Source organism: Micromonospora sp. AB353 (assembly GCF_049538395.1).
In the GTDB taxonomy this organism is placed as follows: Bacteria; Actinomycetota; Actinomycetes; order Mycobacteriales; family Micromonosporaceae; genus Micromonospora; species Micromonospora aurantiaca.
Genome location: NZ_JBMVFV010000038.1, coordinates 1 through 55,281, shown reverse-complemented (window position 1 = coordinate 55,281; position 55,281 = coordinate 1). Strand labels below are relative to the sequence as shown.

At 72.0% G+C, this 55,281-nt stretch carries 52 protein-coding genes, 1 pseudogene and 1 riboswitch; of the genes and pseudogenes, 11 read left to right on the top strand and 42 right to left on the bottom strand.

Annotation, left to right across the window (positions count from 1 at the left end; translation table 11 throughout):
* Positions 1–104: 104 nt before the first annotated feature.
* The 22 genes from ACPCK6_RS17320 to ACPCK6_RS17215 all read right to left on the bottom strand — a co-directional run bounded on the left by ACPCK6_RS17320 (position 105) and on the right by ACPCK6_RS17215 (position 23,703).
* Positions 105–1,145, bottom strand: a complete 1,041-nt coding sequence (locus ACPCK6_RS17320; RefSeq protein ID WP_194802030.1) for a polyprenyl synthetase family protein — start codon at positions 1,143–1,145, stop codon at positions 105–107.
* An 89-nt stretch (positions 1,146–1,234) separates the two neighbouring features.
* A complete protein-coding gene (gene nuoN / locus ACPCK6_RS17315) occupies positions 1,235–2,788 on the bottom strand; it encodes an NADH-quinone oxidoreductase subunit NuoN (RefSeq protein WP_194802031.1) in 1,554 nt (517 codons plus the stop codon).
* On the bottom strand, positions 2,785–4,317 hold the full coding sequence (locus tag ACPCK6_RS17310) for an NADH-quinone oxidoreductase subunit M (protein ID WP_013473559.1): 1,533 nt from the start codon (positions 4,315–4,317) through the stop codon (positions 2,785–2,787). Before ACPCK6_RS17310 ends, nuoN begins: the two co-directional genes overlap by 4 nt.
* A 64-nt stretch (positions 4,318–4,381) precedes the next feature.
* Complete coding sequence (nuoL, locus tag ACPCK6_RS17305) at positions 4,382–6,343, bottom strand: NADH-quinone oxidoreductase subunit L (RefSeq protein WP_402810378.1); 1,962 nt, start codon at positions 6,341–6,343, stop codon at positions 4,382–4,384.
* A 7-nt stretch (positions 6,344–6,350) separates the two neighbouring features.
* On the bottom strand, positions 6,351–6,650 hold the full coding sequence (gene nuoK, locus ACPCK6_RS17300) for an NADH-quinone oxidoreductase subunit NuoK (protein WP_013283611.1): 300 nt from the start codon (positions 6,648–6,650) through the stop codon (positions 6,351–6,353).
* A gap of 55 nt (positions 6,651–6,705) precedes the next feature.
* Positions 6,706–7,476 (bottom strand): NADH-quinone oxidoreductase subunit J, encoded by a 771-nt coding sequence (locus ACPCK6_RS17295; protein WP_194802033.1) that lies wholly within the window; start codon positions 7,474–7,476, stop codon positions 6,706–6,708.
* Positions 7,473–8,120, bottom strand: coding sequence for an NADH-quinone oxidoreductase subunit NuoI (nuoI, locus tag ACPCK6_RS17290; protein ID WP_013283609.1), 648 nt, complete (start codon positions 8,118–8,120; stop codon positions 7,473–7,475). Before nuoI ends, ACPCK6_RS17295 begins: the two co-directional genes overlap by 4 nt.
* 1 nt (position 8,121) lies before the next feature.
* Entirely contained in the window at positions 8,122–9,477 is a 1,356-nt protein-coding gene (nuoH, locus tag ACPCK6_RS17285) for an NADH-quinone oxidoreductase subunit NuoH (RefSeq protein ID WP_194802034.1), read from the bottom strand.
* Positions 9,474–11,915, bottom strand: coding sequence for an NADH-quinone oxidoreductase subunit G (locus tag ACPCK6_RS17280; RefSeq protein ID WP_013283607.1), 2,442 nt, complete (start codon positions 11,913–11,915; stop codon positions 9,474–9,476). Before ACPCK6_RS17280 ends, nuoH begins: the two co-directional genes overlap by 4 nt.
* Positions 11,915–13,231 (bottom strand): NADH-quinone oxidoreductase subunit NuoF, encoded by a 1,317-nt coding sequence (nuoF, locus tag ACPCK6_RS17275; RefSeq protein ID WP_281600336.1) that lies wholly within the window; start codon positions 13,229–13,231, stop codon positions 11,915–11,917. The genes ACPCK6_RS17280 and nuoF overlap by 1 nt, the downstream gene beginning before the upstream one ends.
* Positions 13,228–14,322, bottom strand: a complete 1,095-nt coding sequence (nuoE, locus tag ACPCK6_RS17270; protein ID WP_423481628.1) for an NADH-quinone oxidoreductase subunit NuoE — start codon at positions 14,320–14,322, stop codon at positions 13,228–13,230. Before nuoE ends, nuoF begins: the two co-directional genes overlap by 4 nt.
* Entirely contained in the window at positions 14,319–15,644 is a 1,326-nt protein-coding gene (locus ACPCK6_RS17265; protein ID WP_013283604.1) for an NADH-quinone oxidoreductase subunit D, read from the bottom strand. The genes nuoE and ACPCK6_RS17265 overlap by 4 nt, the downstream gene beginning before the upstream one ends.
* On the bottom strand, positions 15,641–16,372 hold the full coding sequence (locus ACPCK6_RS17260) for an NADH-quinone oxidoreductase subunit C (RefSeq protein ID WP_349879428.1): 732 nt from the start codon (positions 16,370–16,372) through the stop codon (positions 15,641–15,643). The genes ACPCK6_RS17265 and ACPCK6_RS17260 overlap by 4 nt, the downstream gene beginning before the upstream one ends.
* Positions 16,369–17,049, bottom strand: coding sequence for a NuoB/complex I 20 kDa subunit family protein (locus ACPCK6_RS17255; protein WP_013283602.1), 681 nt, complete (start codon positions 17,047–17,049; stop codon positions 16,369–16,371). The genes ACPCK6_RS17260 and ACPCK6_RS17255 overlap by 4 nt, the downstream gene beginning before the upstream one ends.
* An 11-nt stretch (positions 17,050–17,060) precedes the next feature.
* Positions 17,061–17,426, bottom strand: coding sequence for an NADH-quinone oxidoreductase subunit A (locus ACPCK6_RS17250; protein ID WP_013283601.1), 366 nt, complete (start codon positions 17,424–17,426; stop codon positions 17,061–17,063).
* A 134-nt stretch (positions 17,427–17,560) separates the two neighbouring features.
* Positions 17,561–18,835, bottom strand: coding sequence for a geranylgeranyl reductase family protein (locus ACPCK6_RS17245; RefSeq protein ID WP_030273587.1), 1,275 nt, complete (start codon positions 18,833–18,835; stop codon positions 17,561–17,563).
* A 134-nt stretch (positions 18,836–18,969) separates the two neighbouring features.
* Positions 18,970–19,188: a hypothetical protein gene (locus tag ACPCK6_RS17240; RefSeq protein WP_030273586.1), complete on the bottom strand. Its 219-nt coding sequence runs from the start codon at positions 19,186–19,188 to the stop codon at positions 18,970–18,972.
* A 74-nt stretch (positions 19,189–19,262) separates the two neighbouring features.
* Positions 19,263–19,973: a demethylmenaquinone methyltransferase gene (locus ACPCK6_RS17235; protein ID WP_318331967.1), complete on the bottom strand. Its 711-nt coding sequence runs from the start codon at positions 19,971–19,973 to the stop codon at positions 19,263–19,265.
* Between the two features lie 98 nt (positions 19,974–20,071).
* Positions 20,072–21,328, bottom strand: coding sequence for a cell wall anchor protein (locus ACPCK6_RS17230; RefSeq protein WP_423481627.1), 1,257 nt, complete (start codon positions 21,326–21,328; stop codon positions 20,072–20,074).
* A gap of 425 nt (positions 21,329–21,753) precedes the next feature.
* Entirely contained in the window at positions 21,754–22,944 is a 1,191-nt protein-coding gene (gene mqnC / locus ACPCK6_RS17225) for a cyclic dehypoxanthinyl futalosine synthase (RefSeq protein WP_423481626.1), read from the bottom strand.
* A gap of 73 nt (positions 22,945–23,017) precedes the next feature.
* Positions 23,018–23,428 carry a type II toxin-antitoxin system VapC family toxin gene (locus ACPCK6_RS17220; protein ID WP_423481625.1) on the bottom strand — a complete coding sequence of 137 codons (411 nt, stop codon included), beginning with the start codon at positions 23,426–23,428 and terminating at the stop codon, positions 23,018–23,020.
* The gene (locus ACPCK6_RS17215; protein WP_145755709.1) at positions 23,425–23,703 is read right to left on the bottom strand and encodes a type II toxin-antitoxin system Phd/YefM family antitoxin; all 279 of its coding nucleotides are present in this window, start codon (positions 23,701–23,703) and stop codon (positions 23,425–23,427) included. Before ACPCK6_RS17215 ends, ACPCK6_RS17220 begins: the two co-directional genes overlap by 4 nt.
* Before the next feature lie 104 nt (positions 23,704–23,807).
* On the opposite strand from ACPCK6_RS17215, the gene ACPCK6_RS17210 reads away from it, so the two are divergent.
* Positions 23,808–24,458: a hypothetical protein gene (locus ACPCK6_RS17210; protein ID WP_423481624.1), complete on the top strand. Its 651-nt coding sequence runs from the start codon at positions 23,808–23,810 to the stop codon at positions 24,456–24,458.
* A 12-nt stretch (positions 24,459–24,470) separates the two neighbouring features.
* On the opposite strand, the gene paaE is transcribed toward ACPCK6_RS17210, so the two are convergent.
* Genes paaE through paaA form a run of 5 tightly spaced genes read right to left on the bottom strand, consistent with a single transcriptional unit; the run spans position 24,471 to position 28,239 of the window.
* Complete coding sequence (gene paaE / locus ACPCK6_RS17205; protein WP_423481623.1) at positions 24,471–25,583, bottom strand: 1,2-phenylacetyl-CoA epoxidase subunit PaaE; 1,113 nt, start codon at positions 25,581–25,583, stop codon at positions 24,471–24,473.
* On the bottom strand, positions 25,580–26,056 hold the full coding sequence (gene paaD / locus ACPCK6_RS17200) for a 1,2-phenylacetyl-CoA epoxidase subunit PaaD (RefSeq protein ID WP_423481622.1): 477 nt from the start codon (positions 26,054–26,056) through the stop codon (positions 25,580–25,582). The genes paaE and paaD overlap by 4 nt, the downstream gene beginning before the upstream one ends.
* Before the next feature lie 55 nt (positions 26,057–26,111).
* Positions 26,112–26,834 carry a 1,2-phenylacetyl-CoA epoxidase subunit PaaC gene (paaC, locus tag ACPCK6_RS17195; protein ID WP_423481621.1) on the bottom strand — a complete coding sequence of 241 codons (723 nt, stop codon included), beginning with the start codon at positions 26,832–26,834 and terminating at the stop codon, positions 26,112–26,114.
* Positions 26,831–27,175, bottom strand: a complete 345-nt coding sequence (gene paaB / locus ACPCK6_RS17190) for a 1,2-phenylacetyl-CoA epoxidase subunit PaaB (protein ID WP_396882014.1) — start codon at positions 27,173–27,175, stop codon at positions 26,831–26,833. The genes paaC and paaB overlap by 4 nt, the downstream gene beginning before the upstream one ends.
* Entirely contained in the window at positions 27,172–28,239 is a 1,068-nt protein-coding gene (paaA, locus tag ACPCK6_RS17185) for a 1,2-phenylacetyl-CoA epoxidase subunit PaaA (protein WP_396882013.1), read from the bottom strand. The genes paaB and paaA overlap by 4 nt, the downstream gene beginning before the upstream one ends.
* Before the next feature lie 358 nt (positions 28,240–28,597).
* Between paaA and ACPCK6_RS17180 the strand changes: the two genes are divergently transcribed.
* Together ACPCK6_RS17180 and ACPCK6_RS17175 are read left to right on the top strand one after the other, a co-directional pair.
* A complete protein-coding gene (locus ACPCK6_RS17180) occupies positions 28,598–29,578 on the top strand; it encodes a hypothetical protein (protein WP_423481620.1) in 981 nt (326 codons plus the stop codon).
* The gene (locus tag ACPCK6_RS17175) at positions 29,578–30,513 is read left to right on the top strand and encodes a serine hydrolase (RefSeq protein WP_423481619.1); all 936 of its coding nucleotides are present in this window, start codon (positions 29,578–29,580) and stop codon (positions 30,511–30,513) included. The genes ACPCK6_RS17180 and ACPCK6_RS17175 overlap by 1 nt, the downstream gene beginning before the upstream one ends.
* Before the next feature lie 16 nt (positions 30,514–30,529).
* On the opposite strand, the gene ACPCK6_RS17170 is transcribed toward ACPCK6_RS17175, so the two are convergent.
* The 4 genes from ACPCK6_RS17170 to relB form a co-directional block, all read right to left on the bottom strand.
* The gene (locus tag ACPCK6_RS17170; RefSeq protein ID WP_091414501.1) at positions 30,530–31,381 is read right to left on the bottom strand and encodes a menaquinone biosynthetic enzyme MqnA/MqnD family protein; all 852 of its coding nucleotides are present in this window, start codon (positions 31,379–31,381) and stop codon (positions 30,530–30,532) included.
* 137 nt (positions 31,382–31,518) lie between these two features.
* A complete protein-coding gene (locus tag ACPCK6_RS17165) occupies positions 31,519–32,760 on the bottom strand; it encodes an MFS transporter (protein WP_396882010.1) in 1,242 nt (413 codons plus the stop codon).
* Positions 32,761–32,801: 41 nt separating this feature from the next.
* Positions 32,802–33,383: an ArsR/SmtB family transcription factor gene (locus ACPCK6_RS17160; RefSeq protein ID WP_396882009.1), complete on the bottom strand. Its 582-nt coding sequence runs from the start codon at positions 33,381–33,383 to the stop codon at positions 32,802–32,804.
* 55 nt (positions 33,384–33,438) lie between these two features.
* On the bottom strand, positions 33,439–33,987 hold the full coding sequence (gene relB, locus ACPCK6_RS17155) for a type II toxin-antitoxin system RelB family anti-toxin (RefSeq protein WP_423481618.1): 549 nt from the start codon (positions 33,985–33,987) through the stop codon (positions 33,439–33,441).
* A 160-nt stretch (positions 33,988–34,147) separates the two neighbouring features.
* Here relB and ACPCK6_RS17150 point away from each other — a divergent pair, with 160 nt between their 5' ends.
* Positions 34,148–36,193 (top strand): HelD family protein, encoded by a 2,046-nt coding sequence (locus tag ACPCK6_RS17150; protein ID WP_423481617.1) that lies wholly within the window; start codon positions 34,148–34,150, stop codon positions 36,191–36,193.
* A gap of 128 nt (positions 36,194–36,321) precedes the next feature.
* On the opposite strand, the gene ACPCK6_RS17145 is transcribed toward ACPCK6_RS17150, so the two are convergent.
* Genes ACPCK6_RS17145 through ACPCK6_RS17130 form a run of 4 tightly spaced genes read right to left on the bottom strand, consistent with a single transcriptional unit; the run spans position 36,322 to position 38,547 of the window.
* Positions 36,322–36,921, bottom strand: coding sequence for a hypothetical protein (locus ACPCK6_RS17145; RefSeq protein ID WP_423481616.1), 600 nt, complete (start codon positions 36,919–36,921; stop codon positions 36,322–36,324).
* Positions 36,922–36,925: 4 nt separating this feature from the next.
* Positions 36,926–37,279: a YbaB/EbfC family nucleoid-associated protein gene (locus tag ACPCK6_RS17140; protein WP_013283579.1), complete on the bottom strand. Its 354-nt coding sequence runs from the start codon at positions 37,277–37,279 to the stop codon at positions 36,926–36,928.
* A gap of 9 nt (positions 37,280–37,288) precedes the next feature.
* On the bottom strand, positions 37,289–38,215 hold the full coding sequence (locus ACPCK6_RS17135) for a WXG100 family type VII secretion target (protein ID WP_135242872.1): 927 nt from the start codon (positions 38,213–38,215) through the stop codon (positions 37,289–37,291).
* An 11-nt stretch (positions 38,216–38,226) separates the two neighbouring features.
* Positions 38,227–38,547, bottom strand: a complete 321-nt coding sequence (locus ACPCK6_RS17130) for a type VII secretion target (RefSeq protein WP_194802055.1) — start codon at positions 38,545–38,547, stop codon at positions 38,227–38,229.
* Positions 38,548–38,696: 149 nt separating this feature from the next.
* On the opposite strand from ACPCK6_RS17130, the gene ACPCK6_RS17125 reads away from it, so the two are divergent.
* From ACPCK6_RS17125 to ACPCK6_RS17115, 3 genes are all read left to right on the top strand, one after another.
* Positions 38,697–39,584 carry an ABC transporter ATP-binding protein gene (locus tag ACPCK6_RS17125; protein ID WP_423481615.1) on the top strand — a complete coding sequence of 296 codons (888 nt, stop codon included), beginning with the start codon at positions 38,697–38,699 and terminating at the stop codon, positions 39,582–39,584.
* Between the two features lie 9 nt (positions 39,585–39,593).
* Positions 39,594–40,331, top strand: a complete 738-nt coding sequence (locus ACPCK6_RS17120; RefSeq protein ID WP_396882004.1) for an ABC transporter permease — start codon at positions 39,594–39,596, stop codon at positions 40,329–40,331.
* Between the two features lie 94 nt (positions 40,332–40,425).
* Positions 40,426–41,184 carry a VOC family protein gene (locus tag ACPCK6_RS17115; RefSeq protein WP_423481614.1) on the top strand — a complete coding sequence of 253 codons (759 nt, stop codon included), beginning with the start codon at positions 40,426–40,428 and terminating at the stop codon, positions 41,182–41,184.
* 315 nt (positions 41,185–41,499) lie between these two features.
* Here the strand turns inward: ACPCK6_RS17115 and ACPCK6_RS17110 are convergent, their stop codons facing one another.
* From ACPCK6_RS17110 to ACPCK6_RS17095, 4 genes and pseudogenes are all read right to left on the bottom strand, one after another.
* Positions 41,500–42,279 (bottom strand): ABC transporter ATP-binding protein, encoded by a 780-nt coding sequence (locus ACPCK6_RS17110; protein ID WP_423481613.1) that lies wholly within the window; start codon positions 42,277–42,279, stop codon positions 41,500–41,502.
* Complete coding sequence (locus ACPCK6_RS17105; RefSeq protein ID WP_194802203.1) at positions 42,276–43,355, bottom strand: FecCD family ABC transporter permease; 1,080 nt, start codon at positions 43,353–43,355, stop codon at positions 42,276–42,278. Before ACPCK6_RS17105 ends, ACPCK6_RS17110 begins: the two co-directional genes overlap by 4 nt.
* A gap of 86 nt (positions 43,356–43,441) precedes the next feature.
* A complete protein-coding gene (locus ACPCK6_RS17100; RefSeq protein WP_423481612.1) occupies positions 43,442–44,374 on the bottom strand; it encodes an ABC transporter substrate-binding protein in 933 nt (310 codons plus the stop codon).
* Positions 44,375–44,481: 107 nt separating this feature from the next.
* A riboswitch (cobalamin riboswitch) is annotated at positions 44,482–44,575 on the bottom strand.
* A 120-nt stretch (positions 44,576–44,695) separates the two neighbouring features.
* Positions 44,696–46,015: pseudogene (locus ACPCK6_RS17095) on the bottom strand (M14 family metallopeptidase); the annotation flags it as partial.
* Between the two features lie 205 nt (positions 46,016–46,220).
* Between ACPCK6_RS17095 and ACPCK6_RS17090 the strand changes: the two are divergent.
* On the top strand, positions 46,221–47,561 hold the full coding sequence (locus tag ACPCK6_RS17090) for a C39 family peptidase (RefSeq protein WP_423481611.1): 1,341 nt from the start codon (positions 46,221–46,223) through the stop codon (positions 47,559–47,561).
* Between the two features lie 90 nt (positions 47,562–47,651).
* On the opposite strand, the gene ACPCK6_RS17085 is transcribed toward ACPCK6_RS17090, so the two are convergent.
* Genes ACPCK6_RS17085 through mqnE form a run of 3 tightly spaced genes read right to left on the bottom strand, consistent with a single transcriptional unit; the run spans position 47,652 to position 49,580 of the window.
* Positions 47,652–47,948: a DUF4229 domain-containing protein gene (locus tag ACPCK6_RS17085; protein WP_194802063.1), complete on the bottom strand. Its 297-nt coding sequence runs from the start codon at positions 47,946–47,948 to the stop codon at positions 47,652–47,654.
* Between the two features lie 26 nt (positions 47,949–47,974).
* Positions 47,975–48,403, bottom strand: coding sequence for a hypothetical protein (locus ACPCK6_RS17080; protein ID WP_194802064.1), 429 nt, complete (start codon positions 48,401–48,403; stop codon positions 47,975–47,977).
* A gap of 7 nt (positions 48,404–48,410) precedes the next feature.
* Positions 48,411–49,580 (bottom strand): aminofutalosine synthase MqnE, encoded by a 1,170-nt coding sequence (gene mqnE, locus ACPCK6_RS17075; protein ID WP_018787841.1) that lies wholly within the window; start codon positions 49,578–49,580, stop codon positions 48,411–48,413.
* A gap of 222 nt (positions 49,581–49,802) precedes the next feature.
* Between mqnE and ACPCK6_RS17070 the strand changes: the two genes are divergently transcribed.
* The 3 genes from ACPCK6_RS17070 to ACPCK6_RS17060 form a co-directional block, all read left to right on the top strand.
* Positions 49,803–51,452, top strand: a complete 1,650-nt coding sequence (locus tag ACPCK6_RS17070) for a C40 family peptidase (RefSeq protein ID WP_423481610.1) — start codon at positions 49,803–49,805, stop codon at positions 51,450–51,452.
* 109 nt (positions 51,453–51,561) lie between these two features.
* Positions 51,562–53,205 (top strand): hypothetical protein, encoded by a 1,644-nt coding sequence (locus tag ACPCK6_RS17065; RefSeq protein WP_423481609.1) that lies wholly within the window; start codon positions 51,562–51,564, stop codon positions 53,203–53,205.
* Positions 53,206–53,395: 190 nt separating this feature from the next.
* Positions 53,396–55,281: DEAD/DEAH box helicase (locus ACPCK6_RS17060; RefSeq protein ID WP_423481608.1), on the top strand; the 1,886-nt coding region annotated here is incomplete at its 3' end.

The following is a 55,281-nucleotide window of genomic DNA, read 5'->3' as shown; positions in this document are numbered from 1 at the left end:
CCGTCCCCGAGCCCGTCAACTTCATGATCGACGGAGCGCACGGAGCCGACGGAGCGCACGGAGCGCGACGGGGCGGTGGGCGGGTGCGGGGAGGGGTGGGTCGGTCAGCTGGTGCGGTCGGCGATGTAGTCGCAGAGGGACTCCAGCGCGCGACGCGCCGGACCCTCGGGCAGCGGAGCCAGCCGGGCGCGTGCGTCCTCGGCGTAGCTGCGCACCGTCTCCCGGGCACGCTTGAGCGCCGGCGACTCCCGCAGCAGGCCCAGCGCCTCGGCGTGCAGCGCGTCGTCCACCAGCGGGCCGGTGGCCAGGATCTCGCGCAGCCGTACGCTCGCCGCGTCCGCGTCGTCGGAGGCCATCGCGTAGAGCACCGGCAGGGTGGGTACGCCCTCGCGCAGGTCGGTGCCGGGCGTCTTGCCGGACTGGACCGACTCGCTGGCGATGTCCAGCAGGTCGTCGGAGAGCTGGAACGCGACGCCGATGATCTCGCCGTACGCGGCCAGGGCCTCGACGTGCGCGGGCGCCGCGCCGCCGAACATGCCGCCGAAGCGCGCCGAGGTGGCGATCAGCGAGCCGGTCTTCTCGGCGATCACGTGCAGGTAGTGCGCGACCGGGTCGGTGTCGCGCGGGCCGACCGTCTCGGCGATCTGGCCGTGCACCAGCCGGGCGAACGTGCGCGCCTGCAGGCGTACCGCCTCGGGGCCCAGGTCGGCGGCGATGTCCGCGGCCCGGGCGAAGAGGTAGTCGCCGACCAGGATGGCGACCGAGTTGGTCCAGCGGGAGTTGGCGCTCGGGGCGCCACGCCGAACGGCGGCCTCGTCCATCACGTCGTCGTGGTAGAGCGTCGCCAGGTGGGTGAGCTCCATCACCACGGCGGCGGGGACGACCTGGTCGGCCTCCGGGGCGCCGAACTGCGCACCAAGCGCCACCAGCAGCGGACGGAACCGCTTGCCGCCGGCCTCGACCAGGTGCCGGGACGCCTCGGTCACCAGCGGATCGGCGCTCGCCACGCTCGCCCGCAGGCTCGTCTCGACCCGGTCGAGCACACCCAGCACGGAGGCTTCGACGCGCGGGTCGGCGAGGTGCAGGCCGAGCGCGCCGAACTGACCTGAACGCTCGCCAGCCGGGTTCGCCACGTCCTCAACCATGCCACACCCGTTCGACCTGCTCGTCGACGGGGATACGGGCCGGGGGCCGGTACGCCACGGCGTACCGGCCCCCGGTGGGAACACCTCTGTCATCTGACGAATTCGGCGGCGCCGGTGGTCAGGTCGAGCAGCGGACCGGGCACCACGCCGAGGACCAGCGTGGCGAGCACGCCGATGACCAGCGCGGCCGAGGTGAGCGCCCCCGGCACGGTCACCGTCGGGGTGGACTCGCCCGGCTCGGAGAGCCACATCATCACCACGACCCGCAGGTACGGGAAGGCCAGCACCATGCTGGTCAGCACGCCCGCGATCACCAGCCACGCCTGGTTCGCCTCCAGGGCCGGGCCGAAGACCGCGAACTTGCTGGTGAAGCCGCTGGTCAGCGGGATACCGGCGAAGGCCAGCAGGATGAACGTGAAGATCGCCGCGAAGAACGGCGAGCGGCGGCCCAGCCCGGCCCAGCGGGACAGGTGGGTGGCCTCCCCGTCGGCGTCGCGCACCAGCGTCACCACGGCGAACGCGGCGAGCACCGAGAAGCCGTACGCGGCCAGGTAGAACATGGTGCCGGAGAGCCCTTCACGGCTGGGCGCCAGCACACCGACGAGCAGGTAACCGGCGTTCGCGATCGACGAGTACGCCAGCAGGCGCTTGATGTCGGTCTGGGTGACCGCCAGCACCGCGCCGACCAGCATGGTCAGCACCGCGATCGCGCCGAGCACCGGGGTGAAGTCCCAGGAGGCCCCGGCGAACGCCACGTGGAAGACGCGCAGCAGCGCACCGAACGCGGCGACCTTGGTGCAGGCCGCCATGAAGCCGGTGACCGGGGTCGGCGCGCCCTGGTAGACATCCGGCGTCCAGACGTGGAACGGCGCGGCGGCGGCCTTGAACAGCAGGCCGATGGCGAGCAGCGCCATGCCGGCGAACAACAGCACCGGGCTGGACGGGGAGTCGGTGACCGCGGCGTGCACGGTGGCGAAGTCGACGCCGGCCGCGCGGCCCGGGATCCCGGAGGTGAAGCCGTAGATCAGGGCGACACCGAACAGGAAGAACGCCGAGGCGTACGCGCCGAGCATGAAGTACTTCAGCGCCGCCTCCTGGCTCAGCAGACGCCGGCGGCGGGCCAGCGCGCAGAGCAGGTAGAGCGGCAGCGAGAAGACCTCCAGCGCGACGAACATGGTCAGCAGGTCGTTCGCCGCCACGAAGATCAGCATGCCGCCGATCGCGAACGACATCAGCGGGTAGACCTCGGTGGCACCGCCGACGCCCTCGGCCTGTCGCCGGTCCTCGGCCGACTCGGCGGTGACTGCGGCGTGCGCCACGAACGCGCCGCCCCGCTCCACCGTGCGCTCGCCGACGAGCAGCAGCGCCATCACCGCGAGCACCAGGATGGCGCCCTGCAGGAACAGCGTCGGGCCGTCGATCGCGATGGCGCCGCCGATGGTGATCAGCCGGTCGTCGGCGTTCAGGATCACCATGACGATCGCGGCGAGCATCGCCACCAGGGCGAGCCCGAGTTGCACCGCGTTACGCAGGCGGCGCGGCACGAACGCCTCGACCAGGACCCCGAGCAGCGCCGCGCCCAGCATGATCAGGATCGGAGCGAGCGCCGCGTAGTCGATCGACGGCAGCTTGAGCTCGGTCATTTTGCGGCCTCCTGGACGCTGCCGACCTCAGGGGCGGGGTCGGACTTGCCGACGTCCTGCATGGTCGCCTGGACGGCGGGGTTGATGACGTCGGTGACCGGCTTCGGATAGAAGCCGAGCAGCACGATCAGCGCGATCAGCGGCGCGACGACCACCTTCTCGCGCAGGGTGAGGTCACGGCGCATGCCCTCGACCTCGGTCAGCGCCGGGTTCAGCGTGCCCTGCGTGGTGCGCTGCACCATCCACAGCACGTACGCCGCCGCCAGGATGATGCCGAGCGTGGCGATCACCGCGACCGGCTTGTTGACGGTGAACGTGCCGATCAGCACCAGGAACTCGGAGACGAACGGCGCGGTACCGGGTAGCGCCAGCGAGGCCAGACCGGCGAAGAAGAGCACACCGGCGAGTACCGGCACCAGCTTGCCCGCGCCGCCGAAGTCGCTGATCAGCGCCGAGCCGCGCCGGGCGATCAGCATGCCGACCACGAGGAACAGCAGGCCGGTGGCCAGGCCGTGGTTGAGCATGTAGAGCACCGCACCGGTGCCGGCCTGGGTGGTGAACGCGAAGATGCCGACGCCGATAAACCCGAAGTGCGCGATCGAGGTGTACGACACCAGCCGCTTCAGGTCGTTCTGGCCGACCGCCAGCAGCGCGGCGTAGATGATGCCGATGACGCCGAGCGCCAGCGCCCACGGCGCGAACCAGCGCGACGCCTCCGGGAACAGCGGAAGGCAGTAGCGGAGGATGCCGAACGTGCCGACCTTGTCCAGCACGCCGACGAGCAGCGCGGCGGCGCCGGCCGGGGCCGCGCCACCGGCGTCCGGCAGCCAGGTGTGGAACGGGAAGAACGGCGCCTTGATCGCGAAGGCCACGAAGAAGCCGAGGAACAGCCAGCGGGCCGTGTCGGTGGCGAACTCGGCCTGGCTCAGCGCCTGCCAGTCGAAGGTCTTCCCGCCGACCACCCAGAGGCCGATCACCGCGGCCAGCATGAACAGACCGCCGACCAGCGAGTAGAGGAAGAACTTCACCGCCGCGTACTGCCGCTGGTGGCCGCCGTAGCTGCCGATCAGGAAGTACATCGGCACCAGCATGACCTCGAAGAACACGTAGAACAGGAAGACGTCGGCGGCGGCGAAGACGCCGATCATCGTGCACTCGAGGACGAGGAGCAGCGCGAAGTACGCGGGCACCGAGCGCTTGGACGCCTCGGCGTCGTGCCAGGACGCCAGGATCACCAGCGGCACCAGGATCGCGATCAGCATCAGCATGACCAGCGCGATGCCGTCCACCTCGAAGGTGAAGTTCACGCCCCAGTTCGGGATCCACGGGTACGACTCGCGGAACTGGAACCGGTCACCACCGGCGGAGAAGGCGAACCACATCACCACCGACAGCACCAGCACCAGCAGCGACCAGCCGAACGCGACCAGCTTGGCCAGGTCCGGGCGGCTGCGGGGCAGCAGTGCCACCACCAGGGCGCCGACCAGCGGCGCCACGGTCAGCACCGAGAGGAACGGGAAGTTGGACATTATTCGGCCTTACCTCCGTCGTGACTGCGTGGCCCGCCGGCGGGGGCGGCCGCGTTGAGGTCGATCACGCCAGCCACCCCGCCTGCACCGCCAGGAACGCCGCGACCACGAGCAGCGCGCCGGTCAGGATCGAGGTCGCGTACGACCGCACGAAGCCGGTCTGGAGCCGCCGGAGCCGGCCCGAGCCCCCGCCCACGGCGGCGGCCAGGCCGTTGACCAGCCCGTCCACGCCCCGGTTGTCGAGGAACACCAGCGCCCGGGTGAGGAAGATGCCCGGCTTCTCGAAGACCGCCTCGTTGAAGGCGTCCGTGTAGAGGTTCCGGCGGGCGGCGGTGACCACCACGCCGGCCGGCTGCGGCTCGGTGGCCGTACCGGAGCGGAACAGGAACCAGGCCAGCCCGGCGCCCAGCACGGTGAGCAGCAGCGACAGCGCGGTGAGCAGCCAGTGCGCCAGCACCGGCGCGTGCTCCCCGCTCTCGGCGGCGAGTCCGTTGGTGGCGGTGAGCCAGTCCGGCACGGAGGTGGCGAGCAGGAAGCCCGCGCCGACCGAGCCGACCGCCAGCAGGATCAGCGGGATGGTCATCAGCTTCGGCGACTCGTGCGGGTGCTCGATGTCCTCGGTCCAGCGCTTCGGACCGTGGAACGTGAGCACGAACAGCCGCGTCATGTAGAACGCGGTGAGCCCGGCGCCGAGCAGCGCGGCCATGCCGAACAGCCAGGCCGTCCAGCCCTCCCGCTCGAACGCGGCCACGATGATCGGCTCCTTGGAGAAGTAGCCGGAGAACGGGAACATGCCGATGATGGCGAGCCAGCCCATCATGAACGTCAGCCAGGTGACCTTCATGTACTTGGACAGCCCGCCGAAGCGGCGGATGTCCACCTGGTCGTTCATGCCGTGCATGACCGAGCCGGCGCCGAGGAACATGTTGGCCTTGAAGAAGCCGTGTGCCAGCAGGTGCACGATGGCCAGCGCGTACGCGCCGCCGCCGAGACCGACGCCGAGGAACATGTAGCCGATCTGGCTCACCGTCGACCAGGCCAGCACGCGCTTGATGTCGTCCTTGGCCGCGCCGATGATGCAGCCCATCAGCAGTGTGAGCGCGCCGACGCTGACCACCACGAGCTGGAGCGTCTCGTTGGCCGAGAAGATCGCGTTGGAGCGGGCGATCAGGTAGACGCCTGCGGTGACCATGGTGGCCGCGTGGATGAGCGCGGACACCGGGGTCGGGCCCTCCATCGCGTCCGGCAACCACGCCTGGAGCGGGAACTGACCGGACTTGCCGGCCGCGCCGAGCAGGAGCAGCAGGCCGAGCACCAGCACGGTGGTCGAGGTCATCGAGCCGACCCCGTTGAACACCTCGTCGTACTGGGTGGTGCCGAGCACGGCGAACATGATGAAGATGCCGATGGCCAGTCCGGCGTCGCCGACCCGGTTCATCAGGAACGCCTTCTTGCCGGCGGTGGCCGCGCTGGGCCGGCCGTACCAGAAGGAGATCAGCAGGTACGACGCCAGACCGACGCCCTCCCAGCCGAAGTAGAGCATCACGTAGTTGTTGCCGAGCACCAGCAGGAGCATGGCGGCGACGAACAGGTTGAAGTACGCGAAGAACAGCCGCCGGCCCGCGTCGTGCGCCATGTACTCCACGGCGTAGAGGTGGATCAGGAAGCCCACCCCGGTGATCAGCAGGACGAAGACCGCGGCCAGCGGGTCGAAGAGCAGACCGAAGTCCACCTTCAGGTTGCCGACCGCCATGAAGTCCCAGAGGCTCAGCTCGACCTGCTTGTTCTCCAGACCGCGAAGCTGGAGGAAGTAGGTGAGCCCGAGCACGAACGCGGCGCCGATGGCGCCCACGCCCAGCCAGTGGCCCCAGCGGTCGGCCCGCTTGCCGAGCAGCAGCAGGATCGCCGCGCTGACCAGCGGGATCGCCACCAGCAGCCAGACACTGCCCAGCATCCCGTCCGCCGTGGCGAAGGTGACGGCTTCGGCTGGCTCAGACTGGGCGATCGTCAGAATCTGTTCCACCACGAGCCCCTCAGTACTTCAGCAGGTTGGCGTCGTCGACGCTGGCCGAGCGCCGGGTCCGGAAGATCGCCATGATGATCGCGAGCCCGACCACGACCTCGGCCGCCGCGACCACCATCACGAAGAACGCCATGATCTGGCCGTTCAGGTCGCCGTTGATCCGGCTGAACGTGACCAGGGTCAGGTTGGCCGCGTTGAGCATCAGCTCGATGCACATGAACAGCACGATCGCGTTGCGCCGGACCAGCACGCCCACGGCGCCGATGGTGAACAGCACCGCCGCGAGGATGAGGTAGTAGTCCGGGGTCACCGTGCCAGCCTTTCGTTCGCGACTGCGGGGCTCCGCTTCGCTGCACTCCTCGCGCTCACCGATCAGTCCCCTTCGGTGCGGTCTCCTCGGCCGTCAGCTCACGCACCGGCATGATCTCCGGGATGCTGCGGTCGGTCAGCCGGCCGTCGGGCAGACGGGCCGGGGTGGCCACCGAGGAGGACGTGGCGTAGACACCCGGGCCGGGCTTCGGTCCGGGGTAGTTGCCGGGGCGGAACCGCGCCTTCATGGTGGCGATCTGGTCCATCCGGTCCGCCTTGCGCCGCTCCACGTGTGCCAGCACCATCGCGCCGACGGCGGCGGTGATCAGCAGCGCCGAGGTCAGCTCGAAGGCGAAGACGTACTTGGTGAACAGCAGCCGGGCGATGCCCTGCACGTTGCCCTCACCGTTGGCCTCGTCGAGCCCGACCGCCTGGACTCCGTCGAGCGCCCGGTAGAGGCCGGTGCCCACCAGACCGGCGAAGCCGAGCCCGAGGACCACGGCGGCGACCCGCTGGCCGCGCAGCGTCTCGATGAGCGAGTCGGACGCGTCCCGGCCGACGAGCATCAGCACGAACAGGAACAGCATCATGATCGCGCCGGTGTAGACGATGATCTGCACCATGCCGATGAACGGCCCGGCCTGGAGCACGTAGAACACGCCCAGGCAGAGCATGGTCAGCACCAGCCAGAGCGCGGAGTGGACCGCGTTGCGGGCCCACACCATGCCGACCGCGCCGAGCAGGGCCAGCGGGGCGAGGATCCAGAAGGTGACCTCCTCACCCCCGGACACCTGGCCGGCTGCGGCGAGCACCGTTGCCGAGGTCATGCCTTGCCTCCCTTGCCCGCCGCGGCGGCGGACCGCTGCTCCGCCTGCTCGGCGCCGGGGAAGGTCACGCCCGGGTGCTCCTCCACCTGGTACCGGCCGGGGCCCATCGGCGAGCGCTCGGCGCCGGCCGAGGTGCCCGGGTTGGTGAGCGCGCCGACGTAGTAGTCCTTCTCGCTGTCGCCCAGCCGCATCGGGTGCGGCGGCTGCTCCATGCCTTCGAGCAGCGGCGCGAGCAGCTGCTCCTTGGTGAAGATCAGGTCCTGCCGGTTGTCCCGGGCCAGCTCGTACTCGTTGCTCATGGTGAGCGAACGGGTCGGGCAGGCCTCGATGCAGAGCCCGCAGAAGATGCACCGGGCGTAGTTGATCTGGTAGGTGCTGGCGTACCGCTCACCCGGGGAGAAGCGCTGCTCCTCGGTGTTGTCGCCGCCCTCCACGTAGATCGCGTCGGCCGGGCAGGCCCAGGCGCACAGCTCGCAGCCGATGCACTTCTCCAGCCCGTCCGGGTGCCGGTTGAGGATGTGCCGCCCGTGGTAGCGCGGCGCCGAGACCGGCGGCTTGAACGGGTAGTCGGTGGTGACGACCTTCTTGAACATGTGCGAGAAGGTGACACCGAAGCCCTTGAACGTTCCGGTGATCGCGCCCACGTCACACCTCCCTGGAGTCCGGGCCGGCGACCACGTTGGCCGGCTCCCGCTCGGCGAGCACGCGCTTGGTACGCGGGCTCGGCGGAACCTGAAGATCCATCGGCGGCAGCGGGAAGCTGCCGTACGGCCGGGTGTCCGCCTGCTCCTGCAGCGACGGCTTCGGCTCCTTCTTCCGCGACGGCCAGAAGAGCGTGGCCAGCAGCAGCACGCCCGCGCCGACGGCGGTGACGAGCAGCCGGTCCCGGGTCTGCCAGTCCTCGATCGAGCGCAGCCCGGCGAGCACCATGATCCAGACCAGGTTCAGCGGCAGCAGCACCTTCCAGCCGAACCGCATGAACTGGTCGTACCGGAGCCGGGGCAGCGTGCCGCGGAGCCAGACGAAGACGAACACCAGCAGGATGACCTTGCCGAAGAACCACAGCATCGGCCACCAGCCGTCGTTGGCGCCCGACCAGATGGTGATCGGCCACGGGGCGTGCCAGCCGCCGAGGAACAGCGTCACGGTGAACGCCGACATGGTCACCATCGCGACGTACTCGCTGAGCATGAACAGCGCGAACTTCAGCGAGCTGTACTCGGTCTGGAAGCCGGCCACCAGCTCCGACTCCGCCTCGGGCAGGTCGAACGGTGCCCGGTTCGTCTCACCGACGATGGCGATGAAGAACATGATGAAGCTGGGCAGCAGCAGGATCGCGTACCAGCCGGGCGCGGCGAGGTCGAAGCCGCCGATGCTCAGCCGGGTGCCGTCGCCCTGCGCGGCGACGATCCCGCTCGTCGACATGGTGCCCGCGGTCATGAACACCGCGACCACGCTCAGGCCCATGGTGACCTCGTACGAGACCAGCTGGGCCGCCGAGCGCAGACCGCCGAGCAGCGGGTAGGTGGAGCCGCTGGCCCAGCCGCCGAGCACGATGCCGTACACGGCGAGCGAGGAGAAGGCCAGCACCACCAGCACCGCCACCGACACGTCGGTGACCTGCAGCGGCGTCCGGTGCCCGAAGATGCTCACCATCGGCCCGAACGGGATCACCGACAGCGCGGTGACCGCGCAGACCACGGAGATCACCGGGGCGAAGAAGTAGACGACCTTGTCGGCCTTGCGCGGGAGGATGTCCTCCTTGAAGGCCAGCTTCACGCCGTCGGCGAGCGTCTGGAGCAGACCGAACGGGCCGGCCTGGTTGGGGCCGGGCCGCACCGCCATGCGGCCGACGACCCGGCGCTCGAACCAGACGCCGAGCAGCGTGGCCGCCACGGCGACGACGAACGCGAACAGGATCTTGCCGAGGACCAGCCACCACGGGTCCTTGCCGAAGTCGGCAAGCGTCGGGTCCTGCGCCGCGAGGATGACGGGGTTCACTGCACCCACCTTTCGTTCCCGACTGCGGAGACGCTCACCACGTCGCCGGACGTCGCGCCGAGGCCGCGCCGCACGGTGGAGCCGGGTGAGTTGGTCGGCAGCCAGACGACGCCGTCGGGCATCTCGGTGATCGCCGCCGGCAGCGTGATCGCGCCGCGGTCGGTGCCCACCGTGACCGGGTCACCGTCGGCGACACCCAGCGCCTCGGCGGTGCCCTTGCCGAGCCGGACCACCGGCGGGCGGGCGGTGCCGGCGAGGTGCTCGTCGCCGTCGGTGAGGCTGCCCAGGTCGATCAGCTGGTGCCAGGTGGCGAGCACCGCCTCGCCCGGTCCGGGCTGCCGAACGGCGGCCGGCTCGACCGAGGGCGCCGACGGACGCTCGACCCGGGTGCGCGGCAGCGCGCCCAGCTCGCGCCGGATGCTCGGCACGTCACCCGTGCCCAGCCGCACGTCGAGCTGCGCGGCGAGCGCGTCGAGGATGCGGGCGTCGGTCATCGCGCCGGTGTCCAGCACCTTCTCGAACGTGCGCAGCCGGCCCTCCCAGTCCAGGAAGCTGCCGGCCTTCTCGACCACCGGCGCGACCGGCAGGACCACGTCGGCGCGGCGGGACACCGCGCTCATCCGCAGTTCCAGGCTGACCAGGAACGGCACCGCGTCCAGTGCGGACTCGGCCAGGCGCGGGTCGGCCAGGTCGGCCGGGTCGACGCCGGCCACCACCAGGGCGCCGATCTGGCCGTTCGCCGCGGCGGTGAGGATGCCGTCGGTGTCGCGGCCGGCCTGGCTGGGGATCACCCCGGCCGGGATGTCCCACGCCTCGCCGAGCTCCGCGCGCGCGGCCGGCTCGGTGACGACCCGGCCGCCGGGGAGCAGGTTGGGCAGGCAGCCCGCGTCGACAGCGCCGCGGTCACCCGCGCGCCGCGGCACCCAGACCAGCCGGGCACCGGTACGCCGGGCGACGTCCGCCGCCGCCGACAGGCCGCCCGGCACCTCGGCCAGGCGCTCGCCGACGATCAGGATCGCGCCGGGCTGACCCAGCGCCTCGGCCACCGTGGCGTGCTCGGCCAGCACGCCGGCCTCCTCGCCGGGCACCACCCGAGCCAGCTTGGCCCCGAGCTTCTCCAGGCCGCGCGTGGCGAACGGCGCGAGCGCGTACACAGTGAGCTTCTTCTTCAGGTACGCCTTACGCAGCCGCAGGAAGAGGATCGGGCACTCCTCCTCCGGCTCCAGGCCGACGAGCACCACGGCGGGCGCGTTCTCCACGTCCGTGTAGGTCACGTCGGTGACCCCGGCGACGCTGCTGGCCAGGAAGTCGGCCTCCTCGCGGGAGACCGGGCGGGCCCGGAAGTCGATGTCGTTCGTGTGCAGCGCGATGCGGGCGAACTTCGCGTACGCGTAGGCGTCCTCGACTGTCAGCCGGCCGCCGGTCAGCACCGCCGTGCCGGTCGCGCCGTCGCGGGCCGCGCGCAGCCCCTCGGCGGCCCGGGTGAGCGCCTCGCTCCAGGACGCCTCGCGCAGCTCACCGGTCTTCTCGTCGCGCACCATCGGGGTGCTGATCCGGTCGAACGCGCGGGTGTACTGGAAGCCCCAGCGGCCCTTGTCGCAGTTCCACTCCTCGTTCACCGCCGGGTCGTCGCCGGCCAGCCGGCGCAGTACCTTGCCGCGCCGCCAGTCGGTGCGCTGGGCGCAGCCGGCCGAGCAGTGCTCGCAGACGCTGGGCGTGGAGACCAGGTCGAACGGGCGGGCCCGGAACCGGTACTGGGTTCCGGTCAGCGCGCCCACCGGGCAGATCTGCACGGTGTTGCCGGAGAAGTACGAGTTGAACGGGACGTCCCCCTCGTCGCCCTCCTCGCCGTACGCGTCGTCCCGGTAGATGTTGATCTCCTCGTGCGAGGAGCGTCCCATCAGGTCGATGAACTTGTCCCCGGCGATCTCCTCGGAGAACCGGGTGCACCGCTGGCAGAGCACGCAGCGCTCACGGTCGAGCAGCACCTGGGTGCTGATCGGCAGCGGCTTCGGGTACTCCCGCTTGTGCTCGTGGAACCGCGAGTCCGTCCGGCCGGTGGACATCGCCTGGTTCTGCAGCGGGCACTCGCCGCCCTTGTCGCACATCGGGCAGTCCAGCGGGTGGTTGAGGAGCAGCAGCTCCATCACCCCCTCCTGGGCCTTCTTGGCGACCGGGGAGGTGAGCTGCGTCCGCACCACCATGCCGTCGGCGACGGTCTGTGTGCAGGAGGCGACCGGCTTGCGCTGGCCCTCCACCTCCACCAGGCACTGCCGGCAGGCACCGGCCGGGGCCAGCAGCGGGTGGTCGCAGAAGCGCGGGATCTCGGTGCCGAGCTGCTCGGCGACGCGGATCAGCAGCGCGCCCTTGGGCGCGGTGACCTCGACGCCGTCGATGGTCAGCGTGACGGTCTCGGTCTGCTTGGCTACGTCGGTCATCAGTGCGCCCCTACCAGGGTCTTCTCCGACAGCTTCGGAGCGGTACGTCCCTCGATGTAGTCGAGGTAGTCCTGCTTGAAGTACTTCAGCGACGAGGTCACCGAGCTGGTCGCGCCGTCACCCAGACCGCAGAACGAACGGCCGAGGATGTTGTCACAGGTGTCGAGCAGGGTGTCCAGGTCCTCGTGGGTGCCCTGGCCGGACAGGATGCGCCGGTAGACCCGGACCATCCAGTAGTTGCCCTCCCGGCAGGGGGTGCACTTGCCGCACGACTCGTGGTGGTAGAACTCCAGCCACCGGTAGGTCGCGTACACCGGGCAGTCCTGGTCGGAGAAGATCTGCGTGGCGGTGGTGCCCAGGATCGAGCCGGCCCCCGCCACCCCCTCGAAGTCCAGCGGCACGTCCAGGTGCTCGGCGGTCAGCAGCGGCGTCGACGAGCCACCCGGGGTCCAGAACTTCAGGTTGTGCCCGGGCTTCATGCCGCCGGCCAGCTCGATCAGCTCGCGCAGCGTGATCCCCATCGAGCACTCGTACTGGCCCGGTTCGGCGATCCGGCCGGACAGCGAGTAGATCATCGGGCCGGACGACTTCTCCGTGCCCATCGTCTTCCACCAGTCCGCGCCACCGAGCACGATGTACGGCACGCTGGCGATGGTGCCGACGTTGTTGACGACGGTCGGGCTGGCGTACAGGCCGTGGGTCGCCGGGAACGGCGGGCGCAGCCGGGGCTGGCCGCGGAAGCCCTCCAGCGAGTCCAGCAGCGCGGTCTCCTCACCGCAGATGTACGCACCGGCGCCGGAGTGCACCACCAGGTCCAGGTCGAAGCCCGACCCGAGGATGTTGCGGCCGAGGTAACCCTTGGCGTACGCCTCGTCGACGGCGCTGCGCAGCCGCCGGGCGGCGTGCACCGCCTCACCGCGGATGTAGATGTACGCCCGGTTGGCCCGGATCGCGTACGAGGCGATGATGACGCCCTCGACCAGCGAGTGCGGGTCGTGGGTCATCAGCGGCAGGTCCTTGCAGGTGCCCGGCTCGCCCTCGTCGGCGTTCACCACCAGGTAGTGCGGCTTGCCGTCGCCCTGCGGGATGAACCCCCACTTGAGACCGGTCGGGAAGCCCGCGCCGCCCCGGCCGCGCAGTCCGGAGTCCTTGACCAGCTGGATCAGGTCGTCCGGGTGCGCCTTGAGCGCCTTGCGCAGGGCGGCGTAGCCGTCCAGCTTCTCGTAGGTGCCGAGCCGCCACGCGTCCGGCGAGAGCCAGCGCTTGGTGAGCACCGGCGTGAGCTTGGCCAGCGTCTCCGGCCGAGGAGTGGTCACTTGCGGACCCCCGATCCGTTCGCGTCCGCCGGGTCGGCGCCGTCCGCGCCCGTACCGGACTCCGCTTCCTTGAGGTTGCGCTCCTGCGCGCCGGCCGCGTCGCCGGCGGGCTTGCCGTCACCGGCCGGCGGGTTCGACGCCACGCCGGCCGCCTCCGCCGCCCGCGCGTCGCGCGGCGCCGGTGCCGGTCCGTCCACCGGGACCTTGGTGCCCGGGGAGTCCGGCGCCGGGGTGCTCGCGTCCGGCTGCCGGGTCTCGGCGGTACGCACCTGCGGCGACTTGGCGTCCGGCGCCTTCACGTCCGGCGCGGTGCTGCCGGTGGCCGCCTCCGGCTTGGCCGGCTCGGGCGCGGGGGCCGGCTTCGCGGCCTCGGCCTTCGCCTTCGCCTCGGCGGCGGCCCGGTCGGCCTCGGCCTTGCTGCGGATCGGGGTCTTCGGGTCGAAGCCCGGCACCGAGACGCCGTGCTGCTCGGCCAGGCGCAGGCCGCGCAGACTCGGCTCGCCCGGCCCGCCGTCGGCCACCGCGCCGTCACGCTCGTCGGCGAAACCGGCGAGCTGGACCGCCATCTCCTTGAGCGTGCACAGCCGCGCCCCGCGGGTCGGCATCGGCCGGCCGCCGGCACGCAGCTCCTCGACCACGTCGACAGCGCCCTGCGGCTCCACGTTGTCGAAGAAGTCGTAGTTGACTGTCATCACCGGGCCGTAGTCGCACGCCGCCAGGCACTCGGCGTGCTCCAGGGTGATCTTCCCGTCGGCGGTGGTCTCCTCGTGCCCGACGCCGAGGTGCTCGGCCAGGGTGTCGTAGACCTTCTGCCCGCCGAGCACGTCGCACATGGTGTTCGTGCAGACGCTCACCAGGTAGTCACCGGTGGGCTTGCGCTTGTACATGGTGTAGAAGGTGGCGACGGCGCCGACCTGGGCCTTGTTGAGCCCGAGCACCTCGGCGCAGAACTCGACACCGGCCGGGGAGACGTAGCCCTCCTCGGACTGGACCAGGTGCAGCAGCGGCAGCAGCGCCGAGCGGGACCGGTCCGCCGGGTACCGGGCGATGATCTCCCGGGCCCGGGCGCGAGTCGTTTCGGTAAAGCTCATCGGTCACAACCACCCATCACGGGGTCCAGCGAGGCGCCGCCGGCGATCACGTCGGCGATCAGGCCGCCCTCGGCCATCGCCGGGAGGGCCTGGAGGTTGACGAAGCTCGGCTCCCGGTAGTGCACCCGGTAGGGCCGGGTGCCGCCGTCGGACACCGCGTGCACGCCCAGCTCGCCGCGGGGCGACTCGATGCCGACGTACACCTGGCCCGGCGGAACCCGGAAGCCCTCGGTGACGAGCTTGAAGTGGTGGATCAGCGACTCCATCGACTGACCCATGATCTTGGCGACGTGCTCCAGCGAGTTGCCCATGCCGTCCACGCCGATGGCCAGCTGCGCCGGCCACGCGATCTTCTTGTCGGACACCATCACCGGGCCGGGCTTCAGGCGGTCCAGCGCCTGCTCGATCAGTTTCAGCGACTCGCGGATCTCCGCCACCCGGACCAGGTAGCGGCCCCACACGTCACCGTCGGTGTGCGTCGGCACGTCGAACTCGTACGTCTCGTAACCGCAGTACGGCATCGTCTTGCGCAGGTCCCAGGCGAGACCCGCGGACCGCAGCACCGGGCCGGTGACGCCGAGCGCCATGCAGGCGGTCACGTCGAGCACCGCGACGTGCTGCGTACGCTCCAGCCAGATCGGCTGACCGGAGAGCAGGTTCTCGTACTCCTTGAGCCGCTTCGGCATGAGCTGGAGGAAGTCGCGGATCTTGCGGATCGCGTCGTCCGGCACGTCCTGCGCCACACCGCCCGGCCGCACGTACGCGTGGTTCATCCGCAGGCCGGTGATGGTCTCGAAGATGTCGAGGACGTACTCCCGCTCGCGGAAGCCGTACAGCATCATGTTGATCGCGCCCAGCTCCATGGCGGTGGTCGCCAGCCAGACCAGGTGCGACGAGACGCGGTTGAGCTCCATCATCAGCACGCGGATGGTGGTGGCCCGCTCGGTGATGTCGTCGGTGATGCCGAGCAGCTTCTCCACCGCGAGCGCGTACGCCGTCTCGTTGAACAGCGGCGAGAGGTAGTCCATCCGGGTCACGAACGTCGAACCCTGGACCCAGTTGCGGTACTCGAGGTTCTTCTCGATGCCGGTGTGCAGGTAGCCGATGACCGAGCGGGCCTCGCGGACCGTCTCGCCCTCCAGCTCCAGCACCAGCCGGAGCACGCCGTGGGTGGACGGGTGCTGCGGACCCATGTTGACGACGATCCGCTCGTCGTTGATCGGGTCCGTGCCGGAGACGACCTCGTCCCAGTCCCCGCCGGTGACGGTGAAGACCTTGCCCTCGGTCGTCTCGCGCTCGGTCGCGTAGTTCGACGTGGTCATTGGTACGACCTCCTACGGTCCGGCGGGGGGATCTCCGCACCCTTGTACTCGACGGGGACGCCGCCCAGCGGGTAGTCCTTGCGCTGCGGGTGCCCCTCCCAGTCGTCCGGCATGAGGATCCGGGTCAGGGCGGGGTGGCCGTCGAAGACGACGCCGAACATGTCGTACGTCTCCCGCTCCTGCCAGTCGGCGGTCGGGTAGACGGCGGTGACGCTCGGGACGTGCGGCTCCTCGGCGGAGACCGCCACCTCCAGCCGGACGCTGCGGCGGTAGGTCATCGAGGTCAGGTGGTAGACCACGTGCAGGCGGCGCTCCTGCGCGCCCAGGTAGTCCACACCGGACACCGAGGAGCACAGCTCGAAGCGCAGCGCGAGGTCGTCGCGCATCACCTGGCAGACCTCGGCGATCCGCTCCGGGCGGACGTGCAGGGTCAGCTCGCCCCGGTCGACCACGACCTTCTCGATCGCGTCGCCGAAGTCCGGGTACGCCTCCTCCAGCGCGTCCCGCACCTCGTCGAAGTAGCTCCCGTACGGCCGGGCCGCCTCCTCGATGGGCTTGCGCGGGCGGACCAGGCCGCCGTAACCGGAGACGTCGCCGGTGCCCTGGTTGCCGAACATGCCCCGGCCGGCCGGACTGGCCGGCGGATACTCCGCCGGGGCGGTGGAGCTGGCACCGGCCGGGGTGGTGGGTACCGGCACCCCGCCGTCGTTGTTCTTGTCGTTACTCATTTCGGGCCCCTATGCGACGCCTGAAGGTGGTTCTGCGCCTTCATCCAGTTCTCGATCCGCAGCTGCTCCTCACGCCCCTCGCGGACCGCCTTCGTCCACTCGGCACGCCGGGCCTTGTCGCTGCGGTACGACGAGGGCATCGAGCCGTACGGCACCACCGGCACGTCGCCGCGCGCCTGGCGGGCCTCCAGCATCTTGCGGCCGTTCGGGCCCAGCGGCTCGTGCATGATCTTCTCGCGCAGCTTGAGCACCGCGTCGATGAGCATCTCCGGCCGGGGCGGGCAGCCGGGGAGGTACATGTCGACCGGTACGACGTGGTCGACGCCCTGCACGATGGCGTAGTTGTTGAACATGCCGCCGCTGCTGGCGCAGACGCCCATCGAGATGACCCAGCGGGGCTCGGCCATCTGGTCGTAGATCTGGCGCAGGACCGGGGCCATCTTCTGGCTCACCCGGCCGGCCACGATCATCAGGTCCGCCTGGCGGGGCGAGGCGCGGAAGACCTCCATGCCCCAGCGGCCCATGTCGTAGTGCGGGCCGCCCGCCGCCATCATCTCGATGGCGCAGCAGGCCAGACCGAACGTGGCGCCCCAGACCGAGGTCTTCCGCGTCCAGTTGACCAGCTTCTCGACGCTGGTGAGCAGGACGCCGGAGGGGAGCTTCTCCTCGATGCCCATCTGCTACCTCCTCAGTCCCAGTCCAGGCCGCCGCGACGCCACACATAGGCGTACGCGACGAAGACCGCGACGATGAACAGGACCATCTCCACGAAGCCGAAGATCGGCAGGGCGTCGAAGGAGACCGCCCAGGGGTAGAGGAAGATGATCTCGATGTCGAAGACGATGAAGAGCATCGCCGTCAGGTAGAACTTGATCGGGAACCGGCCGCCGCCGACCGGCTGCGGGCTCGGCTCGATGCCACACTCGTACGCCTCGAGCTTGGCCTTGTTCAGACGCCGCGGGCCGGCGAGTCGGGCAGCGGCCACGGAGAACAGCGCGAACGCCGCAGCGAGGGCGAACAGCCCGATGATGGGTGCGTAAGGAGAGAGCGTCATCGTTGTCCCCTGCTCGTCCTTCCCTGACCTCGGTGGTTGGCCAAAATCACACTATTCACGTCCCTCACGACCTCGGTCGGCGGGGGTCGATCTCTGTCCGGCCCGTGGACGTTCCGCCCCGGGCCGGTCGTCTTCTACACGGCCGGAGCCACCTTCGTCATCGCGTTGATGACCCGGTCCATCGCGTCCCCGCCGCGCGGGTCGGTCAGGTTGGCCAGCAGCTTGAGCACGAAGCGCATGAGCATCGGGTGCGGCATGCCGTGCTTGGTCGCCATCCGCATGATCTCGGGGCGGCCGATGAGCTTCACGAAGACGCCGCCGAGCCGGTAGTAGCCGCCGAAGCGGGCCTTCAGCTCCTGCGGGTACGCCATCAGCGCCCGCTCCCGCTCCGCGCCGGCCGGGCGGGCCAGCGCCTGCACCACGACCTCCGCGGCCATCTCGCCCGACTCCATCGCGTACGCGATGCCCTCGCCGTTGAACGGGTTGACCATGCCGCCGGAGTCACCGACCAGCAGCACACCGCGGGTGTAGTGCGGGACGCGGTTGAAGCCCATCGGCAGCGCGGCGCCGAGGATCGGACCCTCCGCGTTGGACTCGTCGGTCATCCCCCAGTCCTCGGGGGTGTTCGCGAGCCAGTCGGTGAGCAGCTTGCGGTAGTTCGTCTTGCCGAACGCCGAGGAGGAGTTCAGCACGCCCAGGCCGACGTTCACCCGGCCGTCGCCGAGGCCGAAGATCCAGCCGTAGCCGGGCAGCAGCGCGTCGCTGCCCTTGGCCCGCAGCTCCAGCCAGGACTCCAGGTAGTCGTCGTCGTGCTTGGCGGGCGAGCGGTAGTAGCGGCGGACGGCCACGCCGATCGGGCGGTCCTCCCGCTTGGCGAGCCCGAGCGCGAGCGGGAAGCGGCCGGAGACGCCGTCGGCGGCGACCACGAGCGGCGCGTGGAACGTGGCGGGTTCCTTGTCCGGGCCGACCTCGGCCTGCACGCCGATCACCCGGTCGTCGGCGCCGAGCACCGGCCCGAGGACGTTGACGCTGGTCTGCAGCTTCGCCCCGGCGGCGACCGCACGCTGGGCGAGCAGGTCGTCGAAGTCGAGCCGGGTCCGCACCAGGCCGTAGTTGGGGAAGCTGGCCAGGTCGGGCCAGTCCAGTTCCAGGCGTATGCCGCCGCCGATCACCCGCAGGCCCTTGTTGTGCAGCCAGCCGGCCTCGGGCGAGGTGTCCACGCCCATCCGGATGAGCTGCCGCACGGCGCGGGGCGTGAGCCCGTCGCCGCAGACCTTCTCCCGGGGAAACTCCGTCTTCTCCAGCAGCAGCACGCGTACGCCGTGCCGCGCCAGGTGGTACGCCGTGGCCGATCCTCCGGGACCGGCGCCCACGACGATGACGTCGGCGTCGTTCTCCACCGCGGTCATCCGCGCCTCCTCCCGCATGCTCGTGAAATGCTTCACAAGCCGATCCGGTTGGAGTCTATGACCGGCGTTACACCAGTACGCGCTGAGGGGGGCCTAACTTCGCGGAAACGCGCCGGTAAGAGCGTCGAGACCGGTCACGGGCGCGCCTGCGCGGCCGGTCCGAGCCCGGCGTCGAGGCGGATGGCCTCGGGCAGGTGGTCGCGCAACGCGCCACCGGCGGCCCGGTCCAGCGCGGCCAGCACCTCGGCGACGACCTGCCGGACATCGGCGGGATCCGCGCCGGCCAGCTCGCGGAGCTGCGCGATCAGCTCGGCGGCGTCGTCGTCGGTGGCGGCCTGGTCTGGTCCCGTCATGGGGGCGAGCCTACGGAACAAAGTAGACCAAAATTGGATATTCACGAAATGACCAGCTTCCGCTGGCCGGACGGTCAGTTTCGGACGGCCCGGTGCAGCGCCACGACGCCGCCGGTCAGGTTGCGCCACGCCACCCGGCCCCAGCCGGCCGCGCCGATCCGCGCGGCCAGCGCCGCCTGGTCCGGCCAGGCCCGGATCGACTCCGCCAGGTAGACGTAGGCGTCCGGGTTGCTGGACACCGCGCGGGCCACCGCCGGCAACGACCGCATCAGGTACGACAGGTAGACCGTGCGGAACGCCGGGTTCACCGGAGTGCTGAACTCGCAGACCACCAGGCGCCCGCCCGGCCGGGTCACCCGGGCCAGCTCGGCCAGCGCCGCGTCGGTGTCGTTGACGTTGCGCAGCGCGAAGGAGATGGTCACCGCGTCGAAACTGGCGTCGGCGAACGGCAGCCGAAGCGCGTCCCCGGCCAGCAACGGCACCGCCGGGCGGGTGCGCTTGCCCGCGTGCAGCATGCCCAGCGACAGGTCCGCGCCGACCGCGTACGCCCCGGAGTGGGCCAGTTCCTCGGTCGACACACCGGTGCCGGCGCCCACGTCGAGCACCCGCTCGCCCGGCCGCAGCCCGAGCGCCGCCCGGGTGGCCCGCCGCCACGACCGGTCCTGCCCGAACGACAGGACGGTGTTCGTCAGGTCGTAGCGGGCCGCGACACCGTCGAACATCGCGGCGACCTCGTGCGGCTGCTTGTCCAGGCTGGCGCGCTGGCCCTGCGGGGTACGGCTCACCCCTCCACTCTGCCAGCCGCGCCGCCCCCGCCTCCCCCCGGGTACGCGACAGGGCGGGATGGTCACCCACCCCGCCCTGGTCGCGTATCGGTCCCCGGTCAGTCGCCGGTGCGTTCCTCGCCCGGAGCGACGAGGACCACCTTGCGGCGGCGGGCCAGCATCATCAGCGCCGCGCCGGCGGCGAGCACCGCCGCGCCGATGCCGCCGATCAGGCCGACCTGCATACCGGTCACCGGCAGGCCACCGTCGCCGGTGCCGCCGCCCGTGCCACCACCGGCGGTCGGGGTCGGCACCGCCGTCGCGCCGCCGGTCGGCGTCGGCTGGGCGGTCGGCGTCGAGGTCGGCTGGGCGGTCGGCGTCGGGCTCGGGGTCGACGGGCTCTGGTCGACGAAGACGTCGAACACCGCGCTGTTGTCACCGTCGTCGGTCTCGGCGAACGCGCGCCGCTGCGCCGAGCTGGCGACCCGCGGCTCCTCCTCCGGCGTGCCGGCGGCGGCGTCGAGGCCCTCGGCCCAGAGGATGCCGGGCCGGAGCAGCTTCTCGGTCACGTCCGGGCCGACAGTCACCCGGACGTCGGCGGTGTAGTACTGGCCGGGCTTGAGCACCGCACCCAGGTCCTCGCAGTACGCGTTGAGGACGCCACCCAGGTTCTGCTCGACGCAGCCGTCGGGCAGCTTCGCGAAGGTGACACCGGCCGGCAGCGCGATCCCGTACTTGATGCCGGTGGCGCGCTTGCTGCCGTCGTTGAACACGGCCCAGTCCAGTGGCACTGTCTCGCCCGGCCGGACCGGGCGCAGGCCCGCCTCGTCGGCGTCGTCGCCGTCGACGGTCACGCCGGCGTACACGTCCTGGACCCACGTGGTGAGGTCGTATCCCGGCTCGGTGACGGTGACGTCGTGGTCGACCGAGTCGAGCACGCCGGTGCCGTTCGCCGCGCTGATCGAGACCGTGAGCGTGCCGGCCGCGCCCTTACCGCCGGTGGAGAACAGCGGGAGGCCGAAGTCCTCGGTGGTGCCGGCGGGCAGGTCGCCGAGCAGGCAGGAGAAGGTGGTGCCACGGATGTCGCAGCCGGCCGGGACCAGCACGCCGACCTTGCCGGTCTTGAGGCCCTTCGTCTCGACAGTGACCCGGACGCCCTTCGCGTCGACGGTCCCCAGGGTGTTGTTCACCTGGAACTTGAACGGCTTGGCCTTCGCCTCGGTGACGCCCTTGGCGAGCTGGTAGCTGAGCGGGATGAGCTGGAGGTCGGCCTTGTCGGCGGCCTGTGCCGGGCCGGCGGCGGCGCCGAGACCGGCGGTGGAGAGCAGGGCCACGACGCCGGCGCGGGCCAGCGTGGACCGGTAGCGGAAGGTCATTGTTCCCCCGGGGGTAGGGACACGTGATCACGTACCGAACGAACGGACGGTACCGGAGCGACGCATCGTCACGCCACCGCCCAGCAGTGGGAATTCCCATCGATCGCAGCAGACGGCAGGGGCGGGATGGTCACCCATCCCGCCCCTGCCGCGGTGCGTTATGTGAACGGCCCTCATGGGCCGATGGAGGACGACGGTCCGACGGACGCCGCAAGCGTAATGGCGTCGCCGGCTCACCGGGCCGTGCTCGACCGGGTCGCCGCCGACCTGTTACCTGCCTGCTCGCGGCCCGGATCGGTGGTGTCGCGCGGGCAGGCTAGCCGCCGGTGATCACGCAGGTGAAGACCTCTGGCGCAAGCTTCACCGGAAACGGGCGGAGCTCCGGCCGCACGACGGACACCGACCGGCCGAACGGCGGAAGCCGGTCAGTTGACCTCGACCAGCGGCAGCGACTTCCCGGCGCCGCCGCCCGGCAGGGCGATCGACGAGAAGTGTGAGACGACGCGGTCGTCGCTCGGGTCGTCGGCGGGCGTGTGGTGCACCGCGAGCCGGTTGTAGAGCGTGTCCCGCTGGGCCGGGATCCGGTCGGCCGACCGGATCATGCCGATCAGCTCGTGCAGGTTCGACCGGTGCCGGGCGCCGGCCGAGGAGATGACGTTCTCCTCCAGCATGATCGAGCCGAGGTCGTCCACGCCCATGTGCAACGCGAGCTGCCCGACGTCCTTGCCGGTGGTCAGCCAGGACGCCTGGAGGTGCGGGACCGTCTCGAAGAACAGGCGGGCCACCGCGACCAGGCGCAGGTATTCCAGCGTGGTCGCCTGGGTGCGGCCCTTCAGGTGGTTGTTCTCCGGCTGGTACGTCCACGGGATGAAGGCCCGGAAACCGCCGGTGCGGTCCTGCACGTCGCGGATCATCCGCAGGTGCTCGATGCGCTCGGCGTTCGTCTCGCCGGTGCCCATCATCATGGTGGCCGTCGACTCCAGGCCCTGCCGGTGCGCCAGCTCCATGACCTCCAGCCAGCGCGCACCGGACTCCTTCAGCGGCGCGATCGCCTTACGCGGCCGGTCCGGCAGCATCTCGGCGCCGGCGCCGGCGATCGAGTCCAGGCCGGCGGCCTTGATCCGGGCGATGGCCTCGTCCAGGCTCACGCCGGAGACCTTCGCCATGTGCAGGATCTCGCTCGGGCCGATCGAGTGGATGGCGAGCTGCGGGTACGCCTTCTTGACCGAGGAGAACAGCTCCTCGTAGTACTCGACGCCGTAGTCCGGGTGGTGCCCGCCCTGAAGCATGACCTGGGTGGCGCCCAGCTCGACCGCCTCGCCGCAACGGCGCAGGATCTCCTCGGTCGGGTGGGTCCAGCCCTCGGAGTGCTTGGGGGCCCGGTAGAACGCGCAGAACTTGCACGCCGTCACGCAGACGTTCGTGTAGTTGATGTTGCGGTCGATGAGGTACGTGACGATGTTGTCCGGGTAGCGGCGCCGCCGTACCGCGTCGGCCGCCTCGCCCAGCGCGTGGAAGGGCGCGTCGGTGTAGAGCAGCAGCGCCTCCTCGGGCGTGATCCGCCCGCCGTCCGCGCCGCGTTGCAGGATGTCGTCGATCTCCCGGTTCGCCGTCACATCCCCGAGCGTACGTCGCGGGCCCGACGGCGGGAAACGCCACTCCTCACCCGGTGACGAGAGACCCACCCGGTCAGGGCATGCCCGGACTGGCCACTGGCAGCCCGATCGCCTTGGCCGCCTCCAGCAGCCGCTTGTCGTACGTGACGAATGCGACGAACTCGGCCGCCGCCTGCCGGGCCAGGATCTCGGCGGTGGCGAGGTGAACGGCGTCCAGGCTGCACAGCATCGGCTCCGGATACGCGCCCGCCGTCGCACGGACCGTGGCATCGATCTCGACCCGGTAGAGACGTCCCAGCACCGAGGGGACACCCACCAGCGCCTGTGGAGCGGCACGACGCAACGCCCGCGGCACCTCCACCTCGACGAGGGCTGACGACACCAGCGCGGTGCCGGCGCGCTCGTTCAGCCAGCCGAGCAGATCCGCCGTCTCCGCCTCCCGCCGCAGCATCTTGATGACCGCCGCCGAGTCGAGGTAGATCACCAGCGCTCCTCGTCGCGCGCCTCGACCAGCGCGGCCGCCGCGTCCACCGCGGGATCCCCGAGCACCGGCGGCATCGGAACCGGGCCGGTCGTGGTCGGGGCCATGGCCCGGCCCTCGGCCACCAACCGGCCGAGAAGCGCGTCACCGGCCAGCACCGGCACGAGGCGGGCGATCGGCTCACCCCGATCGGTCACCTCGACCGTCTCACCGGCGCGCACCCGCGCCAGCACCCGGCTGGTGTGCTGATTCAACTCCCGGACGGCGATCTGCTCCATGAGGCAAGTGTAGGACGTAACGTTCTACGCGTCACGGATGGCGGTCGACCCGAAGCGCCACTGCGGGAAGCGGAGCGCTGGCGCCGCCCGCCTACGCTCCTGGCGTGTCAGTCGTATCGCCCCCGCCCACCCCCGTACGCGTGGCCGGCGCCCGCTCCGCCCTCTGGTCCCTCACCATGACCGCCGTGCTCGTCGGCTTCGGCCTCGCCGTGATCGCGGTCAGCGCGGTGGTCGGCCACCTCACCGTGGGACTGCCGATCGCAGTGCCGATCTCCGTCGCCCTGGCCGGCTGCCTCGCCTTCGCTGTCGGCCTGCGCCTGCTGCACCGGGGCTGGTGGCTGACCCTCCTGTCGGTGCTACCGGCCCTGTTCGTGCTGGTGGGAACCGTGCAGCTCGCACCGGAGTCGGTCCTTCGGGAGCGCGGCGTCGCCCAGCAGGTGACCATCACCGACGTGCAGACCGCCGGCAAGCGGCACGAGTTCGTCCTCCAGGGCGACACCGGCCGGCTCGACGAGCCGCTGGTCTACCGGGGCAGCTCCCCCGGCTACCGGATCGGCCAGCGGCTGACGGTGGTCGTCGACCCGCGGGGCGAGGTGGAGCTGGCCGACGCGCGGGACGTGGACCCGGACGGGAAGCGGGGCATGCTCATGCTCGGCGTGTCGGGATGGACCCTGCTCGCGCTCGTCGGCGGGTGGCGCGGCCACGTCAGCCGGGCCCGTGGCCGCGCCGCCACGGCACCGCCCGTGGTGTTCTGACCGGCGACGCCCCTACGCGTCGTAGTCGACTGTCAGTTCGTCGGTGACCGGGCTGGACTGGCAGGTCAGCACGTAACCGGCGGCGACCTCGTCGGGCTCCAGCGCGTAGTTGCGCGCCATCGTCACCTCACCGGACGTCACCTTGGCCCGGCAGGTCGAGCACACCCCGCCCTTGCAGGCGTACGGCAACTCGCCGCGCACCCGCAGCGCCGCGTCCAGCACCCGCTCGTCCCGGCCCATCGTGAAGCTGGACGAGCGTCCGTCCAGCAGGATCGTCACCTCGGTGCCGGTCCCCGGACGGTCGGTCTCCCGCCGCACCGGCTCCGGCGGGGCGTCGACGTGGAACAGCTCGGTGTGCACCGCCGCGTCCGGCACGCCGCGACCCGCGAGCACCGCCCTGGCGTCCACCACCATGCCGTACGGGCCGCAGAGGAACCACTCCTCGATCTCGTCACCGGGTACGACGGTGTCGAGCAGCCGGGTCAGCCGGTCGGCGTCGATCCGCCCGGACAGCAGCGCCGACTCGCCCATCTCCCGGGACAGCACGTGCACCAGATGCAGCCGGGTCGGGTAGCGGTCCTTCAGGTCGGCCAGTTCCTCGGCGAACATCACCGAGTTCGCCGTGCGGTTGCCGTACACGAGCGTGAACGTGCTGCGCGGCTCGGTGGCCAGCGCGGTCGCGGCCAGCCCGAGGACCGGGGTGATGCCGGAGCCGGCGACCACCGCGCCGTACCGGCGGGCCCGGTCGGGGGTGAACGCGGAGGTGAAGTGGCCCAGCGGCGGCAGCACCTCGACGGTGTCGCCGCCGCGCAGCGCGCCGCAGGCATACGCGGAGAACGCCCCACCCGGGACCTCACGCACCCCGACCCGCAACCGGCCGTGCCGGGTCAGCTCGTCGGGGGTGGAGCAGATCGAGTACGACCGCCGCACCTCCTCGCCGTCGCCGTCGGCCGGGCGGCGGACGGTGAGGTGCTGCCCGGCGGAGAACGCGAACGTCTCGCGCAGCTCCTCCGGCACCGCGAACGTGATCGACACCGAGTCGTCGGTGAGCCGGTCCACGGCGGCGACGGGCAGCGGGTGGAAGACCGGCCGGCGGCGCACCGGCCGGGTGATGGTGACAGTCACAGCGCCTTCAGGTGGTCGAAGGGTTCGGAACAGGACCGGCAGCGCCACAGCGCCTTGCACGCGGTGGAGCCGAAGCGGCTGATCTGGGTGGTCTCCGGCGACCCGCAGCGCGGGCAGCGTACGGCCAGCGTCAGCGGCACCACCGTGTCGTCGCCGCGCGGCGCCGGTGGGGCGATGCCGGCGGCGGCGAGCTTGGCCCGGCCGGTGTCGGAGATCCAGTCGGTGCTCCACGCCGGGTGGTAGACGGTGCGGACCTCGGCGTCCGAGTGCCCGGCGGCGGCCAGCGCCCGGCGGATGTCCTCCCGGATCACGTCCATCGCCGGGCAGCCGGTGTAGGTGGGGGTGATGGTGACGACGACCCGGCCGGTGTCCGGTTCCTCGTCGACAGCGCGCAGGATGCCCAGCTCGTCGATGGTGATGACCCGGATCTCCGGGTCCACCACCGCCGCCGCGGCGTCCCTCGCGCTTGTCACCAACGCCACCCTCCGTTCGCGACTGCGGGGCTCCGCTCCGCTGCACTCCTCGCGCTCACCAGCTCGCTCCGGGGTGGGCGCGGTGCAGCACCTGCATCTCGGCGAGCAGGTAGGAGAGGTGTTCGGTGTGCAGGCCGTCCCGGCCGCCGCCGGGTGCCCAGCCGGTCTCCGGCCGGGTCAGCGTGGCCTCGTCCAGCACCGCGGCCACGGTGGCGTCGAAGTCGGCCCGAAGGGTGGACGGGTCGACCGGCGCCGCCGGGTCCGGGGCGAACAGCTCGTGGACGTACGGCCACACCTGGTCGACCGCCTCCTGCATGCGCCGGTGCGACTCCTCGGTGCCGTCACCGAGCCGCTTCACCCACAGCGCGGCGTGGTCCAGGTGGTACGCCGACTCCTTGCGCGCCTTGGCGCCGACCGCCGCGAGCCGCTCGTCCGCGCAGCCGGCCAGCGCCGTGTAGAGCGGCGACTGGTACGCGGCCAGGAAGAACAGCTTCGCCATGGTCACGCCGAAGTCGCCGTTCGGCAGTTCGACGAGCAGGCAGTTGCGGAACTCGCGGTCGTCGCGCAGGTAGGCCAGGTCGTCCTCGTCGCGGCCCGCGCCCTCCAGCTCGCCCGCGTACGTGAGCAGCAACCGCGCCGCGCCGAGCTGGTCCAGGGCGATGTTGGCGAGCGCGATGTCCTCCTCCATCTCGGGCGCGCGGGAGGTCCACTCACCGAGGCGCTGCGCCGCGACGAGCGCGTCGTCGCCGACGGCGAGCGTGAAGTCGAACAGGCTCATAGGTGCGCAGCCCCTTCGGGGACCTCGTAGAAGGTGGGGTGGCGGTAGACCTTGTCGGCGGCCGGGTCGAAGAACGCGTCCTTCTCGTCCGGGCTGGACGCGGTGATCGCGCTCGCCGGCACCACCCAGATGGAGACGCCCTCCTGGCGGCGGGTGTAGAGATCCCGGGCGTTGCGCAGGGCCATCTCGGCGTCGGGGGCGTGCAGGCTGCCGACGTGGGTGTGCGACAGGCCGCGGCGGGCCCGCACGAAGACCTCCCACAGGGGAGAGGATGGGCCGCTCATGCCGTGCCGACCGGGCATGCCCTCACGGCCCTCGCTTCGCTCGGTGCGTTCGCTCATGCCGCCACCGGCTCCTCTCGCTTCGCCCGCTTCGCGGCATACGCCGCGGCGGCCTCCCGTACCCACGCGCCGTCGGCGTGCGCCTTGCGCCGGTGCGCCATGCGCTCCCTGTTGCACGGCCCGTCGCCCTTGATCACCCGCATCAGCTCGGCGTAGTCGGGCTGGGTGTAGTCGTACGCCTGCCGCTCGTCGTTCCAGCGCAGGTCCGGGTCGGGGAGGGTGAGGCCCAGCACCTCCGCCTGACCGACGCACATGTCGACGAAACGCTGGCGCAGCTCGTCGTTGGAGAAGCGCTTGATCTTCCAGGCCATGGACTGGGCGCTGTGCGTCGAGTCGCCGTCCGGCGGGCCGAACATGGCCAGTGACGGGTACCACCACCGGTCCACCGCGTCCTGCGCCATCGCCTTCTGCGCTTCGGTGCCGTGCGCCAGCGTGTGCAGGATCTCGTAGCCCTGCCGCTGGTGGAACGACTCCTCCTTGCAGACCCGGATCATCGCCCGGGCGTACGGGCCGTAGGAGCAGCGGCACAGGGGGACCTGGTTGACGATCGCCGCGCCGTCCACGAGCCAGCCGATCGCGCCCACGTCGGCCCAGGTCAGCGTCGGGTAGTTGAAGATCGAGCTGTACTTCTGCCGACCGTCGAGCAGCAGCTCCACCAGCTCGTCGCGGCTGATGCCGAGCGTCTCGGCGGCCGCGTAGAGGTAGAGGCCGTGACCGGCCTCGTCCTGCACCTTCGCGAGCAGGATCGCCTTGCGCTTGAGCGACGGCGCCCGGCTGATCCAGTTGCCTTCCGGCTGCATGCCGATGATCTCGGAGTGCGCGTGCTGGGCGATCTGCCGGATCAGCGTCCGGCGGTACGCCTCGGGCATCCAGTCGCGGGGCTCGATCTTCTGGTCGGCGCCGATGACGTCGGCGAAGTACGCCTCGACGTCCTCGTCCGGGGCCGCGCCACCGCGCCGGGCGCGTGCCGCCGCCTCGCGCAGCGCCGCCTCCGCCGCCTCCACCTCGCCGAGCAGGCCGCCGCCCGGAGCGTCCTCCGGCGGGGCGAAGTCATTGCCATACATGCAGCCAGTGTTACAGCTCGGCACGAACGACACCAGAGGGTGTAACAGGTTTCCGGGCCACCTGGCGTCACCGGCCGCGCGCACACCGCCATCGGCGCTGGTGGCTGTGATGTCGACCACTCCGAATAGAGGAAATCCCCCAAGGACGGCAAAGTGGCTCAATATCCCGCCCACCCGGCAAAGTCACGGGTGTCGAGACCTGGCATCAGAGCTGTCCGGAAGTAGACTTCCCCCCGGCAAACCGTTCGGCTTCATGATCGTCACCGTTCAGGCCATCGTCCCCCGGCCTGTCGGCGACCGGGCCGGACCCATGCGGAAGTGCCGGTCCCCCCGGCCAGACATCTGGAGCTCACCACTCATGCGACCTCGCGTGACCATGGCGGTCGCCATCGTGGCGATCATCATCGGTGGCGTCATGCTGGTGCCGGCCGCGTACGCGAAGCTCGCCGGCGGCGACGACGCGGGCGGCCTCGGCGGCGGCGCGCAGGTCCCGGCGCCGACGCCGACCGCGCCCGCGCCCCCGACGCTCGCCGACGCCCCGGTGTCGGTGAACTTCAAGGGCGAGTTCTTCTCCTGGGCCCTGATGGACCGCGAGACCGGCACCGTCACCGGCGCGAAGAACATGAACGAGACCAGCTCCACCGAGTCGATGCTCAAGGCCTGGATCGTCGCGGACTACCTTCGTCAGCTCGGCGACAAGCAGCCGGCCGCCGACCTTGAGAAGGCGGCGATCCTGGCGATCCGGAACAGCGACGACGACGGCGCCAACCGGGTCTACCGGGCGGCCGGCGGCTCCTACAAGCCCCAGCCGGGCGGCAAGCCGGACCCGGTCATCGCCCGCGCGATCCGGATCTGCGGTCTGACCGACACCAAGCCCGGCGACGTGCCCGAGTACAAGGGCTGGTGGAGCTTCACCGAGATGTCCCCCCGCGACGCGGTCCGCCTCGGCGACTGCATCGCCGACGGCCGCGCCGCCGGGCCCAAGTGGACCAAGTGGCTGCTCAACGAGATGACCAAGGTGGCCGGCAGCGTCAACAAGCAGAGCGCGCGGTCCGGCGGCGGCCGGTGGGGCATCATCGACGGCCTCCCGGCGACGATCAAGTCGCAGGGCCCGGTGCACATGAAGAACGGCTGGACCCAGCTCGCCTACGACGGCAACTGGCACGTCAGCTGCCTGGCGTTCACCGACAAGTGGAGTCTCTCCGTGATGATGCGGTACCCGGGCCGCGCCGGCCTGCCGTACGGTGCGAAGATGTGCGCCGCCGTCGCCACCCAGCTCGTGACGCCCCAGCCCGGTGCCGCACTCAAGGTGCCGCAGCAGCCGGTCGGGAAGCTCTGATGGCCGGTGCCCGGCGTCGGCCCGGCAGCTATCGGCGCCCACTCGCCTTCAGCGCCACGGCTGCGGTCCTCGTCGGCCTGCTCGGCCTCTCCCTGCGCGTGATCCCCGGCTCGCCCTTGGAGGCGACCGCGAACTCGCGTTCCGAACCGACGAACGAGCGGTCCACTCAGCAGTCCGTCGACCGCAACGCGCCACGCGTCGCCCCCTCACCGTCGATCGCCCCGCTGCCGTTCCAGGCGAAGAACCTGGACAGCCTCAAGATCAAGGGCTGGTACGCCTGGTCCGTGCTGGACAAGCGCACCGGGAAGATCATCGGCTCGGCGAACATGGGCGAGACCAGCACGACCGCGTCGCTGATCAAGTCCTGGGTGGTGGCCGACTACCTGCGCCTGAGCGCCGAGGACGGCAAGACGCCGAGCAACGCGAAGCTCGCAGACGCCACGAAGATCATCCGGGACAGCGACAACACCCGCGCCCAGGAGTTCTACGAGAGCGTCGGCGGCTCGGACTCGATCGAGCGGCTGATCTCGATCTGCAAGCTGACCGACAGCGAGGTCGCCTCCGACGGCGGCTGGAGCCGCACCGAGCTGTCCCCTCGGGACACCGCCCGGCTCGGTCTCTGCATCGACGACGGCCGCGCGGCCGGGCCGAAGTGGACCAAGTGGCTGCTCAACGAGATGCGCCAGGTCCGCGCTCCCGGCGACTTCGGCATCCGCAAGGCGTTCCCGGCGGCCGAGCAGAAGAAGATCGCCATCAAGAACGGGTGGATCGACCGGGACAAGGAAGAGGAGTACCACGTCAACTGCCTGGCCATCGGCGACACCTGGACGATGGGCGTGATGCTGCGCACCCCGTTCGGCGTCGAAGGCGGCTGGGAGTACGGCATGGACGCCTGCGAACGGATCACCAAGGCGCTGCTGCGCCCGGCCACCTGAGCCGCGCGCGGCGCGGTCAGCCCTGGAAGAACTCCGGGCCGTCCGCCGGCAGCGCCGGCACCTCCCCGTACGCGGCCGCCCGGCGGGCGAACTCGCGCAGCCCGGCCACCTGCCGCTCACCGAGCGAGAAGTCGAGCGCCCGGAAGTACGTCGCGAGCGTCGCCGCGTCGAACGTCTCCCAACGGGCAGCCGCCTCCGCCACCTGGTCCAGCTCGGCCAGGCACAGGTCACGCGAGCGCAGGAACGCCTCGTGCACCTCCTTGACCAGGCCCGGGTGGGCGGCGGCGAACTCGCGGCGTACCGCCCAGACGGCGAACACCATCGGCAGGCCGGTCCAGTCGTGCCACGCCTGCCCCAGGTCGGTCACCTCGAGGCCCTTGGCCGGCGCCTCGTAGAGCGCGCGCAGCGCCACGTCACCGATCAGCACCCCGGCGTCGGCCTCCAGCAGCATCTGGGTCAGGTCCGGCGGGCAGCGGAAGTACTCCGGGCGTACCCCGTGCCGCTCGGCGAGCAGCAGCTGGGCCAGCAGCACCCCGGTACGCGACGTGGAGCCGAGCGCCACCCGGGCACCGTCCAGCTCGCCCAGCGGGCGGGTGGACACCACGTTCACCGAGAGCACCGGCCCGTCGCTGCCGACCGCCAGGTCCGGCAGGAGCAGCAGGTCGTCGGCGTGCTTGAGGAACTCCACCAGCGTGATCGGGCCGATGTCCAGGTCACCGGCGACCAGGTCGGCGCTCAGCCGGTCCGGCGAGTCCTTGTGCAGGTCGACGTCGATCAGCGCGCCGGACCGCATCAGCCCCCAGTAGATGGGCAGGCAGTTGAGGAACTGGATGTGCCCCACGCGGGGGCGGGCGATGCGGTCGGCCATGACCCGACCGTATCGCCGTGGCTTCCGCCGCGCCGCCTGGGGATCCGATCGAGTGGTGAACTCCGCTCCCGGCGGGAAGGAAGGGCCCCTTGTTAACGCCTCCGGTAGAGGAAGGGCCCCTTCTTAACACCAGCGGATCACGCGGGCTCCGCCGCGAGAGCTGTGGCGCGCGCAACGGTGCGCTCCGCGCGTACCGCGCGTCGGACCGGCCCGAGCAGCGCCACCACGACCAGCAGGCCGGCCACGCCGCAGCCGGCGATCAGGACGCGCGGGCCGGCCACCTCCAGCAGCAGGCCGCCGACCAGGTAACCGCCCATCGCCGCCCCCTGCGCGGCCGCTCCGAAGACGGCGAACGCCCGGCCCCGGGACGCCTCGGGCACCCTCCGGGCCAGCAGCAACTGGTCGAAGACGTTGTTGCCGCCGTTTGCCACGCCGCCCGCCAGCCAGATGGGCACGAGCAGCCAGGCCGAGGGCACCGCGGCCGAGACGAGCACCGCCAGGCAGCATCCGCCGAGCAGCACCAGCCCGGCCCCGAGCAGCGCGCCGTCGTCGGCGAGCCGGCGGGCCACCCGGGCGAACAGCCACGCGCCGAGCACGATGCCGAGTGTCCAGGAGCCGGTGACCAGGCCGTACACGGTGGTGCTGCTGCCGAGCGTCTCCCGGATGAAGAAGACCTCGATCACGTTCACCGCGCCGACCGCGCCGATCACCGCGGCCACGCTGCCGACCATCACCGTCAGCAGCGGGTCACGGCGCAGCCGCCACGCGGGCGCGACCGCCGCGGCGACCGCGGCCGGCGTCCGGCGCCCTCCCCTGCGGGTACGGATGAGCAGCCCGGCCGCCACCAGCGCGAGGTAGCTGAACGCGTCGACGAGCAGCGGCACCCGGGTGCCGAACTGCCCGACGAGCAGCCCGGCCAGCGCCGGACCGGCGAGCGCGCCGAGCGTCCCGGCGGTCTGGTTGAGCGCGCCCGCCCGGGGCAGGTCCTCGGGCCGGACCATCACCGGCACCAGCGCGGCGATCGCCGGCTGGGTGACCGCGAGCCCGGTCGCGAGCAGCGCCACGAGCGCGATCACCAGCACCGGATCCCGCGCGTACGCGAGGGCCAGGCAGACCGCGGCCTGCGCGAGACCGGCGGCGACGAGCAGCACCCGGCTGTCCACCCGGTCGGCGAGCCGGCCGGTCAGCGGCGCGAGCACCACGAGCGGCAGCGTCGCGGCGAGCAGCAGCCCGGAGACGGCGAGTCCGCCGGCGCCGGCGGACTGGAGGGCGAGCGTGAGCGTGGCGGCGGCGAGGAAGTCCCCGCAACTGGAGATGCCGCGCGCGGTGGCCGCGAGCCAGACGTCCGGCCAGCGCGACTCGTCAGTTGTGAAGGACATACTTCGAAAGTATTCCTTCACAACTGACGCGCGCAACCCCCTCAGTCGACGGGCATCGCCCGGTACTGCGTCGCCACCGGCCGGGCGTCGGCCGGTGGATCGGTCCGGGTCCGCCGCCGGTACGGCTCCATCAGCGCCTGGACCGCCTGGTTCAGCTCGGTCAGCTCCTCGGCGGTCATGAGCAGCATGCTGTCGCTGAACCAGGTGGCCGCGTACCACTCCGGCGACTCGTCCGGCGCGCGGCGCAACCAGTCCCGTACCCGCTGGGCGTCGCGGACCATGTGTGCCTCGACCAGGGCCGCCTCGGCGGCACGCGCCTCCGGGTCCGCGTCCGGCCCCACCTCGACGTGGTACGACGGATTCACCGCCTGCCAGAGCCGCTCCCGGGCGTCACCCCGGCCGGGCGCCTGCTGGACCAGCCCGAACTTCGCCAGCTCGCGCAGGTGGTAGCTGGTGGCGCTCGGCGACAGCCCGGCGATCTCGGCGCACTCGGTGGCCGTCGCACCGCCCTCCAGCGTGCCGAGATGTTCCATGATCGCCATGCGGGCCGGGTGAGCGAGCGCCCGCATCACCTGCGGATCACTGATCGTCACCCGGCTCCGGCCGGGACGCGCCTCGGTCATGCCTCAATGATCCCGCGTCGGCGGACGCCGGAATCCAGCGGTGGAGCCATCGGATTCAGGCGACCTTGAGCTGCTCGTCGCCGAAGTCGGCGATCAACTTGAGGGTGCCGCCGAGCGCGCCGATGTAGCGCGCGAGCACCTCCTGGGTCGCGACGTTGCCCGCCTCGATCTGCGAGACCCGGGCGACCGAGACACCCATCCTCGACGCCACCTGCTCCTGCGTCATCTCCCGCCGCTTACGCAGCTCGGCGAGCCGCCATCCGCGCGCATGATCGAGCATCTCCCCGACCTCGGCCTCGAACGCGCGCGGGCCGCCAGCAGTGTCGATCGCCCGGTCCAGGTGGGTGGTGTCACGCCAGCGCTTGACGCCGCTCATCGGCTCTCCTCCTGCCGTTCCTTCGAAGACGAACAGGATCCTGATCTCGGTGCGCCCCGCCGACGGCGGCCGCAGCTCCTTGAGGTTGCTCAGACGCGAGGCGGTGATGCTGTCGACGAGAGGTCGCCCCTCGGCGGGTTCGTTGCGCTCCAGCACCAGGATGGCCTGGTTGACGAGGCGATGGGAGTCGCGGTCGAGGACGTAGAGCTGATCGAGGAACTCCTCCACCTGCCGGAATTCGTTGGCGCGATCTGCCGGTACTCCCGTAGCGTGGAGGGCCGCCCGACGGCCGCGGTGAGCATGCACCGCAGCGGACGTCCCCGCGCCGGGAGCAGGCCAACCGCCCCGGACACGCGAGCGAGCCTCAGTTGAGCCATCGGAGTTCACAGTGCCCGCAACCGACCTTGACGCCACACCCGGCCTCGACGCCGAACTGACCGCAGAACGTGCCCACCTCGACGCCTCCCGCGCCGCGCTGAAACGGATGCGGGAACGCGCCGAGGCGCTCTTCGCCACCGGCGACAAGGTGGCCGGTGACTCGTACACCGCCGAGCAGCTCGGCCGGCACATGGCCCGGCGGGTCAAGGAACTGGCCGACGACCCGACCACCCCGCTGTTCTTCGGCCGTCTGGACTTCGGCGGCGACGACACGGACCACGCCGGGCGGGAGTATCACGTCGGGCGGCGGCACGTCACCGACGAGCTGGGCGAGCCGCTCGTGCTGGACTGGCGTGCCCCGGTCTCCCGGTCGTTCTACCGGGCCAGCGCGCGCGACCCGCAGGGTGTCGCCGTACGCCGCCGGTTCGGGTTCAGCGCCGGGACGCTGACCAGCTTCGAGGACGAGCACCTGGACCGGGGTGAGGAACTCGGCACCGCCAGCCGCATCCTCACCGCCGAGATCGAGCGTCCCCGCGTCGGCCCGATGCGGGACATCGTCGCCACCATCCAGCCGGAGCAGGACGAGCTGGTCCGGGCCGACCTGGCCGACTCGATCTGCGTGCAGGGCGCTCCCGGCACCGGGAAGACGGCGGTCGGGCTGCACCGCGCCGCGTACCTGCTCTACCTGCACCGGGAACGGCTGCGCCGCTCGGGCGTGCTGATCGTCGGGCCGAACCGGGCGTTCCTGTCGTACATCGCGGCGGTGCTGCCCGCGCTCGGTGAGGTCGAGGTCGAGCAGGCCACCGTGGAGGATCTGGTCGCGCGCGTGCCGGTGCGCGCGGTCGACGACCCGGCCGCCGCCGCGCTCAAGCACGACGTCCGGATGGCCGAGGTGCTGCGCCGGGCCGTCGAGGCCCACATCGGTACGCCGACCGAGCCGATCATGGTGTCGGACGGCTCGTACCGCTGGCGGATCGGGCTGGACCCGCTGCACCGGCTGGTCACCGAGACCCGGCAGGAGGGTCTGCCCTACGCCACCGGCCGGGAGCGGGTCCGGGCGCGGGTGGTGGGGCTGCTGCAACGCCAGGCCGAGGCGCGCCGGGCGGAGTCACCGAGCGACGCCTGGCTACGCCGGATGAGCCGGATCAAGCCGGTCACCGACCTGCTCGACACGGTCTGGCCGGCGCTCACGCCGGACGGACTGCTGCACCGGCTGCGTACCGACGCCGACGCGCTCGCCGCCGCCGCGGACGGCCTGCTCACGCCCGAAGAGCAGGACCTGTTCCGCTCCGGCAAGATCGGCCGCACCGCGAAGGCGACACGATGGACCGCTGCCGACGCGGTGCTCATCGACGAGGTGGCCGGGCTGCTGGAACGGCCCGCCGGCTTCGGGCACGTGGTGGTCGACGAGGCGCAGGACCTCTCCCCGATGCAGTGCCGCGCCATCGCCCGGCGCAGCGAGCACGGCTCGATCACGCTGCTCGGCGACCTGGCCCAGGGCACCGCGCCGTGGGCGGCCACCGACTGGCGGGAGTCCCTGGCCCACCTGGGCAAGCCGGACGCCGCGGTGGTGCCGCTGAGCGTGGGCTTCCGAGTGCCGGCCGCCGTGGTGGCGTTCGCGAACCGGCTGCTGCCGGCGCTCGCCGTCGACGTACCCCCGGCCCGGTCGCTCCGCAACGACGGCGCGCTCGATGTGCGTACCGCCGAGGACCTGACGGCCGCGACGGTGGCCGAGGTGCGGGCGGCGCTCGCGCACGACGGCTCGGTCGGTGTGATCGCCGCCGACGACGCGGTCGACCGGCTCCGCGCGGCGCTCGCCGACGCGGGCGTCGAGACCGCGACGGCCGACGACGTCGAGGCCGCGGCGCGCGTCACGGTGGTCCCGGCGACGCTGGTCAAGGGCCTGGAGTACGACCACGTGGTGGTCGTCGAGCCGGCCGCGATCGTGGCCGCCGAGCCGCGCGGGCTGCACCGCCTCTACGTGGTGCTGACCCGGGCGGTCTCCCGCCTGGCCGTGCTGCACCGCGAGCCGCTGCCCGCGCCGCTGACCGCCTGACCCGGCCAGCCCGGCCACGGTGACGCGGGCGGACCGGTCGCTCGGACGCGGGCGGGCCAGCCGCGCTGATGTGGCCGGCCGACCGCGGTTCTGGACGGCCGGCCGCGGGCCCGGCAGGGCGGGTCCGGTCAGGCGGACAGTGCGGCGGCGACCTCGCGCAGCGGGCGGCCGGACTCGGCGATCGGCACGGTGAACGACAGCCACGAACCGTCGGTGAAGTCGATCCGCAGCCGCTTCGGGTTGAGCCGGTGCCAGCCCACCCGCGCGGAGGCGACCTCGCCGCGCGTGGCCGACCAGGCCACCACGGTCTCGGCCAGCGCGCGTTCCTCGGCCTCGCGCCCGGCCAGCAGCTTGACCCCGCCGGTACGGCACACCACCAGCCGCCGGTCGGTGACCGCGAGCAGCGTCTCCCGGACCTGGAGGTCGGGCCGGGGCGGGCGGAGCGCGCGGTGCAGCCGGGAGGCGGCCGAACCGGGCGCGCCGCGTCCGGCGATCCCCCAGCCGATCAGGTCGACCAGGCGGTCCCCGCGATCCCAGGTGGCAAGGGGCAGCAGCACGTTGAGCAGCACCGAGCCGACAGTCCGCCGGCTCGGCTCGGCAGTGGACTCCGGCTCGGGCGGCGGCGCCGGAGCGAGCCCCTGGCCGACGTCGGCCTTGGCGTGGGCCAGGACGCGCTCGCCCGGCTCGACGAGCAGGCCGATCCGGTCGCGGTATCTGGTCTCGTCCATCGGCTCAGTATCGGTCGTGGCCGTAGCCGTCGTCGGCGGGGCGCTCCGCGCCCGGCGCGTTGCCCATCACCTCGCCGACGATCTCGCGTACCCGGGCGGCGGCGGCCTCCTGCGCCCGGTTCGCCGCCGAGGTGATCTCCTCGGCGAGCGTGTACGAGTCGAAGCGCATGGCCCGCGCGTTGATGTCGGTGGAGAGGATCTTGCCGTCGGCGGCGGCCACGACGGTGACCAGGCCGGAGTCGCTGACCCCCTCGGCGCTGCTCTGCTCCAGCTCGGCCATCCGCGCGCCGAGTTCGCGCTGCCACCCGTCCAGGTTGCGGGCCAGCGCCTCGATCCGGTCCAGGGCCGGGAACGTCATTGCTGCCTCTCAGTTCACGATCGAGTCGAACACGTTCTGCACGCCCTTGGTGTACGGGCCGAGGTCGTCGCGGTACGTGCCGTCCACCAGGTAGTTGCGGTCCTTGCGCCCGTCGGAGACGTCGTGCAGGCCCATCCCGGTGTCGAGCAGGGCGCCGCCGATGCCGGGGATGTTCACCGGGGACGCCTGGTTGATGGCGAACTTGCCCGGGAAGAGCACGGCGGCGCGTTCGACCTTGAAGGCGAGCGCCGCCTTCGTGTAGCCGGACTTGCTGAACGCGCTGTACGCCTTCTTGGCCCGGCGCAGCTCCATCACCACCTTGGCGTAGTGGTCGAGCAGGTTGGCGACCTTCTGGAGCTTGGTGGCGAGCTTCGTGAGGATCTCCGCGAACCGCGCCACGATCTTGACCATGCGGCCGACGGTGGTGGCGAGCCGGGCCAGCACCCGCACCACTGTGGCGGCCAGGCTCACGCCGGCGCTCAGCGCCGCCGCCACCGCGGCGATGATGATCTCGGTCAGGAACCAGAGCAGGAACTCCAGGATCAGCTCGACCAGCAGGTTGAACGCGTCCACCGACGCGTTCGCGGAGTCGACGAGCACCTCCTTGGTGCCGTCCAGCCCCTTTGCGAGATCGTCCATCGCCTCCTCGATGGACTGCATCGAGGCGTGGAACTTCTCCGCCGCGTCGCCGTCCCAGGCGCCGCGCAGCCGCGCCCGGTCGGCGATCTGGTCACCGGCGATCTGCCGGACCGCCTCACCGGTGGTCATCGCGAGCTGGGCCGCCCGCATCAGGTCGTCCGGCTCACCGGCGACCAGTTCCAAGAGCTGCTCGAACGGCCACAGCACCGCGTTCGACAGCGGCTTGAACGGGTCGGGCGTGCCCGACACGATCTGCTCGAAGTAGGTCTTGTTGCGCTGGAGCGCCTCGGTGCTCATGCCGCTCCCCCTCAGCCGCCGGCGGTGAACATCGTGTCGTTCGCCGAGTCCGTGTCGTCGTAGGCGGCGGCGGTCTCGGCGAGCCCCGTGGCGACGGTCAGCATGGTCTCGGCACCGTCCGCCAGCCCCTGCAGGCACGCCTCGAACTGCTGCTCGTACGCGGCGGCGAGGCTGAACGACGCGGGCATCACACCGAAGGAGTGCCGGGCCACGTGGCCGTCGCGGAACACCCGCTCCAGCTCGCGGAACCGGCCGGCCCGGTCCCGGGAGGCGGCGGCGAACGCCCTCAGCGCCTCCGGCTGGACGTCGAGATTCCTGCTCGGACTGGTCACGGACCCTCCCCAGTGTCCGGTCGGAACTTCCACCGTCGTCGACGGCGCCACCAGACTAGGGGATGCGGGCACCCGGTCAGGGGACAGCAGGGCTGGCGCACGCGCGGTAGACAGGGGAGGTACAGCCCTTCCGCCCGAGGAGATCGCCGATGATCCTGGCCCGCGCCGAACAGGTCAGTCGCCGCTACGGCGACGTGCTGGCGCTGGACCGGGTCGACCTGACCGTCCGGGCCGGGGAGCTGGTCGGCCTGCTCGGCCCGAACGGCGCCGGCAAGAGCACGCTGATCAACCTGCTGGTCGGGCTGCGCCGGCCCACCGCCGGCCGGGTCGAGCTGTGCGGCGGCGACCCGCGCGACCCGGCGAGCCGGCGGCAGCTCGGCGTCACCCCGCAGGAGACCGGCCTGCCCGGCACGCTGCGGGTCGGTGAGGTGGTCGACTTCGTCTCCGCGCACTTCCCCGACCCGGTGCCACGCGGCGAACTGCTCGACCGGTTCGGCCTGGCCGACCAGGTACGCCGGCAGACCGGCGGCCTCTCCGGTGGTCAGCGTCGCCGGCTCGCCGTGGCGCTGGCGTTCGTCGGCCGTCCCCGGCTGGTGGTGCTCGACGAGCCGACCACCGGCCTCGACCTGGAGGCGCGGCACGCGCTCTGGGACGCGATCCGCGGCTTCCACGCCGACGGCGGCACCGTGCTGCTGAGCAGCCACTACCTGGAGGAGGTGGAGGCGCTCGCGCAGCGGGTCGTGGTGATCGGCCACGGGCGGGTGCTGGCCGACGACTCGGTGGCGGCGATCCGCGGGATCGTCGGCGTACGCCGGGTCAGCCTGGTCGCCGACGACCTGCCGGCGCTGCCGGGCGTGGTCGCCACCGAACGCGCCGACGGGCGGGTGCACCTGCTCACCACCGACGCCGACCAGCTCGTCCGCGACCTGGTCACCGCCGGGGTGGCGTTCCGCGACCTGGAGGTCCGGCCCACCTCGCTGGAGGAGGCGTTCCTCGCCATCACGGCCGAGGACCGGCCCGCGCCCACAGCCGCCTAGGAGACCACCGTGCCGCTCGCCCTGGTCCACGCCCGCTACCAGCTCCTGGAGATCATCCGGATCCCGGTGGCGGTGGTCGGCAGCGCGTTCTTCCCCGCCGCCGCGATGCTCTTCTTCGTGGTGCCGTTCGCCGGCGACGATCCGGCCGGCGCCACCTACGCCACCGCCGCCATGGTGACGTTCGCGGTGATGAGCGCCAACATCTTCCAGTACGGCGTGGGCGTCGCCGAGGACCGCGACCAGCCCTGGAACCCGTACACCCGGACCCTGCCGGCCGGACCGGCGCCGCGGCTGGCCGGGCGGATCCTGGCCGGACTGGTGCTGACGTACGTGTCGATGATCCCGGTGGTGGTGATCGCGGCGGTCGCCACCGAGGCCCGGGTCAGCGCGGTGCAGTTCCTGCTCGGGCTCGGCGCGGTGGCCGTGATCTCGGTGCCGTTCACGCTGCTCGGCCTGACGATCGGCTACTCGCTGCCGAGCAAGGCGGCGATCGTGGTCGCACAGGTGATCTTCTTCCCGCTCGCGTTCGGCGGTGGCCTGCTCTCCGGGCCGGACGACGCGCCCGGCTTCATCAAGGCGATCGCGCCCTACCTGCCGACCCGGGGCGCCGTGGAACTGATCTGGGCGGCGGTCACCGACTTCCGGCCGGACACCCGGGCGCTGGTGATGCTCGTGGTCTGGGTGCTGGTGCTCGCCGCGCTCGCCGGCTGGGCGTACCGGCGGGACGAGGGACGCCGCTTCAGCTGACCTTTTGTCCGGTTCCGGCCCGGTGGCCGACCCGGCGGTGCCACGATGCCGACAGGGCGGGCGCGTGGAGCCGCCCCCGGCGAGAGGGGTCACCGTGAACGGCGTCGAGCCCGGCACGCCCTGCTGGACGGACCTGGCCACGCCCGGCCTGGACGACGCACGACGGTTCTACCCCGAGCTGTTCGGCTGGACCGGAGAGATCTCCCCCGAACCGGAAGCAGGCGGCTACACCGTCTTCCGCAAGGACGGCAAGGCGGTCGCGGGGGCCGGCCCACCCGGTACGCCGGACCAGGTGCCGGTCTGGTCCACGTACGTGGCGACCGACGACGCCGACCTGGTCGCCACCCGGGTCGAGGCGGCCGGCGGGCAGGTCGTCGTATCCCCGTTCGACGTCGCCCAGCAGGGCCGGATGGCGGTGCTCGCCGACCCGGCCGGCGCGGTGTTCAGCGTGTGGCAGCCGATGGCGATGCGCGGGGCAGAGCTGTACAACGCGCCCGGCGCGATGTGCTGGAACGAGCTGGTCACTCCCGACCCGGAGGGCGCGAAGGAGTTCTACGCGCTGGTCTTCGGCTGGCATCCGGAGGAACGTCCGGCCGGGCCGGTCGCGTACACCGGGTGGCGCTGCGGTGCCCGGATCGTCGCCGGGATGCTCCCCCGGGCCGAGCCGATGCCGGAGGACCTGCCCGCGTACTGGGCGGTGTACTTCGCGGTGGAGGATGCCGACGCCGCCGCGGCCCGGGCCGCCGAGCTGGGCGGCACGATCCTGGTCCCGCCGCGCGACAACCCGGCCGGCCGCAGCGCCGCCCTACGAGACCCGGCCGGCGCCCTCTTCTCCATCTCCACCCTCCGCTGACCCACGCCCCCCGCCTCGCCTCGCCTCGCCTCGCCGATCGTGCAGTTGCGGCCCCCACGGTGGGGCATACGCACCTTTACCCGGACCGAGATCCCAAGATCGACGGGGAGAGGCGGGGACGGTCGAGATCTTGGTACGGAACGGCCCCCAGGAGGGCCTTTTCGTACCAAGATCTACCTGTCGTCCCGGCAGCCGGATCCCTCCGCCGATCTTGCAGCTGCGGCCCTTCAGGCGTGGTTCATGCGCCTTTTCCCAGGGCGGAAAGTGCAAGATCGAGGGGCAGGGCAGGGCAGGGCGGGGTGAGGGCGGGACGGGTCAGGTGGGGCGCACGGGGACCACCAGGGGGCCGTGGTCACCGGGGATCACCCGGATGTGGGCGCGGTAGTGACGGGCAAGCAGCTCCTCGGTCAGCACCTCCTCGGGCGGCCCGGCGGCTGCCACCCGGCCGTCGGCGAGCAGCACCAGGCGGTCGGCGTACTCGCCGGCGATGGAGAGGTCGTGCATGGTGGCGAGCACTGTCAGGCCGTGCTCGCGGCGGAGCTGGTCGACCAGTTCCAGCACCTCCTGCTGGTGCCCGATGTCCAGCGCGCTGGTCGGCTCGTCGAGCAGCAGCAGGGTGGCGCCCTGGGCCAGCGCCCGGGCCAGGAAGACGCGCTGCCGCTCGCCGCCGGACAGGGTGGCCAGCTCGCGGTGGGCGAACGGGCCCAGGTCGAGCCGGTCCAGCACCTCGTGCACGGCGGCCAGGTCGGCGGCGGACTCGCGGCCCAGCGGCGGGATGTACGGGGTGCGCCCGAGCAGCGCGTAGTCGAACACCGACATGCCGAACGGTACGACCGGGGACTGCGCCACGGTGGCCACGATCCGGGCGCGATCGCGGCGGCGGAGCGCGCCGATCGGCGTACCGAAGAGTGCCACCTCGCCCGGCGCGGCCAGCAGGCCGCCGACGGCGCGCAACAGGGTCGACTTGCCGGCGCCGTTGGGTCCGATCACGGTGACCCACTCGCCTGCCGTGACGGTGAGGTCGACGCCGGCCAGGACCGGGGTGCCGCCCAGGGCGACGCGCAGGTCGTGGACGCGTACCGCGGGGGCGTTCACATCGCCACCCGGCGGGCGGTCCGCAGGACCAGCACGAAGAACGGGCCGCCGAGCAGCGCGGTGACCACGCCGATCGGGATCTCGGCGGGTGCGGCCGCGGTACGGGCGACCACGTCGGTCAGCGCCAGGAACGCGCCGCCGAACAGCATCGACAGCGGCAGGATCACCCGGTGGCTGGAACCGGCGAGCAGCCGCATGGTGTGCGGCACGATGATGCCGACGAAGCCGATCAGCCCGGACGCGGAGACGGCGGCGGCGGTGCCGAGCGACGCGGCGGCGATCAGCAGGTAGCGGGAGCGCTGCGGGTGCAGGCCGAGCCCGGCGGCCTCGTCGTCGCCGACGGAGAGCACGTCCAGCTCACGCCGGTGCAGCAGCACCACCACGGAGGTGAGCACGAAGTACGGCAGGACCAGCCACACGTCGTGCCAGCCGGCGGTGGCGAGCCGCCCGAGCAGCCAGGAGTAGACCTGCTGGATGTTGTCGGAGTGCTGTTGCAGCAGGTACGTCTGCCCGGCGGCGAAGAACGCGGACACCGCCACGCCGGCCAGGATCAGCGTGGCCGGGGACCGGTCCCGGCCACCGGCGGCGCCGAGCAGGTACGTCAGCACGACCGCGCCGAGCGACCCGACGAACGCGGCGAGCGGAATGGTGATCGGCAGCCCGGTCAGCGCGCCGCCCGCACCGGCGCCGAGCACGATCGCCGCGGTGACCGCGAATCCGGCGCCGGCCGCCACGCCGAGCAGGTACGGGTCGGCCAGCGGGTTCCGGAAGACGCCCTGGTAGCAGCCGCCGGCCAGGGCGAGGAGCGCGCCGACGAGCAGGCCGAGCACGACCCGGGGCAGCCGCAGCTCGGTGATGATCGCGACTTCCCGCTCGGTGAGCCCGCTGTCCAGGTGCACGCCGGGCAGCAGGTTGAGCAGTTCGGCCGCGACGCTGCCGGGTGGCAGGCTGACCGGGCCGAGGGAGACGCCCGCCACCAGCGCGACGAGCACCGCCACGACACCGGCGAACAGCCAGCGCTTACGCAGCCCGGCGGGCCGGACCGGGGCGCCGGTGCCGCGCGACCCACGCCGCAGGGGCCGGGGTAGCCGGGCACCCGGCCGGGGCGCGTCGGGCGTCCCGGCCGGGCGAGGGGCGGAGTCCGCCTGTCGTAGGGCCACGGTCAGGCCGGGACCTTGGCGGTGGCGTCGACGATCACCTTGAGCAGGTCGACCACGCGCGGGCCCCAGCGCGAGGCGATGTCGTCGTCCAGCTCCACGATCTGGTTGTTCTTCACGGCGTTGATGCCGGACCAGCCGCTGCGCGCCTTCACCGTGTCGGCGTTCTGCTTGCAGCACTTGGTGTCGGAGAGGAAGACGAAGTCGGGGTTCGCCTTGACGATGACCTCCTGGGAGAGCTGCGGGTAGCCGCCGTTCTTCCCGTCGGCGTCGGACGCGTCGGCGATGTTCTCCAGGCCGGCGAGCGCGTAGATGCTGCCGATGAAGGTCTTGCTGGTCGCGCTGTACAGCTCCGGGCCCAGCTCGTGGAAGTAGGTCGGCTTCTCCGTACGCTTCGGCAGATCCTTGGTCAGCGCGGTGATGTCGTCCTTCATCTTCTGCACGACGGCGTCCGCCTCGGACCGGTGGCCGGTGAGCGTGCCCAGGTCGGTGAGCTGCCGGTACGTGTCGTCGAGCGTGGCCGCGGCGGGGATCTGCAGGACCGGGATCTTCAGCGCGACGAGCTGGTCGGCGATCTTGTTGAGGTTGTCCGAGATCACCACCAGGTCGGGGTTGCGGGAGGCGACCGCCTCGGCGTTCGGCTGGTAGCCGGACAGGTCGGTGCGGGGCGCCTCGGCCGGGTAGTTCGACTGGTCGTCGACGGCGGTGACCTGCTTGCCGGCGCCGATGGCGAAGAGCATCTCGGTGGAGGTCGGCGAGAGCGAGACGATCTTCTCGGGCCGCTTCTCCAGCGTCAGCTTGCCGACGGTGGCCGGGAACGCGCCGCCGGAGCCGCCGGCGGCGGGGGTGTCGGTCGAGGTCTTCTCGGCGCAGCCGCCGAGGAGCAGCACGCCGGCCGCGAGCGCGGTGGCGAAGAGCCGGGGGGTACGTCGGGACATGGGGCCTCCTGTCGGTCGAGGAGTGTGGTGCTTCGCCGACAGGGGGAAAGGCCCGTCCGCGAGGCGCCCTTCCTCGAGAGCGCGTGTCGCGACCGGGCCGCAGGCGACCTGGCTCGTCCCACGTCCGTCGGCGCCGGCGGGAGGCCGGCGCCGACCGTACGGGGCATCACAGTTGCGGGACAGCGCCGGTTTCGCACCGGCTTCGCTGTGGCACGGTCGGTGCCACGGTAGCGCACGACCAGCGGAGATCGTCCGGACGGGCGGGGTGGGCGGGAACCCCGGCGGGGGTGGAACCGGGGTTCCCGCCCGGTGGTGAGGTCAGCAGTACTGGCTCTGCTTGCCGATCGCCCGGTACGGGCAGTCGGCGTACTCGGACAGGATCAGCACGGCCTCCCGGTTGCGTGAGGTCTGCGCCGGGATCACCTCGTCCGGCGGGTAGAAACCGCCGCCGGAGGCCGAGCCGGGGTACATCTCGAAGGTGTACGCCCAGATCTTGTGGGCGCCCCACATCCAGTCGATGCTGGTGCCGTCGGCGATGTAGAGGTCGCTCGACTGTTCCGGGGTGTAGTTGTTCGTCGCCGCCATCTGCCGCCCGATGGTGGCGAAGGTGTTGTACTGGTCGGCGTTCATCCCGGTGGCGGTGTTGCTGTACGTGTATCCGTACGGCCAGAGCACCAGCTGCGAGTAGGTGTGGAAGTCGATGTTCGCCTTGATCTGCTGCACTCCGCCGACGACCCGGCTGTTGACGAAGTTGCGCAGCGCCGCGGTCTCCGGTGCGGAGAAGGCGGACGGGCCCCGGTAGGTGTCCGACGACTTGGTGCCGGACGAGCCGCCGCAGCAGCCCCACTGGTAGCTCCAGTTGCGGTTCAGGTCGGTGCCGATGGCTGTGGAACCGCTGTTGGGCTGCCGGTTCTTGCGCCAGGAGCGGTACGAGCCGGTGGCGATGTCGTACTCGCTGCCGTCCGGGTTGACGGTGGGGACGATCCAGATCTCCCGGGTGTTGACGATGTTGGTGATCCGGGAGTCGCTGCCGTAGTTGTCGGTGAAGAGGTTGAGCAGGTAGATCGCCATCTCGACGGTCAGGTGCTCACGGGCGTGCTGCTGGGCGTTGAACAGGATCTCCGGCTCGGCCTCGTCGGTGGCGACGTTGTCGGAGATCTTCACCGCCATCAGGTCCCGGCCCTGGTACGACGTGCCGATGCTCAGCTTCCGGGCGACGGTCGGGTGGTCGGCTACCACCTTGTTCACCACCGCTGTCAGCTCGGCGTAGTCGTGGTAGTTCGAGTCGGCGGGCGGGAACGCGTTGGCGGTCATGCCCCCGTCGGCGTGGTCGTGCTCCGGCACGACGTCCTTCTCGAGCCGGAATCCGAGCCGGGTGATCGCGTTGGCCTCGGCCTTGGTCGCCGTGACGTGCAGCACGCCGTGCTCGGAGTAGTCGATCGCGGCACCGGTGGAGGCGACCGCGGTGCGGTCGGCCGCCGTACGCGGGCCGAGCACCCGGTAGGCGACTGTGGTCGGCTCGCCGGAGCCTTCCGGTGCGGGTCGGGCGACGGCGGGGGCTGCGGCCGCGGCGACGATGGTGAGGCCGACGGCGGCGGCGAGCGCCAGCCGGCGGCGGAGCGGAGAGGCGCGGAAGGCCATGGACAACCTCCTGGGGGTACGGGAGATCCCGTTGTCCGCACACTCCACCAGGAGACACATGGTCATATCAATATCTGTCTTTGCCTTCGGTCATCCCGACCTGATCGTCACTTCGGCAATGATTTTCTATGCCTGAACATCTGGCGAAACTTCCCGCCAAGCGCGACAGTGAACGGCAACGATGCCGTCTCCCTGTGGAGCTGCCATGTTCGGACGACCCATGCGCGCGGCCGCCCTCGCCGGCCTCACCGCGCTCACCCTCCTCGGCACCAGCGCACCGGTCCAGGCACAAGCCCCGCGACCGGGCGTCACGCACGACGAACAGATCACCTTCCAGGAGTTCTCCCGCTTCCCCGACTGGCGTACCGGCACCCACCAGGGCACCCGCGCCGTACCGGGGCGCCACCCGGCGCTGACCATCGCCCGCCCGGCGGGCACCACCGAGTTCACCGACGAACACACCGGCACGACCCGTACCTGGGAGTACGCCACCTGGACCTCACCCGAGCGGCGGATCGGCTTCGACGCCACCGAGATGGTCGCGTCGTGGAACGCCGCCACCCCGGCCGGCACCTGGATCCAGGTCGAGCTGCACGGCACGTACAACACCGGGGCACAGACCCCCTGGTACGTCATGGGCCGCTGGGCCTCCGGCGACCAGGACATCAAGCGCTCCACGCTGGACGGCCAGGGCGACCCGTGGTCGAGCATCTGGACCGACACGTTCTCGGTCGACGACGCCGACGCCGGGGTGCTGCTGCGCTCGTACCAGTTGCGGCTGACGCTCTACCGCGCGCCCGGCCAGGCAGCCGCGCCGCAGGTCCGGATGCTCGGCGCGATGGCGTCGAACGTGCCGGACCGGTTCACCGTCACGCCGAGCCGGGGCGGCATCGCCCGGGGCACCGAGCTGGCCGTACCGCGCTACTCGCAGAACGTCCACATCGGCGAGTACCCCGAGTACGACGGCGGCGGCGAGGCGTGGTGCTCACCCACCTCGACGGAGATGGTGGTCGAGTACTGGGGCCGCAAGCCCTCGGCCGAGGACACCTCCTGGGTCGACCCCTCCTACCCCGACCCGACCGTCGACCACGCCGCCCGGATGACCTACGACTACGAGTACGAGGGCGCCGGCAACTGGCCGTTCAACACCGCGTACGCGGCGAGCTTCCCCGGCCTGGAGGCGCGGGTCACGCGGCTGCACTCGCTGGACGAGGCGGAGCGGTTCATCAAGGCGGGCATCCCGGTGGTGACCTCGCAGTCGTTCCTCGCCAGCGAGCTGGACGGCGCCAACTACGGCACCTCCGGGCACCTGTTCGTGATCGTCGGCTTCACCGCCGACGGTGACGTGATCGTCAACGACCCGGCGTCCTCGTCGAACGACGCGGTCCGCAACGTCTACAAGCGGGAGCAGTTCGAGCAGATCTGGCTGCGCACCAAGCGCTACCGGGCCAACGGCACGGTGGCCTCCGGCTCCGGCGGCATCGCGTACCTGATCAAGCCGGCCGACCGGCCGTGGCCGGTCGTCCCGGGCTCGACCAACTGGTGAACGGCCCGGCCGGCCGGTGAACGGTTCGGCCGGCCGGTGACGACGAGGGGCCCGGTGCCGTGTCCGGCGCCGGGCCCCTCGTTCGTCCGCTCAGCCGTCGCGGCGCTCGGCGTCCGGCTCGGTGGCCGGCGCGGTGCCCGGCTCGTCGTCACCGGCGAGCGCCGAGCGCAGCCGGTCCTTCTCCGCGCGACGCCGCTCCGACGCCTCCGCCATCTCCCCGGCCATCTCGTCCCGCCAGTTGCGCAACAGGAAGAACGACAGCGCGGCGGAGGAGATCAGCGCCACCATCAGCCGCAGGAACATGTTCATCTCGACGAACCAGAGGGCTGCCAGCACGGCGACGAACAGCCCGACCCGGCCCAGCGTGTACTTGACCGCCGCGCTCATTCCCGCATTCCCACTCTCTCCGTGCCTCAGCCCGTACGCCGGGCCAGCCAGTGCACGCCATGAAACCAGATGACGGCGTAGACCACGGTGAACACCGCCGCGGCCAGCGCGCCGGTGAACAGCGCGGGCAGCCCGGAGGCCAGGCCCGCGGCCAGCAGACCGGCGACGATGCCGAGCCCGAGACCGGCCAGCGCGGCCACCACCCGGGCGGCGCCGAACTCCCAGGCCCGGAACTCGTCCCAGAACAGCCAGAGCGGCAGGATCACCGCGAGCCAGCCGTTCGTACCCCCGAAGCCGCTGTCGCCCACTGTGGCGAACGCCCACTCGAAGACCAGCAGCGCCAGCACCCCGATGACCAGGCCGGCCAGGCTCACCCCGAGCAGGTCACCGAGGGTGAGGATGCGGCCCTCGGCGTCGCGCCGGGGGAAGCCGCGCTGCTGTTCCTCGTCGCTCATCGCCAGGTCAGGCCCAGACCTGCTGCGGCTCGGACCGGCGCTCCGCCAGCGACGGCGGGCCGTCGTACTCGCGGACGATCTCGTAGCGGGTGTTCCGCTCGACCGGACGGAAGCCGGCGTCCCAGATCATGTGCAGCAGGTCGTCGCGGTGCATGGTGTTCGGCGTGCCGTACGAGTCGGCGTCGTGGGTGATCTTGTATTCCACGACCGAGCCGTCCAGGTCGTCGACACCGAAGTTCAGCGAGAGCTGCGCGACCGACAGCCCGTGCATGACCCAGAAGCACTTCACGTGCGGCACGTTGTCGAACAGCAGCCGGGAGACCGCGAACGTCTTGAGCGACTCGGCCGGCGAGGCCATCGTGGTCCGGGCCTGGATCCGGTTACGGATCTTGCCGTCCGCCGAGTCGACGAAGTCGTGCTGGTAGCGCAGCGGGATGAACACCTGGAAACCGCCGGTCTCGTCCTGCAGCTCACGCAGCCGCAGCACGTGGTCGACCCGGTGCCGGGGCTCCTCGATGTGGCCGTAGAGCATCGTCGACGGCGTCTTCATGCCCTTCGAGTGGGCCAGCCGGTGGATGCGCGACCAGTCCTCCCAGTGGCAGTTGTGGTCGACGATGTGCTGCCGGACCTCCCAGTCGAAGATCTCCGCGCCGCCGCCGGTGAGCGACTCCAGGCCGGCGTCCATCAGCTCGTCGAGGATCGCGTCGGCGGTGAGCCCGCTGATCTTCTCGAACCACTGCACCTCGGTCGCGGTGAACGCCTTGAGGTTGACGTTCGGCAGCGCGGCCTTCAGCTCGCGCAGCACCTTCGGGTAGTAGCGCCAGGGCAGCGTCGGGTGCAGGCCGTTGACGATGTGCAGCTCGGTGAGCTGCTCGTCCTCCATCTCCTTGGCCTTGCGGACCGCCTCGTCGATGCGCATCGTGTAGGCGTCCTTCTCGCCCGGCTTGCGCTGGAACGAGCAGTACGCGCACGACGCGGAGCAGACGTTCGTCAGGTTCAGGTGCCGGTTGACGTTGAACATCACCCGGTCGCCGTTGAGCTCGGTACGCCTGTGGTGGGCCAGCCGGCCCAGCCAGGTCAGGTCGTCGCTGGCGTAGAGGGCGATGCCGTCCTCGCGGGTCAGCCGCTCCCCCGCGTACACCTTCGCCTCGAGTTCGCGCTTGAGTCCGGCGTCCATCCGAAAGCCACGTCCTTCCACCTGGGTTCCCGATCGAGCGTACGTCGCGGGTCCGACCGGCCGCCGACCTGGGCGTGCCGGTTCACCCGTGGTCACGCTCCGCACATCGACATCGTCGCAACCGTGAGGTAAGACAGGGTGGGGCGGAACACACACCAGGGCCGTCCTGTCCCGACACGCCCCAACCACGCGTGACGGACCCCAGACCGGACGGGGAGCGGTATGGCTCACAGCACCAAGGCCCGACGGCGACGAGGACGGCAGCCGGTGATCTCACCGATCCTGCGCCCGGCGCTCTGGTCCGCCCTCCTGGGGGCGGTCGCGGCCGCGGCGCTCGCCACACCCGCCTGGGCCGATCCGCTGCCCGACGTGGTGCCCGACACCGGTTCCCGGCCCCAGGTCACCGGCCCGCTGCAACTGCCCGGCTCGTCCGGCACCGTCCGCGGCGTTCCCGGCGTGCCGGGCACCGTTCCCGGCCTCCCCGGCACCGTCCCGGGTCTGCCCGGCGTCACCACCCCGGGTGGCGCGACCGGCCTGCCGGGCACCACAGGCGTCACCAACCCGGCCGACGGCCCGCTGATCGCGCAGATCAACCAGCTCGACGCCCGGGTGACCCAGCTCGGTGAGGCGCTGCTCGGGATCAAGACCGAGCGGGACGCCGCGCAGACCGAGCTGACCCAGTCCGCCGCCCGGCTCAAGGAGGCCCAGGACGCGCTCCGCCGCGCCCAGGAAAACGCCAAGAGCGCCGCCGCCGACGCCGTGAAGGCCGACGCGGCGCTGCCGCCCGGCGAGTTCGGCGCGAGCCTGCGCGACTTCGCCAACCTCCAGCGCATCACCCGCGGCGACAAGGCCGAGGGCGCCACCACGTCGGTGACCGGCGAACTCCTGCGTGCCACCAGCGCCGAGGAGGCCGCCCGGAAGGCACACGAGTCGGTTCAGCGCCGGGCCGGCGAGAAGGCCGCGGAGTTCACCCGCGCCGAGACCGACCTGCGCAAGCAGGAGACCGCGCTCGTCGCGTTGCGCAAGGAGAACGCGGCCAAGCTGCTGGAGATCGAGCGCCTGGCGGACGCCGCCGAGCAACGGCTCGGCACCTCGTACGTGGTCGACCAGAGCATCGACGGCCTGGTGGCGGACCCGCGGGCGCTCGCCGCCGTGCGCTACGCCCTCGCCCAGCTCGGCGACCCCTACCTGTGGGCGGCCGAGGGCCCGGACCGGTTCGACTGTTCCGGCCTGATGCTCGCCTCCTACCAGGCGGCCGGCTACCGGGGCCTGCCCCGCGTCGCCAAGGACCAGTACTTCGCCACCCGGTCCCGCACCGTCTCGCCGACCGCCCTGCTCCCCGGTGACCTGCTGTTCTTCGCCTCCAGCAGCAGCTGGACAAGCGTCCACCACGTCGCCATGTACATCGGCAACGGCAAGATGGTGGAGGCGCCGCGGACCGGCGACGTCGTCAAGATCTCGGTGGTCCGCTGGTCCCGGCTCTACGCCGCGACCCGGGTGATCGGAGCGGTTCCCGCCCCGGCCACGCCCGCCCCGCCGCCCACCGTGCCGGCCACGCCGAAGCCGTCGACCACGCCGAAGCCGACGCCCACCACCCCGAAGCCGTCGACCACGCCCAAGCCGACGCCGACCACGCCGAAGCCCACCACGCCGACGCCGAAGCCGACGACGTCCAGCCCGGCACCGACCACACCGCCGCCGAGCCCGACCGACTCGCCCGACCCGACGCCGAGCCAGAGCGCGAGCGCCGAGCCGGACACCAGCAGCGCCGCGCCGAGCAGCAGCAGCGTCGCCCCGTCGAGAAGCAGCGTCGCCCCGTCGAGCAGCACGTCCGGCAGCGGCTCCGCCAGCCCGAGCAGCAGCGCCGACTGACCCAACCGCCACTCCGGCTGTGTTCCCGGGCCGGAATGTGGCACGGTGAGATCCAGGCACGTCCGGTCGGCGCCACGGCCGGAGGCGAGCGTGGGTGCGGAGGGGCGAGATGGGCGAGCAGGACGTTCCGGCGGAGAAGGTCCACCCGGGACCGACGCCCGACCCCGCCGAACCGGCCGGCGACGACGACGGTGGTTCGGCCGCGCCGGTAGCCGTCGCGCGGGCGCGGGTGTCGGTCGCCGGCGCGGCCGTACCGCCGCCTGCCGGTGACGCGCAGCCGATTCCGCAGTCCGGACCGACGACGTACCGGGCGGGCACCCCGGCGGAGACCCCACCGCCGCTGGACCGGCGTCTGCCCGGCGCCACCGTGCCGCCGTCCAGTTGGTCCGCCTTCGCCGTGGGCGAACGCCAGGTGACACCTCAGCCGACCGCCGGCACGGCACCCACGCCCGCCACCGCGGAGGCCGACGGCGACGCCTCCCCGGGTACGCCCGGCAGTGCTCCGGCCGCCATCCCGGCACCCCGCGTCTCCGGTTCCGCACGCGTGCCCGCGCCGGCCGCCGCAACCGCGGACGCGGCAGCACCGGCCGACGCCGCACCGGAGCGCGACACCGCACCGGCCGAGCAGGCGGACGGGACCGACGACTCCCCGTCCCCGGCAGCCGGTTCGGTCGAGTCTCCGCCGAACGCGGCACCGGCCTCCGCCGCCGACCGCCCGGACCCGCTCACCGGCGCGTCCACGGGCGGCGAGCAGGCCGGATCCGCGCCCGCCCGGGCCAGCGCGTCGGTGCCCGGCCTGAGCCGCGTCTCGGCCGAGGAGGTCGCCGCCTCCGTGGTGGCCACGCCGCCCGCCGCCGCCACCGTCTACCGGGCCGGGCCGGTCAACCCGGAACCGCCGGAGCCGGTCCAGCCGCCGGAGCCCGCGCAACCCCCGGCGCCGAACGGCCCGGAACCCGAGCCGGCGCCGACCCCGGTGCCGGGCCCGACGCCGCCGTCACCGGCGCCGCCGGTACCCGAACCGGAGCCGCCGCTGCGGCCCACGCCGCCCCTGCCCGCGCCGCCCGCGCCCACCCCGCCGACGCCGACGCCCGGCCCGGTGCCGCCGATCCCCGGGCCGCCGGTACCGCCGCCGGGTCCGCCCGTACCCCCGCCTCCGCCGCCACCGGGTCCGATGCCCGCGCCGCCGTTCCCGCCGCCACCGGCGATGACCGGCGCGGCGGACCCGCTGCCCGCGCCGCTGTTCCCGGCACCTCCCGCCACCCCGGTGTTCCCGCCCGCGCGGGCCGCCGTCCCGACCCCGCCGGCGCCGCTCGTCGCGCCGCCGGCCGCCGCGCCGCCGTCGTGGGCCGCCGCACCCGTGTCGGACCCACCGCCGCCCGTGGTGCCGGCCCCGGCGCTGCCGACGTGGCCGCCGCCGGCCACGCCCGCCCGCGACGCCGACACCACCCGTCCGGTACGCCCACAGCCCGCCGATCCGGATCTCGCCACCACCGCGTACGGCGGCACCGACGGGCCCGGGTTCGCCACCGTGTCGTTCCCGCAGGGCAACCCGCTGGAGAACTCCGGGTCGCTGACCGGGCACATCCTGGCCCAGGGCTGGTCCGAGGAGGGGCCGACGGCCCGGGGCGGCAACACGAAGGTGTTCATCGTGCTGGCCGTCGCGCTGACCATGTTGATCGCGATCAGTCTGCTCGTGGTCTTCCTGGCCAACGACGCGTTGAGCGGGCTGACCGGGACCATGCTCATCGAGTGACGGGGGTGAGCCCGCCCACTACGTTCTCGCGTCGCCGTGGCGGAGTGGGCGATGCGCCGTACACTTGTCTGCGATCACTGACCTGGCGCGCCCGACTGCGCGCGCCCATGGGCGATCTTGCGGGCGATTCGGCGGCGTGACAGGCCGCGGCGGGCCATCGCGAAGATGCGCCCCGCTCGAGAGGTATTTCTTGACCACGTTCGCTGAACCCAGCACGTCCCCGTCCGTCGACCCGACGCCCGAGACCGTCGACTTCGCCTCGCTCGGCCTGCCCCGGCAGGTCGTCGAGACGCTCGCCCGGCAGGGCATCACCACCCCGTTCGAGATCCAGCGGGCCACCCTGCCCGACTCGCTCGCGGGCCGCGACGTCCTCGGCCGGGGCCAGACCGGCTCCGGCAAGACGCTCGCCTTCGGCCTGCCGGTGATCGCCCGGCTCGCCGACCGCAACCGGGCCCGGCCGCTGCACCCGCGCGCCCTGGTCCTGGTCCCCACCCGTGAACTGGCCATGCAGGTCAACGACGCGCTCATGCCGCTCGGCAAGGCGGTCGGGCTGTTCCTGAAGACCGCCGTCGGCGGCGTGCCGTACGACAGGCAGATCGACGCGCTGCGCCGCGGCGTGGAGATCGTCGTGGCCACCCCGGGCCGGCTCGGCGACCTGATCGAGCGCGGCGTGTGCCGCCTCGACGACGTCGAGATCACCGTGCTGGACGAGGCCGACCAGATGGCCGACATGGGGTTCCTGCCCGAGGTCACCCAGTTGCTGGCGAAGACTCCGGCGGACGCCCAGCGGCTGCTGTTCTCGGCCACTCTGGACAACGACGTCGACACGCTCGTCCAGCGGTTCATGACCGACCCGGTCACCCACTCGACCGCACCGGCCACCGCCGCCGTGTCCACGATGGATCACCACCTGCTGCTGATCCCGCCGCACGACAAGTTCGCCGTCGCCGCGTCCATCGCCGCCCGTGAGGGCCGCACCATGCTGTTCGCCCGTACGCAGCTCGGCGTGGACCGCCTCGTCGAACAGCTCGCGGCCGTCGGCGTACGCGCCGGTGGGCTGCACGGCGGCAAGACCCAGCGCATGCGCACCAAGACGCTCGCCGAGTTCCGCGAGGGCCGGACGCCGGTGCTGGTCGCGACCGACGTGGCGGCCCGGGGCATCCACGTCGACGGCGTCTCGCTGGTGCTGCACGTGGACCCGCCGAAGGACCCCAAGGACTACCTGCACCGGGCCGGCCGTACGGCTCGGGCCGGCGAGTCGGGCGCGGTGGCGACGCTGGTGCTGCCTAAGCAGCGCCGCACCACGCTGGCCATGATGGAGAAGGCGGGCGTCGAGCCGGCCGAGACCCGGGTCCGGGCGGGCGACGAGGCGCTGGCCGAGCTGACCGGCGCGCGTGAGCCCAGCGGCGTACCGGTGCGGGACGAGCCGGAGCCGCGACGCGGCGGCGGCTCGCGCCGCTTCGGTGACCGCGACGGCCGGGGCTTCGACCGTGGCGGGCGCGGCTTCTCCGACCGTGGCGGACGCGACTTCTCCGACCGTGGCGAGCGCCGGTTCGGCGACCGTGACGGCCGGGGCGAGCGCCGCTTCGGTGACCGGCCCACGGGCGAACGCCGCTTCGGTGACCGGCCTGCGGGCGAGCGCTACTCGGGTGAGCGGTCCGGCGGTGAGCGCCGCTTCAACCGGCCCGAGCGTCGCGACGACCGGAGTTTCGGCGACCGGGGCGAGCGCTTCGGCGACCGGCGGTCCGACGGCCGGAGCTTCGGCGAGCAGCGGTCCGACGACCGCGGCCAGCGCTTCGACGGCCAGCGCGGCGACGACCGGCGCTTCGGCGAGCGGGCCGACCGGCCGTACGGCGACCGGCAGCAGCCGGCGGCCGGACGCGGGTACGACCGGGACGAGCGACGGTACGACGACCGGCCGGGCGGCTCGCGCGGCTTCGGTGACCGGCGCCAGGACGACCGCCCGCACGCCGAGCGGCGTTTCGGTGACCGGGGCGACGCCCGCCCGGCTGAGCGCCGGGGCGGCTTCCGGGCCGAGGGGCGGGGCCGGGACGACAGGCGCGGCTTCGGCGGGCG

What these genes read in the sequence shown, in the direction of transcription:
- ACPCK6_RS17320 (WP_194802030.1), bottom strand. Translation starts at nt 1,145, where the DNA reads ATGGTTGAGGACGTGGCGAACCCGGCTGGCGAGCGTTCAGGTCAGTTC.
- nuoN (WP_194802031.1), bottom strand. Translation starts at nt 2,788, where the DNA reads ATGACCGAGCTCAAGCTGCCGTCGATCGACTACGCGGCGCTCGCTCCG.
- ACPCK6_RS17310 (WP_013473559.1), bottom strand. Translation starts at nt 4,317, where the DNA reads ATGTCCAACTTCCCGTTCCTCTCGGTGCTGACCGTGGCGCCGCTGGTC.
- ACPCK6_RS17295 (WP_194802033.1), bottom strand. Translation starts at nt 7,476, where the DNA reads ATGACCTCGGCAACGGTGCTCGCCGCAGCCGGCCAGGTGTCCGGGGGT.
- ACPCK6_RS17280 (WP_013283607.1), bottom strand. Translation starts at nt 11,915, where the DNA reads ATGACCGACGTAGCCAAGCAGACCGAGACCGTCACGCTGACCATCGAC.
- nuoE (WP_423481628.1), bottom strand. Translation starts at nt 14,322, where the DNA reads ATGAGCTTTACCGAAACGACTCGCGCCCGGGCCCGGGAGATCATCGCC.
- ACPCK6_RS17265 (WP_013283604.1), bottom strand. Translation starts at nt 15,644, where the DNA reads ATGACCACGTCGAACTACGCGACCGAGCGCGAGACGACCGAGGGCAAG.
- ACPCK6_RS17260 (WP_349879428.1), bottom strand. Translation starts at nt 16,372, where the DNA reads ATGAGTAACGACAAGAACAACGACGGCGGGGTGCCGGTACCCACCACC.
- ACPCK6_RS17255 (WP_013283602.1), bottom strand. Translation starts at nt 17,049, where the DNA reads ATGGGCATCGAGGAGAAGCTCCCCTCCGGCGTCCTGCTCACCAGCGTC.
- ACPCK6_RS17250 (WP_013283601.1), bottom strand. Translation starts at nt 17,426, where the DNA reads ATGACGCTCTCTCCTTACGCACCCATCATCGGGCTGTTCGCCCTCGCT.
- ACPCK6_RS17245 (WP_030273587.1), bottom strand. Translation starts at nt 18,835, where the DNA reads ATGACCGCGGTGGAGAACGACGCCGACGTCATCGTCGTGGGCGCCGGT.
- ACPCK6_RS17240 (WP_030273586.1), bottom strand. Translation starts at nt 19,188, where the DNA reads ATGACGGGACCAGACCAGGCCGCCACCGACGACGACGCCGCCGAGCTG.
- ACPCK6_RS17230 (WP_423481627.1), bottom strand. Translation starts at nt 21,328, where the DNA reads ATGACCTTCCGCTACCGGTCCACGCTGGCCCGCGCCGGCGTCGTGGCC.
- ACPCK6_RS17215 (WP_145755709.1), bottom strand. Translation starts at nt 23,703, where the DNA reads ATGGAGCAGATCGCCGTCCGGGAGTTGAATCAGCACACCAGCCGGGTG.
- paaC (WP_423481621.1), bottom strand. Translation starts at nt 26,834, where the DNA reads ATGAGCCTGTTCGACTTCACGCTCGCCGTCGGCGACGACGCGCTCGTC.
- paaB (WP_396882014.1), bottom strand. Translation starts at nt 27,175, where the DNA reads ATGAGCGAACGCACCGAGCGAAGCGAGGGCCGTGAGGGCATGCCCGGT.
- paaA (WP_396882013.1), bottom strand. Translation starts at nt 28,239, where the DNA reads ATGTATGGCAATGACTTCGCCCCGCCGGAGGACGCTCCGGGCGGCGGC.
- ACPCK6_RS17180 (WP_423481620.1), top strand. Translation starts at nt 28,598, where the DNA reads ATGCGACCTCGCGTGACCATGGCGGTCGCCATCGTGGCGATCATCATC.
- ACPCK6_RS17175 (WP_423481619.1), top strand. Translation starts at nt 29,578, where the DNA reads ATGGCCGGTGCCCGGCGTCGGCCCGGCAGCTATCGGCGCCCACTCGCC.
- ACPCK6_RS17170 (WP_091414501.1), bottom strand. Translation starts at nt 31,381, where the DNA reads ATGGCCGACCGCATCGCCCGCCCCCGCGTGGGGCACATCCAGTTCCTC.
- ACPCK6_RS17165 (WP_396882010.1), bottom strand. Translation starts at nt 32,760, where the DNA reads ATGTCCTTCACAACTGACGAGTCGCGCTGGCCGGACGTCTGGCTCGCG.
- ACPCK6_RS17160 (WP_396882009.1), bottom strand. Translation starts at nt 33,383, where the DNA reads ATGACCGAGGCGCGTCCCGGCCGGAGCCGGGTGACGATCAGTGATCCG.
- ACPCK6_RS17145 (WP_423481616.1), bottom strand. Translation starts at nt 36,921, where the DNA reads ATGGACGAGACCAGATACCGCGACCGGATCGGCCTGCTCGTCGAGCCG.
- ACPCK6_RS17140 (WP_013283579.1), bottom strand. Translation starts at nt 37,279, where the DNA reads ATGACGTTCCCGGCCCTGGACCGGATCGAGGCGCTGGCCCGCAACCTG.
- ACPCK6_RS17135 (WP_135242872.1), bottom strand. Translation starts at nt 38,215, where the DNA reads ATGAGCACCGAGGCGCTCCAGCGCAACAAGACCTACTTCGAGCAGATC.
- ACPCK6_RS17125 (WP_423481615.1), top strand. Translation starts at nt 38,697, where the DNA reads ATGATCCTGGCCCGCGCCGAACAGGTCAGTCGCCGCTACGGCGACGTG.
- ACPCK6_RS17100 (WP_423481612.1), bottom strand. Translation starts at nt 44,374, where the DNA reads ATGTCCCGACGTACCCCCCGGCTCTTCGCCACCGCGCTCGCGGCCGGC.
- ACPCK6_RS17090 (WP_423481611.1), top strand. Translation starts at nt 46,221, where the DNA reads ATGTTCGGACGACCCATGCGCGCGGCCGCCCTCGCCGGCCTCACCGCG.
- ACPCK6_RS17085 (WP_194802063.1), bottom strand. Translation starts at nt 47,948, where the DNA reads ATGAGCGCGGCGGTCAAGTACACGCTGGGCCGGGTCGGGCTGTTCGTC.
- ACPCK6_RS17080 (WP_194802064.1), bottom strand. Translation starts at nt 48,403, where the DNA reads ATGAGCGACGAGGAACAGCAGCGCGGCTTCCCCCGGCGCGACGCCGAG.
- mqnE (WP_018787841.1), bottom strand. Translation starts at nt 49,580, where the DNA reads ATGGACGCCGGACTCAAGCGCGAACTCGAGGCGAAGGTGTACGCGGGG.
- ACPCK6_RS17070 (WP_423481610.1), top strand. Translation starts at nt 49,803, where the DNA reads ATGGCTCACAGCACCAAGGCCCGACGGCGACGAGGACGGCAGCCGGTG.
- ACPCK6_RS17065 (WP_423481609.1), top strand. Translation starts at nt 51,562, where the DNA reads ATGGGCGAGCAGGACGTTCCGGCGGAGAAGGTCCACCCGGGACCGACG.